Annotated in this window: 36 protein-coding genes and 4 pseudogenes (1 of these 40 only partly in view); 27 read left to right on the forward strand and 13 right to left on the reverse strand. The window is 33.3% G+C overall.

The window, feature by feature from the left end; genetic code table 11:
* The 4 genes and pseudogenes from ACQKOF_RS16495 to ACQKOF_RS16510 form a co-directional block, all read left to right on the forward strand.
* Window positions 1-8 carry the 3' portion of a hypothetical protein gene (locus tag ACQKOF_RS16495; RefSeq protein WP_427559227.1) on the forward strand. It extends 238 nt beyond the left edge of the window, so the window shows 8 of its 246 coding nt (coding positions 239-246); its start codon lies off the left edge, out of view; it ends in the stop codon at window positions 6-8.
* A 404-nt stretch (window positions 9-412) separates the two neighbouring features.
* Window positions 413-1,945 carry a hypothetical protein gene (locus ACQKOF_RS16500; protein ID WP_427559230.1) on the forward strand — a complete coding sequence of 511 codons (1,533 nt, stop codon included), beginning with the start codon at window positions 413-415 and terminating at the stop codon, window positions 1,943-1,945.
* A 2-nt stretch (window positions 1,946-1,947) separates the two neighbouring features.
* Window positions 1,948-3,591: a hypothetical protein gene (locus ACQKOF_RS16505; protein WP_427559232.1), complete on the forward strand. Its 1,644-nt coding sequence runs from the start codon at window positions 1,948-1,950 to the stop codon at window positions 3,589-3,591.
* 713 nt (window positions 3,592-4,304) lie between these two features.
* Window positions 4,305-4,577 (forward strand): annotated as a pseudogene (locus ACQKOF_RS16510) (group II intron reverse transcriptase/maturase); the annotation flags it as partial.
* Window positions 4,578-4,677: 100 nt separating this feature from the next.
* Here ACQKOF_RS16510 and ACQKOF_RS16515 read toward each other — a convergent pair.
* Window positions 4,678-6,153 carry a hypothetical protein gene (locus ACQKOF_RS16515; protein ID WP_427559235.1) on the reverse strand — a complete coding sequence of 492 codons (1,476 nt, stop codon included), beginning with the start codon at window positions 6,151-6,153 and terminating at the stop codon, window positions 4,678-4,680.
* Window positions 6,154-6,990: 837 nt separating this feature from the next.
* Here ACQKOF_RS16515 and ACQKOF_RS16520 point away from each other — a divergent pair.
* From ACQKOF_RS16520 to ACQKOF_RS16530, 3 genes are all read left to right on the forward strand, one after another.
* Window positions 6,991-8,922: a DNA/RNA helicase domain-containing protein gene (locus ACQKOF_RS16520; RefSeq protein WP_427559238.1), complete on the forward strand. Its 1,932-nt coding sequence runs from the start codon at window positions 6,991-6,993 to the stop codon at window positions 8,920-8,922.
* Window positions 8,923-9,812: 890 nt separating this feature from the next.
* Window positions 9,813-10,727 (forward strand): hypothetical protein, encoded by a 915-nt coding sequence (locus ACQKOF_RS16525; RefSeq protein ID WP_427559241.1) that lies wholly within the window; start codon window positions 9,813-9,815, stop codon window positions 10,725-10,727.
* Window positions 10,705-14,136 (forward strand): DEAD/DEAH box helicase, encoded by a 3,432-nt coding sequence (locus tag ACQKOF_RS16530; protein WP_427559244.1) that lies wholly within the window; start codon window positions 10,705-10,707, stop codon window positions 14,134-14,136. Before ACQKOF_RS16525 ends, ACQKOF_RS16530 begins: the two co-directional genes overlap by 23 nt.
* 553 nt (window positions 14,137-14,689) lie before the next feature.
* Here ACQKOF_RS16530 and ACQKOF_RS16535 read toward each other — a convergent pair.
* On the reverse strand, window positions 14,690-15,826 hold the full coding sequence (locus ACQKOF_RS16535; protein WP_427559247.1) for a tyrosine-type recombinase/integrase: 1,137 nt from the start codon (window positions 15,824-15,826) through the stop codon (window positions 14,690-14,692).
* Between the two features lie 245 nt (window positions 15,827-16,071).
* Here ACQKOF_RS16535 and ACQKOF_RS16540 point away from each other — a divergent pair, with 245 nt between their 5' ends.
* A complete protein-coding gene (locus tag ACQKOF_RS16540; RefSeq protein ID WP_241774499.1) occupies window positions 16,072-16,434 on the forward strand; it encodes a cyclic-phosphate processing receiver domain-containing protein in 363 nt (120 codons plus the stop codon).
* A 157-nt stretch (window positions 16,435-16,591) separates the two neighbouring features.
* Here ACQKOF_RS16540 and ACQKOF_RS16545 read toward each other — a convergent pair whose 3' ends face one another.
* On the reverse strand, window positions 16,592-17,260 hold the full coding sequence (locus ACQKOF_RS16545) for a site-specific integrase (RefSeq protein WP_427559250.1): 669 nt from the start codon (window positions 17,258-17,260) through the stop codon (window positions 16,592-16,594).
* A gap of 51 nt (window positions 17,261-17,311) precedes the next feature.
* A complete protein-coding gene (locus tag ACQKOF_RS16550) occupies window positions 17,312-17,485 on the reverse strand; it encodes a hypothetical protein (protein ID WP_427559252.1) in 174 nt (57 codons plus the stop codon).
* Window positions 17,486-18,353: 868 nt separating this feature from the next.
* On the opposite strand from ACQKOF_RS16550, the gene ACQKOF_RS16555 reads away from it, so the two are divergent.
* From ACQKOF_RS16555 to ACQKOF_RS16590, 8 genes and pseudogenes are all read left to right on the forward strand, one after another.
* Window positions 18,354-18,950, forward strand: coding sequence for a restriction endonuclease (locus ACQKOF_RS16555; protein WP_427559254.1), 597 nt, complete (start codon window positions 18,354-18,356; stop codon window positions 18,948-18,950).
* Between the two features lie 75 nt (window positions 18,951-19,025).
* Window positions 19,026-19,148: a hypothetical protein gene (locus ACQKOF_RS16560; protein WP_016994791.1), complete on the forward strand. Its 123-nt coding sequence runs from the start codon at window positions 19,026-19,028 to the stop codon at window positions 19,146-19,148.
* 596 nt (window positions 19,149-19,744) lie between these two features.
* The gene (locus ACQKOF_RS16565) at window positions 19,745-20,086 is read left to right on the forward strand and encodes a hypothetical protein (protein ID WP_016994790.1); all 342 of its coding nucleotides are present in this window, start codon (window positions 19,745-19,747) and stop codon (window positions 20,084-20,086) included.
* Window positions 20,087-20,301: 215 nt separating this feature from the next.
* Window positions 20,302-20,583, forward strand: coding sequence for a hypothetical protein (locus ACQKOF_RS16570; RefSeq protein ID WP_427559257.1), 282 nt, complete (start codon window positions 20,302-20,304; stop codon window positions 20,581-20,583).
* An 829-nt stretch (window positions 20,584-21,412) separates the two neighbouring features.
* Entirely contained in the window at window positions 21,413-21,988 is a 576-nt protein-coding gene (locus tag ACQKOF_RS16575) for a recombinase family protein (RefSeq protein ID WP_427559259.1), read from the forward strand.
* 78 nt (window positions 21,989-22,066) lie between these two features.
* The gene (locus ACQKOF_RS16580) at window positions 22,067-22,654 is read left to right on the forward strand and encodes a hypothetical protein (RefSeq protein WP_427559262.1); all 588 of its coding nucleotides are present in this window, start codon (window positions 22,067-22,069) and stop codon (window positions 22,652-22,654) included.
* A gap of 379 nt (window positions 22,655-23,033) precedes the next feature.
* On the forward strand, window positions 23,034-24,836 hold the full coding sequence (locus ACQKOF_RS16585) for an ATP-dependent nuclease (RefSeq protein WP_427559265.1): 1,803 nt from the start codon (window positions 23,034-23,036) through the stop codon (window positions 24,834-24,836).
* An 87-nt stretch (window positions 24,837-24,923) separates the two neighbouring features.
* Window positions 24,924-25,178, forward strand: a pseudogene (locus ACQKOF_RS16590) (glutamine-hydrolyzing GMP synthase); the annotation flags it as partial.
* Between the two features lie 206 nt (window positions 25,179-25,384).
* Here the strand turns inward: ACQKOF_RS16590 and ACQKOF_RS16595 are convergent.
* Both ACQKOF_RS16595 and ACQKOF_RS16600 read right to left on the reverse strand, forming a co-directional pair.
* Window positions 25,385-26,554 (reverse strand): tyrosine-type recombinase/integrase, encoded by a 1,170-nt coding sequence (locus ACQKOF_RS16595; protein WP_427559267.1) that lies wholly within the window; start codon window positions 26,552-26,554, stop codon window positions 25,385-25,387.
* Between the two features lie 34 nt (window positions 26,555-26,588).
* On the reverse strand, window positions 26,589-26,972 hold the full coding sequence (locus tag ACQKOF_RS16600; protein WP_427559269.1) for a helix-turn-helix domain-containing protein: 384 nt from the start codon (window positions 26,970-26,972) through the stop codon (window positions 26,589-26,591).
* Between the two features lie 4,083 nt (window positions 26,973-31,055).
* On the opposite strand from ACQKOF_RS16600, the gene ACQKOF_RS16605 reads away from it, so the two are divergent.
* The 6 genes and pseudogenes from ACQKOF_RS16605 (at window position 31,056) to ACQKOF_RS16630 (ending at window position 35,259) form a co-directional block, all read left to right on the forward strand.
* Window positions 31,056-31,322: a hypothetical protein gene (locus tag ACQKOF_RS16605; protein ID WP_427559271.1), complete on the forward strand. Its 267-nt coding sequence runs from the start codon at window positions 31,056-31,058 to the stop codon at window positions 31,320-31,322.
* 330 nt (window positions 31,323-31,652) lie between these two features.
* A complete protein-coding gene (locus ACQKOF_RS16610; protein ID WP_427559274.1) occupies window positions 31,653-32,780 on the forward strand; it encodes an SMODS domain-containing nucleotidyltransferase in 1,128 nt (375 codons plus the stop codon).
* On the forward strand, window positions 32,770-33,216 hold the full coding sequence (locus tag ACQKOF_RS16615) for a hypothetical protein (protein WP_427559277.1): 447 nt from the start codon (window positions 32,770-32,772) through the stop codon (window positions 33,214-33,216). The genes ACQKOF_RS16610 and ACQKOF_RS16615 overlap by 11 nt, the downstream gene beginning before the upstream one ends.
* 19 nt (window positions 33,217-33,235) lie before the next feature.
* Window positions 33,236-34,363, forward strand: coding sequence for an SAVED domain-containing protein (locus tag ACQKOF_RS16620; RefSeq protein WP_427559279.1), 1,128 nt, complete (start codon window positions 33,236-33,238; stop codon window positions 34,361-34,363).
* Window positions 34,364-34,532: 169 nt separating this feature from the next.
* Window positions 34,533-34,724 (forward strand): annotated as a pseudogene (locus tag ACQKOF_RS16625) (type I restriction-modification system subunit M N-terminal domain-containing protein); the annotation flags it as partial.
* A gap of 139 nt (window positions 34,725-34,863) precedes the next feature.
* Window positions 34,864-35,259, forward strand: a complete 396-nt coding sequence (locus tag ACQKOF_RS16630; protein WP_427559288.1) for a DUF6930 domain-containing protein — start codon at window positions 34,864-34,866, stop codon at window positions 35,257-35,259.
* Window positions 35,260-35,407: 148 nt separating this feature from the next.
* Here ACQKOF_RS16630 and qoxD read toward each other — a convergent pair whose 3' ends face one another.
* The 4 genes from qoxD to qoxA all read right to left on the reverse strand — a co-directional run bounded on the left by qoxD (window position 35,408) and on the right by qoxA (window position 39,198).
* On the reverse strand, window positions 35,408-35,692 hold the full coding sequence (gene qoxD / locus ACQKOF_RS16635) for a cytochrome aa3 quinol oxidase subunit IV (protein WP_370042430.1): 285 nt from the start codon (window positions 35,690-35,692) through the stop codon (window positions 35,408-35,410).
* Window position 35,693: 1 nt separating this feature from the next.
* Window positions 35,694-36,290, reverse strand: coding sequence for a cytochrome aa3 quinol oxidase subunit III (gene qoxC, locus ACQKOF_RS16640; protein WP_370042428.1), 597 nt, complete (start codon window positions 36,288-36,290; stop codon window positions 35,694-35,696).
* Window positions 36,290-38,236: a cytochrome aa3 quinol oxidase subunit I gene (qoxB, locus tag ACQKOF_RS16645; protein WP_370042427.1), complete on the reverse strand. Its 1,947-nt coding sequence runs from the start codon at window positions 38,234-38,236 to the stop codon at window positions 36,290-36,292. The genes qoxC and qoxB overlap by 1 nt, the downstream gene beginning before the upstream one ends.
* Before the next feature lie 122 nt (window positions 38,237-38,358).
* Window positions 38,359-39,198: a cytochrome aa3 quinol oxidase subunit II gene (qoxA, locus tag ACQKOF_RS16650; protein WP_427559282.1), complete on the reverse strand. Its 840-nt coding sequence runs from the start codon at window positions 39,196-39,198 to the stop codon at window positions 38,359-38,361.
* Between the two features lie 417 nt (window positions 39,199-39,615).
* Between qoxA and ACQKOF_RS16655 the strand changes: the two genes are divergently transcribed.
* The 4 genes and pseudogenes from ACQKOF_RS16655 (at window position 39,616) to ACQKOF_RS16670 (ending at window position 43,472) form a co-directional block, all read left to right on the forward strand.
* Entirely contained in the window at window positions 39,616-41,046 is a 1,431-nt protein-coding gene (locus ACQKOF_RS16655; RefSeq protein ID WP_370042423.1) for a PLP-dependent aminotransferase family protein, read from the forward strand.
* A gap of 578 nt (window positions 41,047-41,624) precedes the next feature.
* Entirely contained in the window at window positions 41,625-42,269 is a 645-nt protein-coding gene (deoC, locus tag ACQKOF_RS16660; protein ID WP_370078236.1) for a deoxyribose-phosphate aldolase, read from the forward strand.
* Window positions 42,270-42,329: 60 nt separating this feature from the next.
* A pseudogene (locus ACQKOF_RS16665) lies at window positions 42,330-42,869 on the forward strand (hypothetical protein); the annotation flags it as partial.
* 69 nt (window positions 42,870-42,938) lie between these two features.
* Window positions 42,939-43,472: a helix-turn-helix domain-containing protein gene (locus ACQKOF_RS16670; RefSeq protein ID WP_370078234.1), complete on the forward strand. Its 534-nt coding sequence runs from the start codon at window positions 42,939-42,941 to the stop codon at window positions 43,470-43,472.
* Window positions 43,473-43,611: 139 nt separating this feature from the next.
* Here the strand turns inward: ACQKOF_RS16670 and ACQKOF_RS16675 are convergent, their stop codons facing one another.
* From ACQKOF_RS16675 to ACQKOF_RS16685, 3 genes are all read right to left on the reverse strand, one after another.
* Entirely contained in the window at window positions 43,612-44,052 is a 441-nt protein-coding gene (locus ACQKOF_RS16675) for a cell wall hydrolase (protein WP_370042418.1), read from the reverse strand.
* A 203-nt stretch (window positions 44,053-44,255) separates the two neighbouring features.
* Window positions 44,256-44,573 (reverse strand): hypothetical protein, encoded by a 318-nt coding sequence (locus ACQKOF_RS16680; RefSeq protein WP_427559285.1) that lies wholly within the window; start codon window positions 44,571-44,573, stop codon window positions 44,256-44,258.
* A gap of 406 nt (window positions 44,574-44,979) precedes the next feature.
* Window positions 44,980-45,531, reverse strand: a complete 552-nt coding sequence (locus tag ACQKOF_RS16685; RefSeq protein WP_370042415.1) for an ECF transporter S component — start codon at window positions 45,529-45,531, stop codon at window positions 44,980-44,982.
* A 154-nt stretch (window positions 45,532-45,685) separates the two neighbouring features.
* Here ACQKOF_RS16685 and ltrA point away from each other — a divergent pair, with 154 nt between their 5' ends.
* Window positions 45,686-46,948 (forward strand): group II intron reverse transcriptase/maturase, encoded by a 1,263-nt coding sequence (ltrA, locus tag ACQKOF_RS16690; RefSeq protein ID WP_427559291.1) that lies wholly within the window; start codon window positions 45,686-45,688, stop codon window positions 46,946-46,948.
* The last annotated feature ends 13 nt before the right edge of the window (window positions 46,949-46,961 follow it).

Genomic DNA, 46,961 nt, shown 5'->3' on the forward strand with positions numbered 1-46,961 from the left:
AAGGTTAAGTTATCCAGGAGAGTGGGAGGGGAAAAAAGAAAGACCGGATTTAAATTTACAAGATTGAGCATTGTGACACCAAGTGAAGTTTTTAAAACTTGCGGCATCTATTCTTGGTGCACTTATAGGTATAAAAAAATGGGCGAAATTAAAAAAAGTTGTGCTATAGGAGCTAATGAAATTTCGCCCATTATCTGATGGGTGAAACATAGACCAATATTTTTATATAATGTATAATTTTATATAAATAAGGTTTTTTATACAGATACAAATTTTTTTTTGCTATCTAAAATTAATTTTGTTTTTTAATAAATCTAAAGTTTATATCCATCAAATCGGTTTGTAATGATCATTTCTTCAATAATTGAAGGATAAGAACTAACGTAACTTTAAAATGAAAGAAGAGATAATAATGAGTTTAAATTTAAATGACAGGAAATCAACTGATGTCAAACATTCAATAGCTGGTTTTTATTTCCAACTCTTAATTGCCTGTAAGGAGCTTGTTTCAATCTCTGAGCAGTTTTCAGAAGGCTACGTCGGAGTCGAATATGGTGCAGATATTAGAGTTAACAAGGGTGATGATAGTTACATTGAGGCTAAGTTCTATAAGAATGATTATTTTACAAGATATAGTGAGGCTATTAGGCATACAATATTTAATTTTTATAATACATATCTGGAGTCGGTGAATCGTGTCGGTGAATCGTTTATTCTAAATACCAATGTTCCTATATCTAACAGTAATTTGGACTTCTTTAAAAACTGGAATAACAGTACTTTTCCTGAACCACTTGATTACATTAATTATATTAAGGATTGTTTAGTCTATGAGTATTTAGAAAAAGAGCCTTTTAAGGGAAAATATGCAACATTTAAAAGAAAATACGAAAATGATAATCCACATCTTAAAAGTCCTAAGGTCAAAATTGCTTTGATTAACTATTTACATGAAAATCCAAAGGACTATGCTTTATATATCCCAAAAGAGAACCTTTTAGATGATATAACAATACTTGAATTTGCAAAAAAAGTAAGTTTTGATTTCCCTGCAGCAAAAATAGAGAAATATAACAGTGTTATTCGGTTAAATAATGATATTGAAAATAAATTAACGAAACAATTTCCTGGTTTCGATTCTAAGCAGTATTCAAATATCCGTTACTTAATAATGAATGCATTTCTAAATACAACCACGAGCGCGACAAAGCATGTATTATACGTGAATGAGTTAAGTGATATTGTAAAAGGCCATAAAGATGCAATAAATGATCTGATTGAAAATGATTCGCTTGTAAAGACTATGAAAGAAATTGAAACTGAATTAATTAAGTATGAAAATAAACTAATAAAAAAAGGATTTTCTGATCAATTAGAACATATTTTAAAAGTATTAGGTGCATGTACTGAACAATGGATTCAGGAAATACGTTTACATGGAGAGAAGAAAGTAAATAATCGTTTTATTATGAGTGCGGAACATTCATATCCATTAAACATATTGGATCTTTTTAAAGCTATGGCAGAAATTTCTTCCTCCTCGGAATCTAATCTTGGGGATGTTGAACTAATTGATTTAGAGGGAATTAACAATATTGGCTTTAATGGTTTTGGGGATTTTGTATTAAGAACAACCCCTTCTTCTAGTGATAGGGAAGATGAGGAAACCTTAATTACTTCTTTTATAGAGCATAGTTTACGGGAGTCAGAATATATAAATGCTATAGGGGATGAAACAATAATTTTCGAGAATTCTTGTAACATATGTAAATATGACAAGAAAAGTATAGAAGAAAATATTGTAATTGATATTGCAAGACCTTACGGTACTTTAATACAACAAGGTTTATTCCAATCGTTTGAATACAAGTGTACTTCATGCTTAAAACTATTGACTCAAGACGGTGACTGTGCTTTTGCAAATAGCTTTAAGAAAGGAAAATAATAATGGATGAATTAATAAAAGAGTTGGGTTTAATCAATAGTGTGTTATTTGAAGAATTACCAAATTGTAGAATTTGTAATTTAGATAAGGATAAAATCCTGATAATTTGTGAAATAAAATTGTTAAAAGATATAGATACGGTAATCACACGATTGCCAGGGCTTAGAAGAAAAATGATGGATAAAATTAATAATGTGAATAATATATTTAAACAAAAAAGATCAAATTTAGAAGACATCCTTAAAACAAAAGATATGATTTCTAAACTTAATACTGAGCACCAACAAGTTCTTTCTCAGGTAAAAAAACTGTTAATTGAGAATCCTGATATAAATAATTGTCCAGTGTGCTTAAACGATGATTTTTCAGATATTAAATATGACATTAAAAACATTAATAACTGGAAATCTAATTTAAGTGTTTCGGATAAAATTTTAGCAATTATTGATTCTACCTTTGCCTCAGGGAATATCGAAATTGAAGGAATAAGTATTAAAGAGAAGGAACTTATAGAGGAAATAAAAATAATTCAAGAATCACTAAAGCAACAAGTATTCGATCAATTATTAAATAAATTGGATAATATAAGAAGTGATTTCAACTCATTGTTCCAAATAGTGGAGAATGAAATTCGTAAGAAAATTAATGGATTTGATGCCAATGTTCAAAAGCATCACAAAGAGATTGATTTAATTTCAAACAAGAATAATAAACTAATTGAATCAATAAATATATTGTTCGGAAAAGGTGTAACACCAAAGTTAATTGAAAAAGATAAATTAGAGGAATTTATTAAAAATAAAGAAAATTGGTTTAAACTTAATAGTGAAAAGTTGGATATATTAAAAAGTACTGTTTCCCTAACAGAAATCGAAAGTGAAATCGCTCTTCTAGTGGAGGGGAATATTAATCAATATACTGAGGAAGGTATAATAGCTACTATCAAAAAAATTAATGATATAGATGATGTTATTAATAACATTTCACAAAAATTTGATGAGATAAGTAAGTTTAAACTTCCTGCTATATATGAAGAAAATTTAAAAGAATATAATAATTTATCAGATAAAGTAACAAGTTTATCTCAAAAGAAAATAGATTTAGAGGTATATCGCAAAGAAATAACTGAAATCCATGGAAGGTTACTAGGTCAACAAAAACGTGTAGTAAAAGAACGGTTAGAGAAACATCCAATCATTAGTTGGGTGTATGAAACTATTAATCCACATCCGTTCCATAAAAAGTTACATATTACTAATACGGAAAGAGGTACAAATTTCATCGGAGAAACACAACTAGGTGATAAAATAGATCTTTATTTAGATCAGATGTTCAGTGCAGCACAATTAAATATTCTCGCTTTAAGTATCTTTTTGGGATTGGGGTTAACTCAAAAGTATAGTAAACTACAACAATTGTTTTTAGATGATCCAATTCAAAGTATGGATGATGTGAATATTCTTGCTTTAATTGATGTTATTAGAGCAATAATGGACTCTCGTTATAAGGATAAACATATTGTGATATCAACTCATAATGAAGATTTTGCGCAGTTAGTGGCAATAAAAATGAGAAATCGAGGTGTAGTTCAATATAATATTACGGGCTATACTGAGGAAGGTCCAAAAGTAGTGAAAATAAAATAAAATTATAAATATAATGTACCCTTTTTTTGTAAAAAACCAATAAGAAACTGCCTCAAAGGAAAGAAATTAAAAGGCGATTTTAATCAAATTTTATTATAAAAGATTTTAAATAACTTTTAAAAGCCTTACTACATATCAAATGTAGTAAGGCTCTTTATGTGCGCCCGGCATGCGTATGAACTATATGGTGTGAGTCCCGGAACCCCGAAGACAGAAGTAGAGGTTAGACAAGAGCAAGGGTGTCCGTGGCGACACGGAATCTGAAGGAAGCTGGAGGCAAAACACCGGTCCGAGGAACACGAATCTCATATAAGGCTAGGTATGATTGGATGAGTGTGCCTAACAACACAAAGTCCTTTCTGTCGAAGGTCATATCGAGTAAATGAGGCGGATAGATGGTGTGAAAGTGCATACGCTTACCCGGGGAGGTCTGATGGAAGCGTGAAGTACCCTTCTTAACCTACTTGATGACAAGTAGCTGAACCATCAGAAGTCAGCCGAGGTCATAATACGATTGGGTCTAGAACTAATCGGAAGGACCGAACAATTAAGAGAGAATAGCCCTTGGCATTCCATCTTGAATGAATAAACCCAGAAAACAGAGAAACCTCACGCTTAGAAAGTAATGGTGAAGTCCATGAGGTTATTTGCGGAGGGTGTAGTTCAAGTGGGCATAAGAAGACAAGCTATTCACGAAAAGGAACGAAATGACGATGTTGAATCAAATTCTAGCACGTCTGAATATGATACAAGCATTAAAGCGAGTGGAAGCGAATAAAGGAGGACATGGAGTAGACATGATGCCCGTACAAACCTTACGTCAGCACATCCTCAAAAATTGGGAATCCATTAAAGCGCAAATTCTAACGGGAACCTATGAACCGTAATCAGTACGTCGTGTCGAAATCCCGAAACCAGACGGCGGTGTGAGTCTATTAGGAATACCAATCGTGACAGACCGTTTGATTCAACAAGCTATATCGCAACCTTGCGTTACTCATTTTAATTGAACCGCCGTATACGGATCCGTACATACGGTGGTGTGAGAGGTAGGGAGTTAATCACTCCCTCCTACTCGATTTCATCCTATGCTAAAATAATCTTTTGTGTTAATTCACCCAGGAATTGTTCCTGTGGGCTATTATCTCTGTACAACGTATCGTCCTTTAGCTGGGACAAAATATGGATGAAATCCTCATCTTTCATTGGTAAAATAAGATTTTTATTGTCTTTGTAATAATCTGCGCATCTTTGTATAAGAATCTCTTCATTCTTGCAATTTCTGAATACCATGAAACCGACTTTCCCTCTATTGGGAGAAAATCTTCCATTCAGTTGATCAAGTTCAGGGTTAGCTACATCTTTTGTATAATTTTTACATTCCACAAAAATATAGGCTGATGGTATATCTTTCACGGACTGTAAGTTATAGAAGTAACCTTCCTGCGCCGCATTATTATAAGCAAGGTCAATTCGTTTTCTTCCCTGGTGAATCTCCTGTTCTTTTACTGGATTAGTTAAACTTGGATAGAATAAAAAATTCATACAGGCAATAATATGATTGTGAAATTTATCAGCATCTCTTGTTCCAGTGTTAATCTCGGTGAACTCGTGAATTAATCGATTAATAATGTCTAGATAAAGATCATTACCGTGATCTTCTAGTATTTCTTCATTAGTTAGAGAGGATAATTTTTGTTCTGCGCTAGCCTTAAACCTATCAAAGTATTCAGGATGTTGCCTAGTAAAGCGCCGTAAATAATTTTTGCTATATGCATTATATTTTTTTGCAACATCTTCTTTAACTATGCTTACCTTTGTTTTACCATTCTGTAGTTTTCTTCGCTTTACCAAATTCGTATTTAACCTTAATTCTTCACTCACTAAAAAATTTAATACAAAGTGTCGTGCATATTGTGCAGAATCATAATAGAAACCTTTTTTTCTACAAACAATAGACTTTGGAACCAGTAAAATGGGTTCATCTTCTATAACGAGCATTTCCTCATAACTTGAAGTCCATTCTAAAGTGACGGGATTCCAATACTCTTTTGTTGCAACTTGCTGTTGTAGCGGGATGCCATACAATTCACATTGATTTTTTGTATATTCAATTAAATGTTTACGAATAACATTTGTACATAAATCTGATATTTTATCGTGGGATATATTATCTACAAATATTTTAATTTCATTAACGCTAGAAATTAAACCATCTTCTAAACCACCACTATCAATGATATGCTGAAAAAGTTTAGTAGCATCTGCTTCACCTAAACTTTTTCCCTTTACTCCTTCCCTCGATAAACCAAGACATGTCTCGTAGGGTTCTGTAAATTTGAAGTTATGCTGTGCATCAGCTACTTTCCCGTTTTTAAACAGAGTTAGTATATATTGAAAAAAAGATTGGAGCGTTGCATTCGCTTCTTGGGACCACCTATCTTCTCTAATAGAAAGAAAGTATGGGTCTAAGAACAGAGGCATATCATTGTTAAAATCAATATCGACAAAGTCTAATTCATTTTGTTTTCTATTTAATTTAAAGTATTCACTTATTTTCATGCTTTTTCCCCATCCTAGTATATTAAATATATTGTATCATTTAACTAGAAGATATTGTAGGGATATAGAACTGTAAGAGAATATATTGAAACACCAAACATTTTATAGAATTAAAATTGTAGAATAAAAAACTGAAATGATTTCTCATTCCAGCTCTACAATTTATTAAAATTTATAGCACAGTTGTGGTACTCTTTATATTAATTTACATGGTTTGATATTCTCGGAAATACTTCCATATCAATCATATTGCACTATAGGGTTATTGGTAAATATTCCAACCATCTTGTAATTGAATATAGGTCCAACTAATTTTTTTATTAACATGTTGATGACTTCAATTTGACATAGATCTAGTTCATTTTTTGTATAGAAATAAACTAATATAACTAAATCAACAATTTAACTAATGATTCCTCATTATACCAACTTATAACTTCATAAAAGTCCTTATACAAATTAAGTAGGTATTGATCATCTGTATCCAAACTATCAGCAAATTCAGCCAAAATAGAAACTAGATAACTAAAGATACTGGCATACAAATAGCTATCCACCTTTTCTTCTTTAGATTTTAATGATTTTATGGTTTCAAGGATAATATTGTTTTCTTTATTTTCTATTTTAAACCAATTCGCATCATGTTCGCTATCATTGTTAGTATGTGAAATTATTAAAAGTTGGTTGAGAAAATTGTCGTATTATTAATTTTAAACTATCAAATTAATTCAGATGATTGTAACTATAAATATAAGAGTTGAACAGATATATCTTTAATTTTCATGATAAAATATTAGGAAGAATATGTATTGGGCCATATCGAAATGAGGTATTTATATGATTATTTATGAGGCTAATATTTCAGAATTCCTTGAAGACGTTGCAAATGAAGTTATTGTTGATCGTTTATATAATGTTTATCAAGAAAAAATCGGTCGTACATCAAAGAGTGAAATCCGTTCATGGGATCATTCGCTACAGCGTATGTCGAATGTTTTACGTGATCGAGAAATCCCAAAAGATGCGAAGACAGCGATTGAATTTAAAATTCCGAACACAGGGAAGCGTGTCGATTTTATTATTGCAGGTAATGACGGATTAGAGGACCATGCAGTCATTGTTGAACTGAAGCAATGGGAAACGGTAGAAAAAAATGATCGCCTTGATGCCGTTGTGGTAGAAACTTATTTGGGTGGCTCAAAGCGTCCAACGACACATCCGTCTTATCAGGCTTGGAGTTATTCTTGTTTAATTGAAGACTTCAATGAAGAAGTCCGAAATGTACCAATTCATCTTCAGCCATGTGCGTATCTACATAATTATTTCATTCAAGAAAATGATCCATTATTAGATGAACATTATGCAGAGTATATTGAAAAGTCACCGGTTTTCCGAAAAGGCGAAATGGAGCAACTTCGCCAATTTATAAAAAAATATATTAAATATGGTGATAAAAATGATATCATTGCAAAAATTGAGAATGGTCGAATTAAGCCTTCTAAATCGCTTCAAGATAGTATAGCTGCAATGCTTCAGGGTAATCCAGAGTTTGTAATGATTGATGATCAAAAGGTAGTGTATGAGCAAATTTTAGATTATTCAGCAAGCTGTATTGCAGAGAATAAAAAAGGTGTTTTCATTGTAATAGGTGGTCCAGGTACAGGGAAATCTGTATTAGCAATCAACCTGTTAGTACAGCTGATTCAGGACGATTATTTTGCCATGTACGTAACGAAAAATAGTGCGCCACGAGATGTCTATGCAACGAAGCTGAAAGGTACGATGAAGAAAAAAAGCATCGATAACCTATTTAAAGGTTCTGGAAGTTTCCATGCTACAGATAAAAATGAATTTGATGTTTTAATAGTGGACGAGGCACATCGATTAAATGAAAAGTCAGGCTTATTTAGTAATCTTGGTGAAAACCAAGTAAAGGAGCTTATGAATAGTGCGAAGTTCAGTGTGTTTTTCATTGATGAGGCACAACGAGTGACATTAAAGGATATTGGTAGTGTGGAGCTAATTAAAAGATTTGCTGATGAATTAGGTTTGCAAGTATACGAAGGAGAATTAGCTTCGCAATTTAGATGTGATGGTTCGGATGGTTATATTGCGTGGTTAGATGATGTCCTTGGAATTCGTGAAACAGCAAATAATAATGATTTAGGGATGGATTACGATATTCAAATAGTAGACTCGCCAAATTTGCTACGCAATATGATTAAAGAGAAAAATAAAGTTAACAACAAGGCTCGAATTGTGGCAGGCTACTGCTGGGATTGGATTTCGGGTGAGAAAAATAATCGTGACGTACATGACATCGTCATCGAAGAGTATGATTTTTCAATCAGCTGGAATTTAGGGAATGATATTTGGGCAATTGCGGAAGCATCCGTAGATGAAGCGGGCTGTATTCATACATGCCAAGGTTTAGAGTTTGATTATGTTGGCGTCATTATTGGCGACGATTTACGCTATGAAGATGGCATCGTTATTACCGACTATACAAAACGTGCGAAAACTGATCAATCTGTTAAAGGCATTAAAAAATGGATGAAGGAAGAACCAGAGAAAGCAGCGGTGGCTGTTGATGCGATTATTCGAAATACGTATCGTACATTGATGTCACGCGGGCAAAAGGGATGTTTTTTGTATTGTACGGATGAAAAACTTGCGGAATATTTGAAGCAACGTTTAGTAAAAGTATATGATGAGCGAAGTGAAATGAAGAATTTACTAGTTGCAGAAAAAGTAGAGGAGTACAAATAATTAATGCTTCTCGGGAAGTTATATGGGGGAATTATGTATTTTTGTAGATGAAGCAGGAAATCCGAATTTAAAGGATTACGAAGGAGAAGACAGTAGTAGGTAATTTCAGGTAGGAGTAGCAAAATCACACTCGTACGTAATCGACGAAAATGATAATGATCAGCTTTCAAAATAAAACATAGTAAAGGCGGGCTAGGGGATACACTTAGCCTGTTTTTTAATGATAGTTCTTTTACTAATCTTTACCCCGTAATTTCTTTATAACTCGTAGTCAAAAATAATCTATGCCCCCGCAAGCCTTGATAAAATAACATTCCGAGACGGTTGGTTCGACTACCGCCGATGTGTATATCTTCTCTAGGGATACAGTATTACTGCAATTATGGCATAGCGCGGATGTATTTTTCAATGAATCGATGGAATGGTTGTTGAAGAAGCGAGAGGAATTTGAAAACAAACGAGCGCAATTATACAAGGCAAGTAAATAGCAAGGTAGTGAACACGTAATGTCATTTGATGTTGCGTGTTTTTTATTTGTTTTCACCTAGTATAGTTAAATGTGGTAAATTTCTCTAAAGTGAAAATGAGAAGGATATAATGAATAATCAAGAAATAATTGATTTTATAGTTGAACACGCAGTTGAAAACGGTAGAAATATTGAGTGCTCAATAGCAATCAAATAAGGTATTCCACTACTTATTGTGAATACCTGTTAAAAATAGAAAAAGAACAAATGTCAAAATACAAACAGCTTTTAATATATAGTCAATATTTATTGGTTTTACCATTAATCTTTAAAGAGGTGTAATTTTAACATTGATATGAATAAATTGTCCCGAAGTGATAAAATAAGTATTGTTTTAATTTACTAAATTTAGGGGGCTATTTTATGATAAGACAATGGCTAAGTAAAAATGAAGAGGATAAAAATACATATGGTTTTTCAAAAGTTGAATTTATAGAAATTTCAGAAATAGACGAAAGTATACTAGATTATCTTGGATTAAATTTACTAGAAGCATTTAGAGACAAAAAAGCTCTTAAACATGCATATAAAGATGAACCAAAGGAAAGTTTAATTAATTATTTAAAAACCTATGCATTACCAAATATAGAAGAGCTGGTAGGAGAACAAAATATTAGAAAAAATGTTAGGCAGGGGGATTTTGGAGAAACAGTTGCAATGGAATTAGTCGAGAAGTTTGATAATATGCAAATTCCAATCTGCAAGATAAGATGGAAATTTAATAATAATAGATCAGTTTTTTGTACTGATATGATTTCACATAACTTTGGAGAAAAGATAACTGATCTTAGATATTATGAAATAAAGTCTCGAATAACAATGAAAAAAGAAAAAGTCAAGATAAATAATGAAGATAAGAGTCATTATATAGGAGTAGTTGCTCATCAAGGATTGTTTAATGATCAACAATCTCCTAACACAGAAGCAATAGCAGATTACTTATTTAGGTATTATTTTGATATTGCTGTGCACTTTGACAATGCTGATGTTACAGATAAAGCTGAAGAGTTTTATGAAATAGCTGCGAAGTATAGTGACATTGTTAAACATCCTGACAAATATAATAAATCTTATGAAATAATAATTATAGTAGAACAGTCTCTATATCGAGAAAAAATCTTAGAAGAGTTAAATACGCTACCACCAAAATTATATCCACTAGAAGTTAAGGTAATACTTATTAACGAATTAAGGAGTCTTTATGAGAAAGCTTTTGAACGTTCAATAGAACAGGCGGTTAGGGAGGTATACACTGATGAAAAAAGAGGAGTTTTATAAAAAAGTAGAGGAAGATATTAATGATATACTAAATGCTTCAGAAGAATCATTCTTAAGTGATAAAAAGAAATTAATTAATATCAGATTAGAAACAAATAATATAGTTAAAATAGATGAAAGTAAAATATGGAGAGAAACATTATTTTTGTCTACAAACGCAATTACCTTATTAAGCTATGATTCTACTAATATACTTGCCAAAAAGGCTATAAGAGAATGCGCTGAAGTTTATGAAAATCTTTATAAAGTGTCTGGGGAATATGAGAAGGAATATTGTGGTATTTTAGCAGCTCTTTGTTATGATATAGCAGGATATCAAGCCAATGCTTTATGTATTATCAGGGAAATCACAGAATATAGTCTAAGTTCTATATATTCTTCGGTAGATGAAAATATAAAAACAGATAATTATATTTTGGGTAATATAACAAAATTATTAAATAAAAAATTATATAATGCCTTAGAGGAAATAATGATTGAAACAGAAGATGAGAGCAAAGGTACAAAACTATATAAAGATGCTATGAAAAGCTTCTACAATGCTGCACTATATGGTAATGATAATGATTTTTTACCGAGCCTTAATAATGTATATAAATATTTTCTTGATGAAGGAAATACTCATATTTCATATTTGCTTTTTCTATTGATGTATAGGCTCTCAGTGTTCAAAAATAGATCTGTCTGGATTAAGTTAAGAGATGAGGTTGACGTTAATAATCCACAATGGAAAAGTTATTTAAAATTATTAACAATCAATCCTTTTAAAGATAATGAAATTCAAGATTCTAGTAAAAGGATTTCGTTATTCGAATTTTGGATGTCACAAATAGAGGCGATAGATTCAGGATATCTTTCCAATAATCAAAATTATGTGATTCAAATGCCAACTAGTGCTGGGAAAACCTTAATAGCAGAATTAGCAATTTTAAATGCTTTAGTTAAAAATAGGGATAAAAAATGTATTTATGTTGCTCCATATAGGTCACTAACAAATGAAAAAGAACAGGAATTAGCTAAAAAATTTTCATTGATTGGTTATTCTGTTACTTCATTAAATGGAAGTTACGAACTAGATGACTTACAGGTTATTATTATGGATGAAGCAGATATTTTAATTGCTACCCCTGAAAAATTGGACATTTTATTTAGGGTAAGGCCAGAATTTTTTGCAAATATTGCACTTATAGTAATAGACGAAGGTCATATTATAGGAGATCTTTCTCAAAGATCTGCTTTACTTGAGTTTTTAATGATAAGATTAAAAATTAAGTTTCCAATGTTGAATACATTATTTATTTCAGCTGTCTTATCTGAGCAAAGCGTATCACAGCTTTCTACATGGATAAGTGGTAATAGCCATAATGTAATTAAGTCACCTAAAGTAGATGGTGTTTCTTGGGAACCTACTAGAAGGTTTATAAGTAAATTTTATTGGGATAATGGGATTGGTAAATTAGAATATGTTAATTTAACTGAAGATAATGAAGAGAAAATTACTAAAGATTTTTTATTTGTTCATAAAATAGGACTAAGAACATATCCAAGAAAATCAAAAGGTATTTTTCGTAAGAGTGAGACAGCTGCAATTATTGCATATAATCTATCAAATAGTGGTAGTACACTTATATTCTGTTCAATTCCGAGATGGTCTTACTCAGTGGCATCTAGTCTTTATGACTATATAGAATATATTGAATCTCAAAAAAAACCTGTACTATCTTATTTCCATACGAATGAAAATAGTAATTCTTATAAAATTGCTCTTAAATGGTATGGTAAGGATTCAATTATCACAAAATGTATAAACAGAGGAATTGGAATACATAATGGGGAAATGTTTGAGCCTGTCAAAAGAGCTATTGAAGAAGATTATCGGAATAATATATTGAAGATTTTAATTTCTACAAACACAATTGGTCAGGGAGTAAATTTCCCGATAAAAAATTTAGTAATACACTCTTTAGTAATAAATAATTCTAAACAGGACTATAAAGAAATTTCTGTAAGAGATTTCTGGAATATTATTGGTAGGACTGGGAGGGCTGGGTTAGAAACAGAAGGACAAGTTATTTACTTAACTAGTAGTAGTAAGGATAATGATCTGTTTAATAAATATATTCAAAAAGACAATTTAGAGAATTTGACAAGTTATTTTTCTGTCTTAATTGAGAAACTATCATCTAGGCTTATAAATAATGATGAATTTTTATCTGACTTAGAAGGTGGGGCAGAGTCACATTTAATTCACGTCCTTGCCGAGGAATTGTATGAAGATAATGGGCTAGATGACATAATTGAGATGATTAATGATAATAGCTTATTTAAGTTACAAACAAATACAGAAAACTTAAAGCTTCTATCTTCGAGTTTAAAGGATTTAGCTAGTAATGTGAAAAATGGTAAAACGAAGGAAGAAATTTCTGCTTTTTCAAAAACAGGACTATCATTATATAGTAATGAAATTATATTAGATTATATAAATGAAAATAATGAACATCTAAAAGAGATTTATATAGCTGATGATTATTTAAAATTACTTAAACACATATATTATTTAATTAATGAATATCCAATAAGAGAAATGAAATCTAATCAGACTAAAAAATTCGAAAATATAGATTTTAATAAAGGGTTAAATTTTATAGAAGCATGGCTTAGTGGATTAGAGATAGAATCATTAAGATTATTATGGGCAGATGCTGATGATAAGTACAAAGCGGATTCAAGAAGAATGGAGCTATTTATACAAGAGTGTTTATATTTTAGGTATCCTTGGGGAATTAGTGCATTTATCACATTAATGTGTCACGTAATGGATGTGAGTTGGAATAAACTTCCTAAAAATATTAAAAGTTTATCAATGTATCTAAGATATGGAGTAAACTCTCAAAATGCTTGTATGGCACTAGCACTTGGTATTAAAGATAGAGGGTTGGCTATAAAAATATCCTCTATCTTTAAAAGAAGAACATTACGTAAATTTATTTCTGCTCTAGTAAACATAACAAAAGAACAATTAAGTATTGGTGGATTTGATTCTTATGAGATAGAAGAGTTAATGGAAGTTGGCTTGAAATTTAATTTTAAACAGAAATTTAAAGAGGGATATGTTTTTAACATAAGAGGTATTAGATTTGAGAACTCTAGAAAAGAAATTTCAAGGTTACTTAAGAGTAATCAGTATTTAACTTATGAAAGAGAAATGAATAATGAGTATGATCCTTTTGCAATTGCAATCAAATATAATGAAAAACAAGTAGGTTACGTCCCAAGAGATATTGCGAAAATAATTGCAACTGATATGGATTTGAATGATACTAAATATATAATAAAGGTAATTCGTACTATACCTTATAATAAGGATTGGAATCATATTAAAGTGTTAATGAATAAGGAGAAAAAATAATACAACTAATGATATTTAATTCTAATTAAAAATAGACAAAAGTTAATTAAATTAATTGTTCTGTTATTAATAAATGATGACTCTTTATTACGTAATAATTCATAGCGATTGTTTATGAAAGAGTAAGTCGAAAAATAATGTTATTGATTTATTTTAAATGAAATAGCAAGAATGATTTTTACTATTAATGTATTACAGTGCCAGTGGGTTGTGTTAAAACTTTTCGTAAAGAAGTAAATGGATGTAGGAATTGTAAGTCTAATCAATTTAAAGGCTATTATTTCTCAACGGATGTGTATAAGGGAAATCATTAAAGAATAAAAACGTAGTCAAAAACGTAGTCAAAATAACCACTTGCCCCCGCAAGCCTTGATATTATAATGTTTTGAGACGGTTGGTTCGACTCCCGCCGTCTCCATAATAGAATTTTCTAGAGTTGTCTAGAGTGGTCAAAACCCTTGTATATCAAGGGTTTTTTCTATTTTTGTTGTACTGAGTTTTCTGGGCTTTTCAGCAGAAACTGGCTATAAATCTGGTCACTTTTGGGTCAAGTTTATGAGTTTAAGTACGTCACAAACTTATTAATTGTATCGTTTTTTGCACGTTTTGATAGGTGCGTATATATGTTGAGCGTTGTTTGCACATCTGTGTGTCCTAATCGTTCTTGTACTTCTTTGACACTTGCACCTGCTTCGAAAAGTAAAGAGCAATGCACATGACGAAATGAGTGAACATGTGTATAGGGCAAGCCGTAAGTGTCGATGATTTTCATGAGCCATTTTCTAGGAACCGTTTGTTGCAATAAGCCATTTTGTTCGTTTGTAAACACTAATTGACTTTTGTCATTCGCATTTGGAAATTTAACTTGCTGAATCCTTTTCCATTCAGATAAGATGCTGCATGTTTCATCATCGATTAAAAGCTGGCGTATCGTATCGGTTTTCGTTGATTTGATATAAAGCTTGTTATTTTTACCTCTTGAAAGAGCTTTTGTAATGAGCAGTTCCTTTGTATCGAAATTTAAATCCGCCCAGGTTAATGCAAGTGCCTCCCCTTTACGGATACCTGAAAATGCAAGCAGGTAGAAAAATGCGGTTATTTGAGCGTTATCATATTGCTTTAAGCATTGAAGAAAGTCAATTAGCTGCTCTTTTGAATAGTAGTTGACCTCGCTATCTAATACAGCAGAGGTTTTGATTTTTGGAAGATCCACTAACTTAAATGGATTAGAACTGATGTACTCACGCTTAATAGCGAAATCAATTACTTTAGATGCGTAAGTTTTAACCATTCGAAATCTTTTTAGTTTCAAGGAACAGTCATCAACAAAGCTTTGGCAGATTGCTACACTCAATTTCTCAATTCGGTAGTGACCTAATGCAGGTAGAATGTGATTCCTGAAAATTCCTAGTGTTTTGACAAAGGTACTTTCTTCAACCGTTCTTTCATAGTGCTGAATCCAGACATTATATATATCCTCGTAAGTTTCTGTTTTAGGTTTCTTAAATTCCCCTTTACTAACTTCGACTCTTAATTGAGCTAAGGCAAGATTAGCCTCTTTTTTTGTTTGAAAGCCGCGTCTAGTAACATGAATTTGTTTGCCTGTTTCGCTATCCATCCCTAAATAAAGCTTAAACATGTAGTAGATTTTGCCATCTTTTTTTGTATATGATTTAATAGGGTCTTTCATTAAAATGCCTCCTAGAACCATACAGGGAAACTAGGGGTACAGTTAATGCTGCGATTAACTATATTGTAAGTATAGCGTATAAAAAATGGTTTCCCAATAAATCAGCTACCTTTATTTTGGTAGCATTTAATGTTGAAATAATGATGATAGTAAAAAGACTATTTGTAATTAGTGGTTGTATATTTGCAAAATCCTTTATTACACTACACAATTGAAACAAACGATGCATTAAGGATGTGATGATTTTGGGTACACAAAAGATAAATCTTTATGTTGATGATTTAAGAGATTGTCCGAGTGGTTTTGTTGTGGCAAGAACGTTTCAAGAAGCAATTCTTCTACTTGAAAATCACGAAGTAGATATACTTTCTCTTGACCATGATTTGGGAGAGGATTTACAAGGTAATCTATTGCCAACGGGTTATGACTTAGTAAAATATATTTGTGAAAAAGGGTTACGGGCAAACAAAATATATATTCATACGGACAACCCTGTTGGTAGAGAGAATATGTATCAAACGTTGCATGGGGCAAAGCGAAGAGGCTTCATTGATTCAGATATTGAAATTTATCACTATTCCATTACTGAAAATAAATATACTAAATGAAGTTATACTAAACAATTCGTAAAAGTTATTGGGTGCTCAATAGCAATCAAATAAGGTATTCCATTACTTATTGTGAAAACCTGTTAAAAATTGAGTAAGAACAAGTGCCAAAATACAAATGTACTTTGGCACGGATTGAGATTCAATTAACAATCATTTATATAGTTTGATTAAATGACTTTACTAATATATTTCCTAATTCAGGGATGCAATGAATATACATATCTATCGTTGTTGTTATATTTGTGTGACCTAAGAAGTGTTGGATAAATTTAATATCTTTTTTTTGGTAAAACATGCGAATAGCACAAGTGTGACGTAAGCCGTGAACAGAAACAAGCTTTAAGCCATGGTGAGTTTGGAATTTTTTTAACCAACGATTTAAATTAGAGTTGTTGTAAAAAGTATTTTTATTGTTTGTGAAGATAAATTGTTTATTGCCTTTATGCTCAATATTTTGCAACTTTAATTGCTCTGCTTGGAGCTCCTGCCATTTAAATAATACTTGCAAAGTTTCATCATCAATATCAAGCGTTCTTTCATAATAGTTCTTCGTAACTTTAATATAAGGCTTATTCAATTCATCCCAACCGATGGCTTGATGAATACGGATTGTTTTGTTTTGAAGATCAATATCTTGCCATTGCAGTGCAAGAAGCTCACTTTTGCGTAAGCCTAAATTTATAAGCAAGAGAAAACTTGCGATTTTTGATATATCATTTGTTGCTTTCAACTTTTGAATAAATTCGTCCGATTCATCTGAGGTATAGATTAATTTTCCAATTTGATTTTTTGTACCTTTAACAGCTTTGTCCATTGTTGTCATTAAAGTAATCTCCTTTTGTGTTTTCTATTATTTTTTATTCTTGTACATTGGTTAAAAAGTGATTGATTTCATTTTTGGAGAATCGCTTGCTGCGACGAATTGAATTACCGTTACGCCCTTGATCAATAAGCATTTTTCAAAAATTTCTTCAATGTTGTTATCAAGCGTAAATTCAAGCTTTGTTTCGATGTTTTTTTTAAGGCTGTGTGTAATTAAGTTTTTCATTTGTTTGTTCCTCCGTAATAGATAGTAAGTGTTATAAACCATGGAGCTTGCTAGAGCAGTAATACGATACTATACACACTTGCAGAAAAGAAAATTCGAAAAAAAGTGCCGTATATATCAAATCAGCTGTTTATAAGCTAACTAAGTCGGACAGATGCTTGGATTAAGATAATTAAAATTGTTTACTTCTGAACATTTAAATTAGGTAGCTATGTTGTATAATTGGAAATTTTAGATTCGAAGAGAGGGGGGGTATGGAGAATTGTTCGTTATGTAATTTAGAGTTCAAACAGACAAAAATATCATCTTAAGTAATGGGAATTGTATATTTCTATAATTAGATCTTGCACGCATAAATTCCATAAAGGGTGTTTAGTTGGAAGGAGCATGCATCACAGTACCTAAAGTACATAGTGAGAAAGCATTTGATTTATCGGCAGAAGAATAGAATGCAACCTATACACTTCTCTTGTTGACTTGGAATAAAGATTTATTAAACGCAGCTATAAATGATGATTTTTAACGTTAAGGAATCGGCTGTATATGCAAGATTTTATTCAAAATATGTTCCCGTGTAATTTCTTTTGAATAGCATTGAAAGCTTTGTTGTATCTAAGTTCAAACGATCCTGCATAAAAAGGTGTATTTGATTGGAATATAAAAAAACTCTTAAAACATTGATGTGACAACGTTTTAAGTGTTCCTTTGTATCCCAAAACTTGCATTTGGGAACGTTTTTTTGTACGGATTTGTATAAATACTATTTTTTAAAATGCTTTAACACAAAATTAATTTGTTGACACATGTGAACACAAGTGTTTAAATATGATTAACACATGTGTTCACAAATTATTTAGGAGTGATGTATATGAATAAACATTATTGGCTATTAAGACCCTTACCTCATGGCACAGATCATCTTGAAAATTTTTTAAAAACTAATTTTATTGCAGTAGGCTATCCTGTAGGTGAAGATTTATCTGACTTTAGTTTTAACGATATGCGTACCATTTTAAGTAAGAACGATATGGAAGAAGGAATTGGTAATCTACATTCTTTAGTAAAGGGAATGAGTATTGGAGACGTAGTAGTTGTTCCTTCTACAAATAAAAAGGATATCTATTTTGCGGAAATTGAATCAGATTATATCTACGACAAGACAGTTGATAAAAACATAGAAGGACTAGGCTATCCTCATCAACGTAAAGTAAAGTGGCTGTTAAATAAACAATCAATTCTTCGGTCAGAATTACCTGACGAATTAAGAGGATCACTAAGATACCCTGGGGCTGTTGCTGATTTAACTAAACATGCCCAGTTAATCGAACAACTAATTAATGGGACAATTACAGAAGTAACAGCATTAGAAACGGATGCCATTGATGTTATTAAAGATTTATTAAATAGCAAAGATGATTCAATCCGTTTAAAAGCTGCTGAACTGGTTTTAAAGTTTAAGTTATAAAAACAACCTTCAAAATTGACCCAACCTTGTCTTAAAGAAGAATTTTAATGAAAAAGCTATACAGGAGGGACAAACATGGGCTTGAAACGTACAACAAAGAGAAAATCTACACAGCCTCACACCAAAGTAACTAATCATGGATTTGATAAAACGATTAAGAAAATTGATAAGGCGATTGCTCTGCTTGAACGAAAATAGCTCAATTAGTAAGCTTCGAAATAAAGGATAACATTTACTTACAAAACAAAGTGCCCAAAGCATCGTTTGGGTACTTTTCTTTGCTTAACGATATAAATCCATATAAATCTGACAGAACTCCTTGTAAAACTCTCTAAAAATCAAATCTGTGAGTGCTTTTTGCATGGAGTAACCGCAACTCTCATGCCTTCGATTTAAATTAAGCATAAAAAACTACGGATGTTCTATCATCCGTAGTCACTTTCACTAAAAAGGTAAACCGCCCTCTCCCTCCAAGTTGAATAGTGGTTTACTTTTCTCGCTAATCGCCTTTGAAGCACTAATAATATACCACAAAACGAACATTCGTTTTTCTTTATTTTCTGTATTTTATGTTTTCTAGTGTTGGTCGGCTGTAACTATACGTACAATTTTTCCGTTTTGTTGTCTGTACCCCAGGTAAAATAAAAAAGATTAAAAACCCTCTTTTTTTCCTATTTGTCTTGTGGAGAACGTTTAATATATACGGCAATCTAGTTTATTTACATACCAATTGAATATCGCGATTCAAAGCATGTAGAATGATAATACGAACACGTTATGAAAGGAGCGATTCTTTGCTAGCACAGCAAATTAAGCACGATTTAGCAGTAGCACTACAAGACGAATTCAATACACATAAGCTGTACAAGCATGTGGCTCAGACGATACGAACGCTACTAGACGCTCAGCTAGATGAAAAACAATACGTAGAATGCTATTTTAATGACTACATGGTGAAAGCTGGGGTATTAGAGCGTTACGAAAATAAAGAACTTTCTATTATTGTTCTTGTATTTCGAGAAAATATTAACGGTGAAATATTGATTCAATTAAATATCGCTGGAAATTGGTTAATCTTGTACAATCAGCTTTCAAATGCAATGATTGAGATTATTGATTGGCGAAAAATAGAGTAGATGCAAATTTTGCATCTCTTTTTTTGCTCAAAATGGGTAGGGGAGATTTAATACATGAATAAATACGAAGGGTGTATGCTGCTGTTTAAGCTATAGTATAAAGTTACTTTCTAAACAATTAAAAACATGTCTGATGGTGTATTAGAGAATATCGCAGTACACCACTTTTATAATATAATAGAGGAAACATTAGATATTATGGAGGTGATTGTATTATGAAAGAAGAAACAAGAGACATATTATTATATATTGCATCAGGCTTTTATTCGAGTATGCAACAAACCGCAAGATGCTTAGCATACTTTTTTATCGTTTTCTATGTTCCATATGTGCTCGCTCATTGGGTGATGGTGACATATGCACAGGTTGATCCGCTACAATTCATACACGTATATGCGTATACAGTGACGCTGGCATTCCCATTAATGATGATTGTATCGCATTACATTCCAATGGAGCTAAATTTTGAAACGGTGCAATTTGAGGTCGTTGACTAAATGGCTTTCAGTTGAATCGGGAATTAACTTTAATAACAAACTTATCCATCTGAATTCATCTCATGCTTATTGGTCATATAAGATTGGTAAGCTTTTTTATGATTACATACTGGCTACCGCTTTCCCCCTTCATTTTACATGTGTATTAATCGTTCGGACATTAGTATTGTAGAATCGCGAAGTGTTAGCTGTTGGTAAGGGCGAAGCAATGATGATGGCTATACGCTTTTCAACACTTATCGTATCTGTAATTGCATTGTCATTTGCTATTACTAAAAAAATAAACCGCCCTCGCCCCCAAAGCTGAGTAGTGGTTTATTTTTTTACTTTTTACTCGCTAATCGCCTTTGAATCGATTCTGCTTATTGCTAAGATTGCTTGGTGTACCACCACTAAACAGTCTTATTTATAATCAATTCACACCAAATTATAGCATGATTTTTGATTTTTATCTAAACAATTTGAATTGAATTATTAATTTTGATGTTCTCAAGTATGTGTGATTTATCCCTAGTAAAATGTATGTTAAGTAACATTTTTACTACGCCTTTTAAACGTGAATTAGGCCCGCAAAGAATCCGTGTAAAACCTACCAGTAAACTTGCTGTCTCGATAATCTTATCTACCAGAATGATCTAGTATTTCGGTTGCGATATGGCTCACATTTCAATTACGAAATAAATGTCTATAAAACCATTGTTAAATAGACAATTTGAAGACGGAGCATAAATTAACGTTTATGCTTCCTTTTTTTGTTGTTTTCGTCTATAAACTCGTCTATTATCAAGTGTGTGTAAAACGTATAAGTTTATAGAAAGTGGTGTCGGAAATGGGACGAGTAATAGGATATTGTCGTGTTAGTACGGAAGATCAAAATATAGATATGCAGGAGCAAGCAATTGAAAAATATGCTAAAGAAAAAGGATTAGAACTAATCATGTATGTAGAAAAGATTTCTAGTCGTAAAGAAATGCGTGTTGAACTTGAATATGCGATGAAAGCCGCAACTAATGGAGATTTATTTGTTGTGTTTAAATTAGATCGTTTAGCTAGAAGCACGAAAGAGTTATTTACATTAACAGGTGAATTAAATGAGAAGGGCGTAGAGTTTGTTTCAATTAATGATGCATTTGATACAACTACTCCAACAGGTAAAGCAATGTTTGGTATGTTAGCTGTATTTGCTGAATTTGAACGAGATATTATTCAACAAAGAACTAAGGCAGGGCTAGAGAGTGCAAGGAAACGTGGTCGAGTTGGAGGACGACCAGCTATTGATGAAAAGAAAAAGAAACAGGTAAGAGCTTTATTTGAAGCTGGTGAAAGTGCAATTGATATTGCTAAGGAGTATGGGATTGGTAGAGCTACTGTGTATAAAATAATTAATGAGGGAAGGTTTATGTGAAATATTGTAAAATCAATCTATGCAATTAAATATTATTTTGATTGTGATATTTATTATAAGAGAATAGCAGGTGAGATTTTGGGCGAAAAAAAATGTTATTGGTGTGAAAAGGAAGCAACGTCAGTGGAGCATGTTCCATCTAAATGTTTGTTCCCAGAAGATAAAGATGTGAAACCATTGTTTAATATAAGCTTTAGAGAGCGATTAATTACTGTACCATCATGTGATGAACATAATATGAGAAAATCAAATTTAGATGAATATTTAATGGTAACTTTATCGGGGAAAGTTGGAAATAATAGTTTAGCTTATGTACAAACACAAACTAAAATTGATAGGAGTGTGAAAAGAAATAGTAAATTATTTGACATTGAAGAAAGGGAAGTTCTTAAAATTAAAGATAAAGAGTTACCTGTACTATGGATTAATGTAGATAATCATAAGCTAAATCACTCATTCGAATCTATAGCAAGAGGATTATATTATCATGAGTATAATAAGTCATATAAAGGGGAATTAACAATTATTTCAAAAATATTTAGTCATCCTGGAACACCCTCAATGAAAATCTATTCACAAAAACCGAATAGACATCCTAATCCCCTATATGGTGGACTAATTGAACGCTTAATGCGTTCTTTTTTTTTGCATATCAAACTTGATTGAATGTAATTCATATTACCCAAGGTACCTTGGAAAAGTTCAAACTGCGTTACTACAACAGCTGTCATAGTTGATGTATTAATATCAACATCGCCTTTTGCGATGGCAGCAACATCATGAATAGTTTGATTTAAAAAGAATAAAAAATGAGAAATATTAAACCTCTTCTTTTTGCTGTCTATATTCGCAGGGGGAGAGGGGGGAAGTATATTTCCCACCTAGTCCTTGGAAAATATAAGAAGTATTTTGGGAAATTTTTGTGAACAATCTATTATGATAATTTTAATTAAATATGACAATTTTAAAAAATTAGAAGGATAATCCATTAATATAGACTAATAAGTAAAGGATGGAAAATAAGTCTTATGGAGAGTGATATTTAGTGAAATTAGCAGAAATAGAGATAGAAAATTTTAAAGGTATAGCTGAACCAATTAAGATTAAAATAGACAATATAGTAGCGTTGTTAGGTAATAATAATGTGGGGAAAACAACCATTTTATCAGCGTATGAGGCCTTTGCAGATAGTACAACGGTTTTGACTGAAAAAGATTTTTTTAATGAAGATACAACAAATCTTCCAACGATTAAAGGTGTATTTATTAATGTTCCTGAAGGCATAGGTATCGGAAAAGAATGGATTCACAATGATCCGGATAGTGGATATGAAAATTGTATAAAAGTAAAATTTGTTTGGGAGGAGGTAGGTAAGAAAAGGGTAAAATATTCTTACTCTCCTAGTGAAGGTGACTTTATTGCGAAAAGTATAGGTGGATTTGAAAGTATTTTAATGAGTAAAATACCTCACCCTATAAAAATTTCACCATTAGAAGATCCTTTAAGTTTGCAAACAAAAATTTTAGCAATTATAAATGAAACAATTAAGGCGAATATTGCAGATGATCATGAAGAAATTCAACAACTTATTGAAGTGGTAGAGGCTTTGACAGATAAAATAAAGGGCAATATTTCAGAAGAAATTTCTACTACAACTACTAAAATAGCGGATCAATTAAAAAAGGTCTTCCCAGAATATAATAATGTTCAAATTGATATTAATCCAGGTAACCTAGAGGCAGAAAAGTTAGTAAGTGCAGGTAGCGTAATTAGATTGGGAAAAGCTGATGAATCGGGTGAAGTAATTCAAAATTTACCTTTATCTCAACATGGTACAGGACTACAAAGAACTTTTTTATGGTCTGCACTAAAAATGTTGGCGGAAACTGGTAAGTACAAAAAAGGTAAGGTATTTGTTCAATCAGAAATACCAAAAATCTTATTAATTGAAGAACCTGAAGCATTTTTGCACCCTAGTGCTATAAGAGAAGCTAGAGAAGCGTTATACTCTATTGCAGATATTGAAGGTTGGCAAGTGATGACGACAACGCATTCCCCCTTGTTCATTGATTTAACTAAAGATCACACGACAATTATAAGAATTGAGAAAGAAACAAGCGGCAATCGTACCGTTAAAACTTTTTCTACTGATAGCGTGAGTTTTAGTGATGAGGAAAAAGAAAATTTAAAAATGCTGAACTACTGTAATCCGAATTTTAATGAATTGTTCTTTGCCAAAACCAATTTATTAGTGGAAGGGGAAACGGAGTTTAGTGTAATTAAATTATTACAACAAGAATTAAATGAATTTAAAGACATTCACATTTTAAACTGTATAGGTAAAGCCAATATAGTAACCGTATCAAAAATATTAAATCATTTTAAAGTTCCATATAAAATATTACATGATGCAGATAATCCAACTGTGATGAAAACAATTAGTGGCACATCTACTAAAGTTAAAAATGGTGCGTGGACAAATAATTATAAAATTATAGAGGAAGCAAAAAAGGGAATTGATAAAGGAATAGATATTAAAATGTTTGCTTCTGTTCCGAATTTCGAAGGGGAGTTTTTGAAAACTGAAGGTAAGAAATCGAAACCTTACGAAGCTTGGAAATTTTTTAATACAGAAATGAAGACTGGTACAAATGCAGAAGTGAAAAAGTTTGTGAAGTTTTTATTTTATGCTTACGGCGATCCAGCTGTTACTGATTGTGAATTGGAATACTCGTCGATTGGAGAATTGGAAGAAAAGGTATTAGGCTATATAAATACAAATGGATTAATCGGTAATGAATATTGGGATTTAGATCATTATAATGGCACAGCAGTTGCAGTAAAATAAGATATTATATTGTTTGCTAATAAAAAAATACTATTATTTAAATGTTAAAATTACTAAAAATTTGAATTTCACTTTTAACATAAATTAGACATTTGGAAATATTTCTGCGTATTACCTGACATCCGTTCGGTAGGTGAAATGGGCGATGGCAGTACGTACGACTACGCAATTAGTATCCGCAGCTTTACATCAATTGACGGCAGGACTTCTGACTGGGCAAGTATCCCTTACGACATCCTAGAAAAAATCTCTGTACGTTTGGTCAACGAAGTACAAGGCATTAATCACGTACTGCATGACATCGCTTCTAAGCCACCAGCAACAAGTGAGACAATTGAGTGAAGATAAATTAATAAAAATGTAAAAAGCCTGGTAGAGCCTTATCTAATAGGGTTTCTGCCAAGCTTTTTTTATAATTAATGTATATATAAAAGGGTTAGTTTTAAGTATTTCTATACATATTGCGAATACCTGTTAAAAAAAGAGAAAGAAAAAGTGCCAAAATACAAATGTACTTTGGCACGAATTGATATTCAACTAATGATCATTTATGCAGTACGATTAAATCGTTTTACTAATATACTGCCTAATTCAGGAATGCAATGAATATACGTATCTATCGTTGTTGTTATGTCTGTGTGACCTAAGAAATGTTGAATGAATTTTACATCATTCGTTTGATAATAGATACGGGTAGCACAAGAGTGACGTAAGCCATGAACTGAAACGAGTTTTAAGCCATGTTGAGTTTGGAACTTTTTTAACCAGGCATTTAACTTGCTGTTATTATAAAAAGTATTTTTATTGTTTGGGAAGATAAACTGCTTATCGCCTTGATGCTCAAGACTTTGCCACTTTAATTGCTCTGCTTGGAGCTCCTGCCATTTTAATAATGCTTGGAAAGTTTCCTCATCAATATCAAGTGTTCTTTCTAAAAAGTTCTTCGTAGCTTTAATATAAGGCTTATTCGATTCATCTGTACCAATGGCTTGATGAATATGGATTTTTTTATTTTGAAAATTAATATCTTGCCATTGCAGTGCAAGAAGCTCTCCTTTGCGTAAGCCTAAATTTACAAGCAAGAGGAAACTTACAATTTTTGAAATATCATCTGTTGTTTTTAGCTTTTGAATAAATAAATCTATTTCATCTGATGTATAGAACAGTTTATCACCTTGTGCATTGTCTCTCTTTCTTTCTTCTTTTTTTTCCCATAATCGTAAACCATCAAGTTTAACGGGATTTTTCAGAATGAAATCGTTATGGACAGCTTGTTCTAAGCATTTATTTAGTTCGATTGCTACCTTTGACGGTTTTTGTAATTTTTCTTTCCATACTTCAAAAGACCGCAAAGTATCTTGGTAAGAAATACTTTTAAGCTTTAAATCTCCGTAAAAAGGTAGGATGTGGTTTTTGAAAATACCTTTAATTTTCCCTAAAGTACTTTTTTCGAGGGAACAATTTTGAAGGTATTTTTCATAGTAAGAATGATAGAATTGCTCAAATGTAAGGTTTGGATTGTCAGTATCATTTCGTTGTAGCATTTCCGCTTGCTTTTGAGCATAAAAAGTTTTTGCTTCAGTTTTTGTTTTAAAACCACGCTTTGTAATGTCGATTTGCTTTTTCGTATAAGGATCGATACCCCCATACATTTTCACCATATAGTGAGGAACGCCTCTTTTCATATATTCTTTAACTGCTTTGTCCATTGTTGTCATTAGAATGATCTCCTTTTGTGTTTTCCATTATTTTTTATGCTTGTACATTTTTTAAAAAGTGATTGATTTCCGTTTTGGAGAATCGCTTGCTACGACCAATTGAAATAAATTTAAGCCCTTGATCAATAAGCTTTTGTAAGCCTTTGTAGGAAATTCCTATATAGTCGCAAGTTTCCTGAACGTTTAGCCATTCTTTAGCTGCATGCTGCTCATTATGCTGTCCAATTGTTTCACCAAGTTTTTTTTCAAAGATTTTTTCAAGGTTTTTATCAGAAGAAAATCCAAGCTTTTTTCCAAGGTAAGAATCAAGCTTTGTATCAAGGATTAATTCAATATTTTTTTCAAGGATTTTTTCAAGGCTTTGTGTAATTAGGCTTTCAATTTTTTCTTCGATTGATTTTTCAATAGTTTGTTCCATTTGTTTATTCCTCCGTAATAGATGGTAAGTGTTATTAAGTCAGTAAAGAATTGCTACCACATGCTATACACTTGCAGAAATGAATATTCATAAAAAAGTGTCGAACATATCCGATTGTCAGTTATAAGGTGTGAAGCCAGCTGAAGTATAGCTACGACACTGTATACATTTGCAGAAATGAATATTCATAAAAAAGTGCCGAACACATCCGATTGTCAGTTATAAGATGTGAAGCCAGCTGAAGTATAGCTACGACACTGTATACACTTGCAGAAATGAATATTCATAAAAAAGTGTCGAACACATCGGATTGTCAGTTATAAGATGTGAAGCTAGCTGAAGTATAGCTACGACACTCTACACACTTGCAGAAATGAATATTCATAAAAAAGTGTCGAACACGTCTGATTGTCGGTTATAAGATGTGAAGCCAGCTGAAGTATAGCTACGACACTCTATACAATTGCAGAAATGAAAATTCTCGAAAAAGTGTCGGACACATCGGATTGTCAGTTATGAGATGTGAAGCTAGCTGAAGTATAGCTACGACACTCTATATAATTGCAGAAATGAATATTCATGAAAAAGTGTCGGATACATAGAATCAGCTATTCATCAGCATTCTAAGTACGACAAACCAGAATTAAGATAATTAAATTGTTTACTTCTAAACATTTGAATTACATAGCTATGTTGTTTGATTGGAAATTTTAGATTTGAGGAGAAGGATTACAGAGAGATGTTTATTTTGTATTTTAGGATTGGAACCGACACAAAATGTCATATTAAGTATAAGAAAGTCGACTCTAAACGATTTGAAGTAATGAAAGTAATTCTTAAATCTTAGGGGAAGACTTGCATCAAATGAGGTCTAAATACCAATTTCTTTTAATTAACAGTGTTTTTATATTCCTTGATACGTGCTAGTAAACGTAATGGTATTAGCCGGCTTGGAGCGAATGTAATCTGTAAAGCTCGCTTGTAGTAATCCGACAATAAGTAGGCTTACGCACGCACGAATGTACGCCAATACCTGCTTCTAGTTCGAAGGAGGAAACGAATGCGTACACATATAGGAATTTGTTGTACACAGTTGTCACATTTTAAACGCAATTGTGGCATTCCTGCCGTAAAGCCAAATAAACCCTAAGCTAATAATTTCAAACAAATAGGGGCTATAAGGATACTTAGGTCAGCAGTTAAATCTGAGGTCAAAATGCCTTTTTCTTTTTAATTAACAGTGTTTTGATATTCCGTGGTACTGCTAGTAAACGAAATGGCATAAGCGTGCTCTGAGCAAGAGTAATCCGTAAAACTCGCTTGTAGTAATACGATAACAGGTAGGTTTACGCACGGACGTATGTACATCAATACCTGCCTCTAGTTCGAAGGGGGAAACGAGTGCGTGCACACATATAGGAATTTGTTGTACACGGTTGTCACATTTTAGACACAACTAGAACATGCCTATATTAAAGGCAACTAAATCATAAGCCAATAATTTTAAACGAATAGGGGATATAAGAACGTTCGAATCAGCAGCTACATTGGAGGTTTAAATGCTTTTTTAAATTAACAGTGTATTGATATTTCATGGTACGTGCTAGTAAACAAAATGGCATAAGCGTGCTTGGAGCGAGAGTAATCGTAAAGCTCGCATGTAGTAATCCGATAACAGTAGGCTTACGCACGCACGAATGTACACCAATACCTGCCTCTAGTTCGAAGGGGGAAACGAGTGCGTGCACACATATAGGAATTTGTTGTACATGGTTGTCACATTTTAGACACAAATTTAATGTACCTGAAGTAAGACCAACTAAATTAAAAGCCAATAATTTCAAACAAATAGGGGCTATAAGAGCATTCAGATCAGCAGCTACATTTGAGGTTTAAATACTTTTTTAAATTAACAGTGTTTTGATATTCCGTGGTACGTGCTAGTAAACAAAATGGCATAAGCGTGCTCGGAGCGAGAGCAATCCGTAATGCTCGCCAGTAGTGATCCGACAATAAGTAGGCTTACACACGGACGTATGTAAACTAAAACCTGCCTCTAGTTCGAAGGGAAAAACGAGTGTGTGCACACATATAGGAATTTGTTGTACACAGTTGTCACATTTCGGACACAGTTAAAATGTGCCTGTATTAAAGGCAACTAAATTAAAAGCCAATAATTGCAAAAAAATAGGGCTATAAGAGCATTCAGATCAGCAGCTACACTTGAGGTTTAAATGCTTTTTCTATTTAATTAACAGTGTTTTTATATTTCATGGGGCGTGCTAGTAAACGAAATGGTATAAGTGTGCTTGGAGCGAGAGTAATCCGTAAAGCTCGCTTGTAGTGATCCGACACAAGTAGGCTTACACACGGACGTATGTACACTAATACCTGCCTCTAGTTCGAAGGGAAAAACGAGTGTGTGCACACATATAGGAATTTGTTGTACACAGTTGTCACATTTCGGACACAGTTAAAATGTGCCTGTATTAAAGGCAACTAAATTAAAAGCCAATAATTGCAAAAAAATAGGGCTATAAGAGCATTCAGATCAGCAGCTACACTTGAGGTTTAAATGCTTTTTCTATTTAATTAACAGTGTTTTTATATTTCATGGGGCGTGCTAGTAAACGAAATGGTATAAGTGTGCTTGGAGCGAGAGTAATCCGTAAAGCTCGCTTGTAGTGATCCGACACAAGTAGGCTTACACACGGACGTATGTACACTAATACCTGCCTCTAGTTCGAAGGGAAAAACGAGTGTGTGCACACATATAGGAATTTGTTGTACACAGTTGTCATATTTTAGACATAAATGTAATGTGCCAGCCTTTACTTAAAGCCAATAATTGCAAACAAAATAGGGACTATAAAAACTTTCGATCCAGTAGCCACATTTGAGGTTTAAATACCAATTTCCTTTTAATTAATAGTATTTTGATTTTATACTGCCAAATAGTTATATAACATTTATACAACTTATATAGAAAAAGGCATAGGGTGTTTATTGGGTATTAGATCCACATTTATATAGAAAAGGATATAAGTTATACAACATTTATATAACATTTATACAACATATATATAACTTATATTGAAAAAGTCATAGGGTGTTTCTCGGATATTAATGCCACATTTATATGAAAAAGGACATAAGTTATATAACATTTATACAACACTTATATAACTTATATATAACTGTTATATAAGTTTAAAGGAAATTTAAGAGGAAGAGAATGACCGAAAAAACTACAATTAGATTCTTCCAATGAAAAAGCTCATACAGAGCAAAATAATGCAAAAAAAGTTATATAACAATTATATAACTTATGCAAAAAACAATATAAGTTATATAACATCTATACAACTTATATCAAAAAAGACATAGGGGTTTCTTGAATATTCAAGCTGCATTTATATGAAATTGATATAAGATATACAGCGTTTATATAAATAGAGGGAGTTATCGTTGGAAGAAATTGACTAGAAAAACTATTGTATAATTCCTCCAGGACAAAGGGAATTAATTAGCAATGGAAGGATTCGACTGAAAAAACTATTATTTGATTCCTCCAAGGGTTTTAGCCTAATTAGAGTTTAAATTCTGAAAAAAATTTCGAAAAAAAGTTGAAAAAAATATTTCATTTTTTTTATTGTAAATCCTTTAGTATCAAGGGTTGAAGGGCATAATTGCTTCGGCAATATCCCCCTAACCAATCGCTTACACCTAAGGGAAATGGTGCTATTGAAGGTTGTTCATCTGAACTGTGATAGCCACGTTACAGTTTTAGAGGGTTTAGTGATTTACGGGCATGATTTCAATTCTCCGTAATTACAATTGATGAATATAAAAGAGCTAGTAGCCGCAAATTCTTGTAATAAAGCTAAACGAGTATATTAAAGTAGAAAGGGCACCTATTACTATTTCAGAAGTTTTTTATCTGGTAGATATTACCATTGCTGCTTTGTTATTATTAAAGTAGTAACTGGATGCGTAGTGACTTAATACACACTGCATAGGAATCATTTTCTAGTAAAATTTGAATACCTGTTTTACTGGGAAAAATCATAAGTAGGTGAAAAAATGACAGCAATTGAAATACTATCTTTGCCGTTTAAGCAAGATAGTATTAATCAAATAAGAAACACAGAACAATATTTAAATTACCCAGTCATTTATGTGCTGAACGGCAACAAAGAGGCTTACATTGGAGAAACTGTATATTTTAAAAATCGAATGAAAGCACATTTAAAAGCTCGTAAAAATATTGATCAAATCAATCTCATCAAGCATGATGAATTTAATCGATCCGCAACATTTCATTTAGAAACAAAAAAAAAGACGTGTTGAATGGTGCCTCGAAAAGTTAAAAGATGCGGGAGAGCCAATCGTCGAATGGAAAATTTACAGAAAAGCGGGGCTTAGACCGACAGTTTCAAATGAGGTGAAAAGGTACATTTCACTTAGGGTAATAGAATATGAATCTACTAAAAAGTGAGCTTAGAGAATAATTCTAGGCTTATTTTTAATATAGAAGATAAAAAAAAAAAAACAAAACTTTTCTATATATTGTGTTTGATGTTTTTTGACTTTTCAATATGTAGTGTAATATAATCCAGATAAGAACATGTTTTCCTATTGTTACTCAGTGAAAAAATTTAAAAAAGAAAGGAATTATCTATGGTTAAAAACTTCGGGAAAAGTGATTTAGTAGATGATTTATTACAGCGTGTCGGTGAAAAGTTGCAAATTAGTAAAACGCAGAGGCGGCTTGCAGAGGAGCGTTATAAAGCAGTTGGAACTTGGCTTTCAAAAGATGGAGATTTATTTGAAGGGGCAGAGATAAACATCTATCCTCAAGGCTCATTAAGTATTAGTACAACTGTTAAACCACTAGCTAGGCAGGAATACGATCTAGATTTGGTGTGTGAAATTGACGAGTCTTATCATGGAAAAGACCCTATTGAGTTGTTAAATACGATTGAACAACGGTTAAAAGATAATGAGATATATAAGGAAAAGGTAGAACGGAAAAATCGTTGTATTCGTCTTAATTACGCAAATGAGTTTCACATGGACATACTACCAGCACACCCTGCAAACCCAGGTCCAGATACATGCGTAAAGGTTCCAGATCGTAAAGCAGAAGATTGGAAAGATAGTAACCCGAAAGGCTATACTGCTTGGTTAAATGATCGTTCTATTATAATGGAAAAATCCTTTGAAGTTCGAGCTGATATTGAACCATTACCTAATGATGAAAGTGTTGAAAGAAAAGCTCCGCTTAAAAGGGCTGTTCAATTAATCAAGCGTTATCGAGATATTTATTTTGAAAAAGACGCTGATTCAGCACCAATCAGTATCGTTTTAACAACGCTTGCTGGACAAGTTTATGAAGGACAAGCTTCCGTTAACGAGACACTAACACACGTTTTAAATGAGATAACAGTCTTAATTTCACAAAGTAATAAAAGATTAGTTGTATTGAATCCAAGTAACAAAAAAGAAGATTTGAGTGAAAGATGGGACGGAAAACCTGAATTATATCGTTCATTTGTAACATTTATTCGAGATTTCAAGGTTAACTGGGAGCAATTGAACGAGTTACAGGGGTTAAATGAAATTGCTGACAAATTAAAGCAAATGTTCGGTGAGAATGTAACGAGCCAAGCATTCAAGGAACAAGCCGCACATATAGAAAAATCAAGAAATAATAAAGGACTTGCAGTAATTGGTTCAGGTTTACTGGTCGCAGCAACAACAGAAAAAGCAGTTGCTATAGAAAGAAACACGTTTTATGGCGATTAAGAAAATTCCATATAAAAAGTTATTTTTACCACTAGCTGAACAAATCGTTGCAATGAAAAATGATTTTCCTGATTTTATTGCAGATTGGGATAAAAATGTTGTGACATGGACAGGCGACCTTCAACCGACACCATTAAGCGAAAAATATACAGTTCGTATTGTTTATTCTTTGGGGATGGATCAACCAGATGTAACGGTACTTTCTCCTGAGCTTGTAAAAAGAAACGATGAGTCTATACCCCATGTGTATCCAGGGAATAAGTTGTGTCTTTTTCGACCAAAAAAGAAAGAATGGACTAAAGAAAAGTTGATTTCAAAAACAATCGTACCTTGGACTTCACTGTGGTTATATTACTATGAATTGTGGCATGTAACAGGTGAATGGCTGGGCGGAGGGGAACATCCGAATAAAAAAAAAGGGAAGAAGTATATATAAACTTTAAAGGGGTGTTAATTTGTCAGTATCGTATATTCCTGAGAGTGTAAAAATGAGGTTATGGGGTAAAGCAGCTGGTAGATGTCAATACGAAGGATGTAATAAACCGTTATGGTTAGATTCATTAACTCAATGTGAGTTTAACACGGCATATATAGCACATATTATTGCCGATAAACCAAGAGGTCCAAGAGGACATGAAACGCTTTCAGAACAACTTGCCTCAGATATAACAAATTTAATGTTAATGTGTGACGATCATCATAGATTAATAGATAAACAGGATGTAGATGGTCATCCTGTAGAGAGACTTTGTAAGATGAAGAAAAAACATGAAGAAAGAATTGAGTTGGTAACTTCAATTACCGAGAATATGAAAAGTCATGTCCTCTTATATGGAGGAAATATCGGTGAACATACAACCCCGCTTAATTGGAAAGACACGACCTTTGCAATGTTACCAAATCGATATCCAGACGAAAACCACGCGATTGAACTAAGTCTAAAAAATAGCTCTTTCTACGACAATCAAGCTGTTTACTGGACAATCGAAAGCGAACAACTAAAGAATCAATTTAGGGATAAAGTGAAAGGGAAGTTGGAGTCAAGTGAAAATAAACATTTATCGGTTTTTGCATTAGCTCCACAACCTTTACTTATTTTATTAGGAACATTGATATCCGATCTTTATCCTGCAGAGGTTTATCAATTAGGAAGGGAACCACAAACTTGGAAGTGGCGAGATGAATACGATGGTTTTGAATACGAAGTTATTGAACCTATTGAAATTCATAAGAAGGTTGCAATAAACTTGTCTCTTAGTGCAACAATTGATAACAGTCGTATTACAAATGTAATCGGTGGAGATACATCGATTTGGACCATAACAATCCCTTCACCAAATCCTGATTTTTTAAAGGGGAAGAATCAATTACGTCAATTTCGTGTATTAATGAGGGGACTTTTTAATAAGATTAAATTAATACATGGTGAGGACAGTGTTATTCACATATTCCCTGCCACATCAGTCTCAACAGCAGTTGAATTAGGACGAGTCTGGATGTCCAAAGCTGATTTACCACTATCATTATACGATGAAAATAAAAAAATCGGCGGATTCCAATATGCATTTTCTATCGGGAAATAAATATTCAAGGTCAGAAAGCTATCATTGCTTTTTGACCTTTTTCTATCAAATATTAGGAATATCAATAGTTACAACTTTTCATGTATGTAAGAGATAGAGGAATGGGTTACAATTGTATAGAAACTAAAAATACACGTAAAAAAATAATTTAATGAGGTGTCCTATATCAATGAATCAATTACAAAATAATGAATTTGTAAATTTTATATGGAAAAACGCAGAAATATTGCGAGGTCCATATAAGAAAGAGGAATATCGTGATGTTATATTACCGTTAAGTGTTTTACGTCGTTTCGACTCTTTACTAGAACCAACCAAAAAGGAAGTTCTAGAAAAAATAAAAACGGTTAAACACGATGCTATATGACTGGGAATATCCGCAGCTAGCTGCACATCAATATCCAACGTTTAAAGTGCAAATGGATGGTGAGTTACAAGAAATCTATATTTTGCAAATAAATATGACGAAGCCAACGTATGAGTGCTACGAGGAAATTTCAATGTTTGAAAAAGCAAAATATAAGAAAAAACCTAAAAGTGCATTACAATTAGAATATGATTTATTTTATATGCCTTTTGGCGTAGAGTCGGAAGAAACGAACCGCACTGTTTATCCGATTTCTGGTATGCTTGTTGAACGAGGAAGCAATTTAGTTATTGAACACGAAATGCTTTCTATGCCTAAAACGCCACCAATTGCACAAGGCATGTTATGGGCATTTTTACAAGGCTTAGAGGTAAGACCAAGTAAAATATTTGTCTCTAAAGAATTAAGACCGATGCTTCAGCCACTAGCAAAAATTGTCGGGGTGGAGCTTGTAGAAAGTGAACTTCCTGGCATTCGAGAAGTGAGAGAATTTTTGAAAACCGTACCAATGAATTTATTTGGAGAATAGCGCAAATATTTTCTCAACATTATATAGTAAATTTACTTTTACTTGAACAGATAAAAGGTACACAAATATATAATTTATTAATTAATTTCGTATGTAATAAAGCAGACAAATACTTCTATCAGAGTATTTGTCTGCTTATATAATGATATTATAAATATCCCCAAACCATACATAATATTGTCCCGAATACTGTAACAAGGGCAATAATTAAAGCATAGTAAATGTTTGTAAAGATTGCTCCTTTATCCTTCGTTTCACTTGCGTGCATAAACACAATCAGTTGAAGGGTTGCCTGAATAAATGCTGTGACAAGTAAAATCGTCATAATAATGGGAAAGGATACATCCAGAAAATAAACACTAACTGCGATTAAAGTTAGGATTATTGAAAGTGCAAAACCTATTACTTGTTTAAGAGGGAATAAATTGCTCATTTTATACCATTCCTTTCAAGTAAATGAAGCTGAATATAAAGATCCAAACGACATCTAAGAAGTGCCAATATAGGGAGAAAATAAAAGCTTTATTAGCTGTTTGTGGAGTCAGTCCACGTTTTATTAGTTGTAGGACAATAAGGAATCCCCAGAATACACCGAATGTTACGTGACCTCCATGAGTTCCTAGTGTTGTTAGTAATATAGCTGTGAAAGCACTTGTTTGTAGTCCTGCACCAATATGAATGTAGTGAGCAAACTCAGCAACTTCAAAACCTATAAATGCTAGACCAAGAAGTAGTGTGATCACGAAGAATGTAATCATGGCCTTCTTGTTTTCATGTCGCATGGCATGTATTCCTAACCCGATCGTAAAGCTACTTGTTAGGAGTATAAATGTTTCAAATAGGACAGGCGCGAGTTCGAAAATCTCTGCCCCAGTTGGACCGTTACCAACACGATTAAATAAAACGAAGTAACCTGCAAAGAGCGTTCCAAAAAGCATAATTTCGGCGCCTAGGAAAATCCAAAAACCGAGAATGTTTAATTGATTCTGTTGTGTACTATATTCGAGTGGAAGTGTTTTATCAATCTTCATTATTTAGCACCTCGCAATTGCGTTTCTGTTTTTATTACTTCTTCTACAGATACGTAATGTCCGTGATCTTTTTCTAAAGAACGTAAAGCCATACATATAAATATCCCAATGGTAGTGATGATCGTTGGAATCCACATTCCGAATACAAAAGAAAAGCCCCAAGCAAAGAAAATACAGCTTAATATAAATGGGACACCGCTGTTATTTGGCATATGAATTTCTTCATATTTATCTGGGAATAAAACATGATTATTATACTTTGAATCCCAGAAAGCTTCAGTAGAGTTAACATGCGGTAAAATAGCAAAGTTATAATGAGGTACAGGATTTGGCGTAGCCCACTCTAGTGAACGTGAATCCCATGGATCTGAGCCAATATCTCTTGATGCGTAACGAATACTGTAGTAAACGTTATAGGCGATTAAGGCAAATCCAATTGCTAGGCCAATTGCACCTACAAACGAAATCATATTCCATATGCCAAAACCAGTTTCTTCAGTGTATGTGTACATACGACGTGCTTGTCCATCGAGACCTGAGAAGAACATTGGCATAAACGCCACAAGCGTACTAATAGCGATAATCCAAGCTGTCAATTTTCCGATTTTTTCATTTAATATAAAGCCAAACATTTTTGGCCAATAGTAATGTAAACCGGCTAACATACCGAATACAACACCAGGAATAATAACCATATGGAAATGAGCCACTAGAAACATCGTATTATGATATTGATAGTCAGCAGCTGACATTCCGAGCATAACTCCGGTTACTCCACCAATTGTAAAAGTGGGGATAAATAGTAATGAATAGAGCATTGGAGTCGTGAATTCGATTTTTCCTTTCCAAAGTGTAAATAACCAGTTGAAAAGCTTAACTCCTGTTGGAACGGCTATCGCCATTGTTGTAATAGAGAAGACACTGTTTGTTAAAGCTCCTTGTCCCATCGTAAAGAAATGGTGCGTCCATACTAAAAATGATAGGAAGGAGATAATCACCATTGAGCCAACCATAGATTTATATCCATAAAGGTTTCTCTTAGAAAAGGTGGAGATAATTTCACTGTAAATACCGAACGCTGGTAACACTAGAATATATACTTCAGGATGTCCCCAGACCCAGAAGAAATTGGCCCAAAGCATATCCATACCACCACTTGTTGTTGAGAAGAAGTTAGTTCCAAATAAGCGGTCCATAGTCCCCATAGCAAGTGCTACTGTTAATACAGGAAAAGCGAAAACGATAATAACATTAGCTACTAAAGCAGACCATGTAAACATTGGCATTTTCATTAATGTCATACCAGGTGCTCGCATTTTAAGAATCGTTGCGATCATGTTAATACCAGTCATTAATGTGCCCAATCCAGAAATTTGTAGAGCGAATAAATAATAGTTAGTACCTACTGATTGGCTATAATCGTTATTCGCTAGAGGGAAGTAATTTGTCCAACCTGAATCAGGTGAACCACCAATGACAAAGGAAATGTTTAGGAGCATTGCCCCCATAAAGAATAACCAAAAACTTAATGCGTTTAACCTTGGGAAAGCTACGTCACGAGCCCCGATTTGTAATGGTACAACGAAGTTCATAAATGCCATAATGAAGGGCATTGCCATAAAGATGATCATCACAGTCCCATGAGTAGTGAATACTTCATTATAGTGCTGAGCATCAAGTAATTTATTATCAGGTACAGCTAGTTGAGCACGAATCATAATCGCATCTGCTCCACCGCGGAAAAGCATTAGTAATGCAGAGATTAAATACATAATCCCAATTCGCTTATGATCAACTGTCGTTAACCATTCACGCCATAAATAGCCCCATTTTTTAAAAAAAGTTAATCCGACAATGATTGCTATAATCGTTAGTGCAATGGCAACCATTGATCCGTAAATCGCAGCACTTGGATGAGGTATAGCAAATCGTTCAAAGAATTCCATAACGATTAATACTCCTTTCAAGAGTTCTATAGTAAAATAGTGGAATTTTAATAATTAAATGATTCATCATAAGAATTAGTGGTGTTTGAATGAACACTATTCTAATGAATTAGAAACCTGTGTTAATGTTCACCATGTTCACTGTCTGGTGCCGGATAAAATGTTAAGTGAGTCCCATTAAACGAAGCTTCATCCACATGACCTGGCTTTAGTAAATTATCAAATTTTTCTTCCGTTATTTCTGGAGAAGTATTTTTAATGTCCTTTACCCAGCTATCAAATTCTTCCTGATGTACTGCTTCGACTCTAAAAGTATTTTCAGCAAATCCTTTACCACTAAAACTTGCGTTTCGTCCCATATATTTACCTGGTGTGTTAGCACCTAAATGCAATGTATTCACCATATCTGACATTGCATATTTTTGCCCCCCAAGCTGCGGAATCCAGAAACTTGTAATAGGTCCGTAAGAGTAGAGTTTAAACTCAATTGGACGGTCAACAGGAATATACAGATAGTTAACTGTTTCAATGTTTTCTGCTGGATAGCTAAAGTGCCATTTCCAGTTAGATGTTGCAGCATAAATGACAAGAGGTTCTTTGTCCTTATATTCTGCAGGTGTTGATTCAACCTTATTGTTACTTTGAACTGAAACAATTGATAGGAATATAACGATCAATACAGGTATACCAACACAAATTATTTCAACTAGTGTACTTCCTTTAATGTAGGGAGGTTTATAGTTTGCGCTTTGTTTAGACGCGCGAAATCTAAATAACATATAAGCTAAGATGACATACACAACGATAAGGATAACGGACATAATCCAAATCGATAGCATTATATCTTTAGCTTGTACTTGACCCTGAGGCCCTTTTGGATCCAATACTAACAACGGTTCACACCCTGTTAATATAGTGGCAATAGTGAAAAAGCTAATGAAACTGATCCACATCTTTTTCATAGACAAACCCCTTTCAATTATTCTTGTATGTTTTAAAGGCTAATAAGGGTTTGTGCGGAATTTGATTCACAATTCGAGTTTCATATTAGTTGCATAAAAATCGAAAGGCAAGAAAATATGAAATCTATCACAAAACGTTCTCAAATGAAAAAAATATTTTGATATAATTTTTTTGTGAAAAAAGGGATTATATCAAGCTTTTAAAATGCAAGAAGTGGTTTGATAAACAAAGTGGATGGTTAAATTAAAGGTTAAATGGGTGGTTTATTATGAGTGTGATTTATTTAAAATAATTCTTTTTAATCGAAAAGATTAGAGGAAGTTATTGCAGTTTGATAAAAGAGAATACAGGATAATTCTATTGAACCCCCATTTTTGGGGATAGGAACAATTAGGAATTTTAAGGAGAGAGTTTTTATGGATTGGAAACCAGATCGAGAATCAAAGAAAGCTATATATAAACAACTTGCCGAATATATTGAAAAAGGGATAGCAGATGGCACATTTCCGGCTGATAAATCCTTACCGTCTGAAAGGTTTTTAGCTAAAGAATTTAATATAAACAGAAGCACTGTTGTAAGTGCATATGATGAGTTGGAATCCAATGGACTGATTGAAAGAAATAGAGGAAGCGGTACAACAATCAGTAAAGACATCTGGGGAATTACAAATAAACGCATTCCTAGTTGGAATAGATATATTGAAGCGGGGCCTTTTTTACCTAATCAACCTGTAACGCAGAGAATAAGAAAAGAAGCGGTTGAACATAAACTAATCAATTTAGCTAGTGGAGAATTGTCAGAGGATCTTTTCCCGTTGGATTATTTAAGGGAGATTACTTTTACCCGTTCTTTTATCGGGAGCTTAGGATATGATCATCCACAAGGGAATGAGATATTTAGAGAAACAATAACGAAACATATGAGACAGTATCGTCAAATAGAAACCGATCCCGCTTCCATTCTCATTACATCTGGTGCACAACAAGCCATACATTTAATCGTGCAGTGTTTGTTAAAACCAGGAGATGCAGTTGCGCTAGAAGAGCCTTCATACAGTTATAATCTTCAAATTTTCAAAACAGCAGGCATTCAAATACATTATTTATCTGTGGACAAGGATGGCATCAAACCAGAAGATTTACGCTCATTATATAAAAAACATCGAATTAGAATGATTTTTTTAAATCCTGATTTTCAAAACCCTACAGGTTCTGTCATGAATGAAAAGAAAAGACGAGATATTTTAGACATATCCTCCGAACTAGGAATCCCAGTAGTAGAAGACGATCCATATAGTTTAACAGCTTTTACAGGGAGAAAAATCCCTACACTTAAATCAATGGATGTTAACGGAAATGTTTTATACATTAGCTCATTGTCCAAAATTGTTGCCTCAGGACTAAGAATTGGCTGGATTATAGGGCCCAAATCAGTAATAGAAAGATTATCCGATGCAAAACAGCAAATAGACTTTGGTCATTCAAGCTTTACACAATGGATTGCTAATGATTTTTTAGAATCAGAAAATTTCCAATCTCATATGAATAAATTAGTTGTGGAATTAGAAAAAAGAAGAAATCAAATTGTTAAAAGTCTTACTCATTATTTAAAGGATGAGGTGGAATTTTTTGTTCCTCAAGGGGGGATTCATATCTGGTGTAAAATATTAAAAGACTTTAATGAAGTCCAATTACTTGAGACATCCATTAAAAGAGGAGTAATTTATGTCCCCGGTTCTACAATTGGGTCTAAAAAGAATTTTGTGCGTTTTACTTTCTCAAGGGAAGATGAAAAATCAATTGAAGAAGGAATCAAAAGGTTTGCAGAAGCACTTCATTCGCTTTAAACTTTAAACTATTTTGATTCTTTTTATTGAAAAACTAATGAAATTTAGGTGTCAGTTAAGTATGACCCTCTGGCAAAACGAGGGATTGATTTACGTAGTGCTAAAGAAGTGACAGCAACAGATAATTTTGGTGCGAACCTTAACCATTTTATTTTTTAACACTATGAAAATTTCACATCAGAAAAGCGCGAGAAATCAATGTTTCTAAAATTGATTTCTCGCTTTTTTTTAGGATTTGACCAGTTTTGTCTCTTTTTTTAATTATAAATGGATGGGTAAAAAACAAATGTACTGGATGGTCAAAAAAATGATAAACCCTTTATTATAAGAGACATGGGTAATTTAACATCCATATAGGCTAAAATAAATGGTTTATAAATTAAATATGTGGAATGATTCACAATTCACAATTATCTTTTCACATAATGGTTTTAGAAATGAAAACAAATGGATTAGGCTTGAAAAAAGTAGCATTAAATGAAAATCCTCTTGGTATATCATAAAAAGCTCTTGAGGTAAAAAAAACGCAGATCACCTAATTTCACTAAACATATCTTGAAGATGGAGTTGATATATTTATGGACTATCCAAAATTAATAGACCACACATTACTTTCACCTTGTACTACCGAAAAAGAAATAATTAATTTATGCCAAGAGGCAAAACAATTTTACTTTGCGTCTGTATGCGTGAATCCTGCTTGGGTAAGCTTATCTGCAGATCTTTTACGTGAAACAGATGTTAATATTTGCACAGTTATAGGATTTCCTTTAGGTGCGAGCACTACTGAGACGAAAGTATTTGAGACTCTAAATGCAATTGGTAACGGGGCTACGGAAATAGATGTAGTGATTAATATCGGGGCATTAAAAAATAAAAACAATATGCTAGTTGAAAAAGAAATTAGTAGAGTTGTAAACGCTGCAAAAGGAAAGGCCCTAGTAAAAGTTATTATAGAGGCATGTCTATTAACGGATGAAGAAAAAGTACGTGCTTGCGAAATATCTGTAAAAGCGGGTGCGGACTATCTTAAAACTTCCACAGGTTGTTCTCTGCACGGAGCAACTGTTGAAGATGTTGCGATCATGAGAAAAGCAGTTGGACCAAATGTTGGGGTCAAAGCATCGGGCGGAGTACGTAACATCGATGATATAAAATTAATGGTTGATGCTGGTGCATCTAGAATAGGCACTAGTTCTGCTGTAAGAATATTAGATTTATAGTTAGCAATCGTCTCCAAGGTTGCAAAATTCTTTGCAACTAAACTATGGAGAGGTCGAATTATTATAGCGGTTTTCATTTTCACGCTCCTCTTAATGCGTGGTGTTCTCCTATTTGGATTAAATAAGGGATTGGTAAAGAAAGTGCCAATTCAGTATAAGTATATGTTGGTTTTTATATTCCTCAATTTGGTTTGGATTGATTCAGTCACGATTGTTGGTTATGAGCAGCTTGCGGTCATCCCTCCCATCCTTGTCGCCGTGTATGAAGTGCTTCAAAAACCAATGTACAGTAGCAAAATGGCGTTTAAGCAAGTATTGCTACTGAACATATCAACAACTGTAGGAACGCTTTTGTATTTGAATATTAATTCTTGGATACTCATTACGATTTTAGCTATGTTGCTAATGTTTATTTTGTTGCATATCGTTGGCATCCGTTTACCAGCTGTGTATGCTTTCCCTCTGCTTACTTTTGTATTACCTGCAGACATTGTGACTAGTCTTCCGGTAGGTATATTGGTTGCCACGGTATTTTTCTTTGGTTCCGTGTTGGCCATTAAAAAATGGGAAATGACGAGAAATAAAAAGAGAATGCAATAAGAAAGAAAATTTCTTATTTTGATATGACCCGTAAATATGTGTCTTAACTAACATTAATGGGGTGTTTATATGTCTAAATTTACAGTTGAAATAAAATTAAACGCAGTGAATCGTTATTTAAATGGAACAGAGACTTATAAAGAGATTGCAGAAAGTATTGGTTCAAATCAAAATCAAATTATCACATGGGTAAAATTATTTAAGGCTCAAGGGATTAAAGGTTTTGAAAAAAGTTATACAACGTATCCTGTTCAGTTTAAACTAGACGTACTAAACTTTATGAACGAAACAGGTGCTTCTTTTCTAGAAACAGCAAGTAAATTTAATATATCTTCTCCGAGTACAATATATCAGTGGACAAAGCTATTAAAAACACAAGGACTAACAGCTCTAGAGCCAAAGAAAAGGGGACGTTCTCCCAAGAAAAAAGAAACCAATAAGAAGCAATCCAAAAATGTAAGAGAAGCTGAAGGCTCTCTTGAAACATTACAAGCAAAAATTGAGCGTTTAGAAATGGAGAACGCATACCTGAAAAATACAAATAAAATTAAATCACAAACAATATTTGAACTAAAGCACAAGAATGGCGTGGTAGATTTTTAAATAATATCTACAAAAAAATATTGATACAAAAAAGACAAACTACTTGGGTAGAATGTCTTTTTTTTATTTATAGACTTTAATATTTTGAGACTGTAAAAGGCTCAACAGAAAAACTGTAACAAAAAAGGAAAATAGCTACCTATCCTTGATAAACACTTTCACATGTATCAGGTGCTGGTTCATAGAAGCAATGATTTTTAAATTGACCAGTAAAAGGTTGACCGTACCATGTTGGAGGACATGGTGCGTATGGATTGAAATACCAAAGTGCGTATTTCGCTGGATGATCTCGCCAATAATCCAGAGTCAATTTTGCTAATCTTTTTTCATTAGGTCGCGCTCTTTGGTAAAACATATTACCTTTTTGAACAGCTTCAAAAGAATAATTTCCTCCCTGTACCTGATAAATGACATCATTAATGGTTCTTAAATCTTTAAAGTCTGGACACTCTGCTATAACACGATTCACAATGACATTGCCAACATATAGCATTCCTTGATTTCCTTCACCTACAGCTTCTGCTCTCATCATCCTTGCCACTAAGTCAACGTCAGAATTTATATATTTTACTCTTGGCATTTTTTCACCTCCACCATATAGTATGAAAAAAAACCTTCATTATTGAAAATCAAATTTATTCATTCAGAAAAGGTTGAAAAGTCATTTCGAAATACTTTTGTGAAAGTGAGCTAACAATTCCCTTTAATTTAGCTTTAGATTTTGAGCATTCTATATTGAAAACGCCAAGTACAAGCAGTTATGCTTTATAACACATGATTGTTTTAATGCTTTTTAACGAATGTATAAATATTTAAAATAACTCCTATAACGAACATAATTATTGCATTTAATGCAAGGATCACCGCTATAAATCCTCCTGCAAAAGCAATCCCTTCTCTTGTGTTATCTGGTTCAAAGGCTTTAGCATAACTGACCCCTAAATACACAAAGCTTCCGACTATTACTGGGATTAAAACCGCCATGCCAATTGCAGAAGCCCATATAGGGATCTTCTTATTTTTGTATAAATAGGCTGCTAAATAATCACAAACTACAATAGATAGTAATAGAACGATCCAAACGATAGCATCTCCGTTCATTCCTAACCACTCCTTAGGTTAATTCAATTTTACTCGTGGCATTTTCGCCCTAAAGATATAGTATGGAAAAAATCCTCCATTATTGCGACTTGAAATTTTAAACGAAACGCCAACCAAAAAACACGTCATCTATGCTGTCAGCAAAACAACAAGATGGCGTGTTTATTTTGTAGTAATCAATTATGCCTCGGCATAATTGCGTCCGGAATCGGCTTTGTGCTAAGGCCTGCGTGAGGGCCGACACGATGTCGGTCATTTCGGTAATGCCACAGGACGTGGCGTTTTTACCGATGCAGGTCAGTTAGCCGTTATCGCATGGATGCGATGATTTTAGGCTAACATCCTTTAAGAACTCCTTTCCGATTCCGTGACATCCGCCAGAGGCTTTAACTTCTTTTGAAAGAAGTTAAAAATTCTTTTTAAAATACGGTGTTTTTTTCATCACGATACATACAGGAATAGCGATAATTAAACCGACAACGTTTTGGATTACGTCTCCTGGAATGGATGCTAAAGGGGCAACCCAGCTTTTGAACATAATCGCTTGCCCGATATAGTAGACTGCCATCATCACAGGCATTGAAACAGCTGCTGCGAAAATGTTTAACCCAATATTGTCGCCTCTATGACCTTTAGACCAAGCGATTTTCCCAACGATGGCGCCTTGTAATGCGCGGGAGATTATTGTGGTTGGCGCCCAAATTAACCAGCCACCTACGATATCGAATAAGCCCATTCCGATTGCTCCAGCAAGGGCCCCTTTTTTAGGACCAAATAAAATTGACGTGATTAAAAGCATAGATGTCCCTAAGTGAATAAGTCCACCTTGCCCAAATGGTAGCTTAAGATTGATGAACATTGTTGCGACGAAAACAAGTGCTGCAAGAATGGATGTAATGACCAAATCAAATGTTTTCGTGCGTGATTTTGTATAGGATTGACCTTGTATATTTTGCATCTGCATATCCTCACTATGATGAATTTTTCGATAATTTTAACTTTAGCAAAGGACTGACTATCGTAAAAGTGCCAATTTGATAAAAATATTAAAGGTCAGTTTATTTTTCAGGTGGGCATAAGAAGACAAGCTATTCACGGAAAGGAACGAAATGGTGATGTTGAATCAAATTCTAGCACGTCCGAATATGATACAAGCATTAAAGCGAGTGGAAGCGAATAAAGGAAGCCAGGGAGTAGACATGATGCCCGTACAAACCTTACGTCAGCACATCCTCGAAAACTGGGAATCCATTAAATCGCAAATTCTAACGGGAACCTATGAACCGCAACCGGTACTTCGTGTCGAAATCCCGAAACCAGACGGCGGTGTGCGTCTATTAGGAATCCCAACCGTGACAGACCGTTTGATTCAACAAGCTATATCGCAGATATTATCAAAGGAATATGACCAAACTTTCTCGGACAACAGTTATGGATTCCGACCAAATCGGAGTGCTCATGACGCAGTTCGAAAAGCGAAGGGTTATATGAAGGAAGGATATCGTTGGGTTGTGGATATGGATTTAGAGAAATTCTTTGATAAGGTCAACCACGACCGATTAATGGCAACATTAGCGAAAAGAATTCATGATAAATCATTATTAAAACTTATCCGTAAATATCTCCAAGCAGGTGTCATGATAAATGGAGTTGTTTCAAGTACAGAGGAAGGAACACCGCAAGGTGGACCATTAAGTCCACTTCTCTCTAATATCGTGTTAGATGAGTTGGATAAAGAATTAGAGAAACGTGGTCATAAATTCGTTCGCTACGCAGACGACTGCAATATCTATGTAAAGAGTAAACGTGCGGGAGAGCGTACAATAGCAAGCGTACAGCGATTCGTCGAAGGAACACTACGCTTGAAAGTGAATGAATCCAAATCAGCGGTAGACCGACCGTGGAATCGAAAATTCTTGGGTTTTAGTTTTTCACACCATAAAGAACCAAAGGTTCGAGTGGCGAAAACAAGCCTTCAACGAATGAAGAAGAAAATACGAGAAATTACCTCTAGAAAGATGCCATTTACAATGGAATATCGTATCGAGAAATTAAACCAATATCTAATTGGATGGTGTGGATATTTTGCGCTCGCAGATACACCTTCAGTATTTAGTAAATTAGACAGTTGGATTAAAAGAAGGTTACGAATGTGTCTTTGGAAGAATTGGAAGAAACCCCGAACCAAAGTCAGAAATCTCATTCGTTTAAAAGTTCCATACGGAAAAGCATACGAATGGGGAAATACCCGAAAAGGATTCTGGCGCATCTCAAAAAGCCCCATATTACACAGAACCCTCGGCAATTCCTATTGGGAAAGCCAAGGGCTGAAAAGTCTGCAAGTTCGTTACGAAACTTTGCGTTATTCATCTTAATTGAACCGCCGTA

The sequence above is a fragment of the Lysinibacillus sp. NPDC093190 genome, from assembly GCF_050280425.1.
GTDB lineage: Bacteria > Bacillota > Bacilli > Bacillales_A > Planococcaceae > Lysinibacillus.

Excerpts from the sequence above, each read along its gene's own strand:
- ACQKOF_RS16500 (WP_427559230.1), top strand. The coding sequence starts at position 413 with ATGAGTTTAAATTTAAATGACAGGAAATCAACTGATGTCAAACATTCA.
- ACQKOF_RS16505 (WP_427559232.1), top strand. The coding sequence starts at position 1,948 with ATGGATGAATTAATAAAAGAGTTGGGTTTAATCAATAGTGTGTTATTT.
- ACQKOF_RS16515 (WP_427559235.1), bottom strand. The coding sequence starts at position 6,153 with ATGAAAATAAGTGAATACTTTAAATTAAATAGAAAACAAAATGAATTA.
- ACQKOF_RS16520 (WP_427559238.1), top strand. The coding sequence starts at position 6,991 with ATGATTATTTATGAGGCTAATATTTCAGAATTCCTTGAAGACGTTGCA.
- ACQKOF_RS16525 (WP_427559241.1), top strand. The coding sequence starts at position 9,813 with ATGATAAGACAATGGCTAAGTAAAAATGAAGAGGATAAAAATACATAT.
- ACQKOF_RS16530 (WP_427559244.1), top strand. The coding sequence starts at position 10,705 with ATGAAAAAAGAGGAGTTTTATAAAAAAGTAGAGGAAGATATTAATGAT.
- ACQKOF_RS16535 (WP_427559247.1), bottom strand. The coding sequence starts at position 15,826 with ATGAAAGACCCTATTAAATCATATACAAAAAAAGATGGCAAAATCTAC.
- ACQKOF_RS16545 (WP_427559250.1), bottom strand. The coding sequence starts at position 17,260 with ATGACAACAATGGACAAAGCTGTTAAAGGTACAAAAAATCAAATTGGA.
- ACQKOF_RS16550 (WP_427559252.1), bottom strand. The coding sequence starts at position 17,485 with ATGAAAAACTTAATTACACACAGCCTTAAAAAAAACATCGAAACAAAG.
- ACQKOF_RS16555 (WP_427559254.1), top strand. The coding sequence starts at position 18,354 with ATGAATAAACATTATTGGCTATTAAGACCCTTACCTCATGGCACAGAT.
- ACQKOF_RS16560 (WP_016994791.1), top strand. The coding sequence starts at position 19,026 with ATGGGCTTGAAACGTACAACAAAGAGAAAATCTACACAGCCTCACACC.
- ACQKOF_RS16570 (WP_427559257.1), top strand. The coding sequence starts at position 20,302 with ATGAAAGAAGAAACAAGAGACATATTATTATATATTGCATCAGGCTTT.
- ACQKOF_RS16575 (WP_427559259.1), top strand. The coding sequence starts at position 21,413 with ATGGGACGAGTAATAGGATATTGTCGTGTTAGTACGGAAGATCAAAAT.
- ACQKOF_RS16595 (WP_427559267.1), bottom strand. The coding sequence starts at position 26,554 with ATGACAACAATGGACAAAGCAGTTAAAGAATATATGAAAAGAGGCGTT.
- ACQKOF_RS16600 (WP_427559269.1), bottom strand. The coding sequence starts at position 26,972 with ATGGAACAAACTATTGAAAAATCAATCGAAGAAAAAATTGAAAGCCTA.
- ACQKOF_RS16605 (WP_427559271.1), top strand. The coding sequence starts at position 31,056 with ATGACAGCAATTGAAATACTATCTTTGCCGTTTAAGCAAGATAGTATT.
- ACQKOF_RS16610 (WP_427559274.1), top strand. The coding sequence starts at position 31,653 with ATGGTTAAAAACTTCGGGAAAAGTGATTTAGTAGATGATTTATTACAG.
- ACQKOF_RS16615 (WP_427559277.1), top strand. The coding sequence starts at position 32,770 with ATGGCGATTAAGAAAATTCCATATAAAAAGTTATTTTTACCACTAGCT.
- ACQKOF_RS16630 (WP_427559288.1), top strand. The coding sequence starts at position 34,864 with ATGTTTGAAAAAGCAAAATATAAGAAAAAACCTAAAAGTGCATTACAA.
- qoxD (WP_370042430.1), bottom strand. The coding sequence starts at position 35,692 with ATGAGCAATTTATTCCCTCTTAAACAAGTAATAGGTTTTGCACTTTCA.
- qoxC (WP_370042428.1), bottom strand. The coding sequence starts at position 36,290 with ATGAAGATTGATAAAACACTTCCACTCGAATATAGTACACAACAGAAT.
- qoxB (WP_370042427.1), bottom strand. The coding sequence starts at position 38,236 with ATGGAATTCTTTGAACGATTTGCTATACCTCATCCAAGTGCTGCGATT.
- qoxA (WP_427559282.1), bottom strand. The coding sequence starts at position 39,198 with ATGAAAAAGATGTGGATCAGTTTCATTAGCTTTTTCACTATTGCCACT.
- ACQKOF_RS16655 (WP_370042423.1), top strand. The coding sequence starts at position 39,616 with ATGGATTGGAAACCAGATCGAGAATCAAAGAAAGCTATATATAAACAA.
- deoC (WP_370078236.1), top strand. The coding sequence starts at position 41,625 with ATGGACTATCCAAAATTAATAGACCACACATTACTTTCACCTTGTACT.
- ACQKOF_RS16670 (WP_370078234.1), top strand. The coding sequence starts at position 42,939 with ATGTCTAAATTTACAGTTGAAATAAAATTAAACGCAGTGAATCGTTAT.
- ACQKOF_RS16675 (WP_370042418.1), bottom strand. The coding sequence starts at position 44,052 with ATGCCAAGAGTAAAATATATAAATTCTGACGTTGACTTAGTGGCAAGG.
- ACQKOF_RS16680 (WP_427559285.1), bottom strand. The coding sequence starts at position 44,573 with ATGAACGGAGATGCTATCGTTTGGATCGTTCTATTACTATCTATTGTA.
- ACQKOF_RS16685 (WP_370042415.1), bottom strand. The coding sequence starts at position 45,531 with ATGCAAAATATACAAGGTCAATCCTATACAAAATCACGCACGAAAACA.